General features: G+C 45.3%; 45 protein-coding genes, 3 pseudogenes and 1 other annotated feature (1 of these 49 running past the window's edge). Of the genes and pseudogenes, 29 read left to right on the forward strand and 19 right to left on the reverse strand.

Features of this window, described 5'->3' with window-relative positions; genetic code table 11:
* Window positions 1-86: pseudogene (locus B7360_RS24620) on the forward strand (IS5/IS1182 family transposase); the annotation flags it as partial.
* A 4-nt stretch (window positions 87-90) separates the two neighbouring features.
* Here the strand turns inward: B7360_RS24620 and B7360_RS15790 are convergent.
* From B7360_RS15790 to gltB (B7360_RS15835), 10 genes and pseudogenes are all read right to left on the reverse strand, one after another.
* Window positions 91-387: pseudogene (locus tag B7360_RS15790) on the reverse strand (LysR family transcriptional regulator); the annotation flags it as partial.
* Between the two features lie 128 nt (window positions 388-515).
* Window positions 516-1,136 (reverse strand): TRIC cation channel family protein, encoded by a 621-nt coding sequence (locus B7360_RS15795; protein WP_054867265.1) that lies wholly within the window; start codon window positions 1,134-1,136, stop codon window positions 516-518.
* A 69-nt stretch (window positions 1,137-1,205) separates the two neighbouring features.
* Window positions 1,206-2,030, reverse strand: coding sequence for a vitamin B12 ABC transporter substrate-binding protein BtuF (btuF, locus tag B7360_RS15800; RefSeq protein ID WP_012842144.1), 825 nt, complete (start codon window positions 2,028-2,030; stop codon window positions 1,206-1,208).
* Window positions 2,030-2,983, reverse strand: a complete 954-nt coding sequence (locus tag B7360_RS15805) for a cobalamin biosynthesis family protein (protein ID WP_085343969.1) — start codon at window positions 2,981-2,983, stop codon at window positions 2,030-2,032. Before B7360_RS15805 ends, btuF begins: the two co-directional genes overlap by 1 nt.
* An 11-nt stretch (window positions 2,984-2,994) precedes the next feature.
* A pseudogene (mtnN, locus tag B7360_RS15810) lies at window positions 2,995-3,691 on the reverse strand (5'-methylthioadenosine/S-adenosylhomocysteine nucleosidase).
* Window positions 3,692-3,754: 63 nt separating this feature from the next.
* Window positions 3,755-4,183 (reverse strand): DUF1499 domain-containing protein, encoded by a 429-nt coding sequence (locus B7360_RS15815; RefSeq protein WP_031780533.1) that lies wholly within the window; start codon window positions 4,181-4,183, stop codon window positions 3,755-3,757.
* 91 nt (window positions 4,184-4,274) lie between these two features.
* Window positions 4,275-5,687 (reverse strand): FAD-dependent oxidoreductase, encoded by a 1,413-nt coding sequence (locus tag B7360_RS15820; RefSeq protein WP_005396322.1) that lies wholly within the window; start codon window positions 5,685-5,687, stop codon window positions 4,275-4,277.
* A gap of 20 nt (window positions 5,688-5,707) precedes the next feature.
* Window positions 5,708-10,171 carry a glutamate synthase large subunit gene (gene gltB / locus B7360_RS15825; RefSeq protein WP_085343970.1) on the reverse strand — a complete coding sequence of 1,488 codons (4,464 nt, stop codon included), beginning with the start codon at window positions 10,169-10,171 and terminating at the stop codon, window positions 5,708-5,710.
* A 451-nt stretch (window positions 10,172-10,622) separates the two neighbouring features.
* Window positions 10,623-12,092, reverse strand: a complete 1,470-nt coding sequence (locus B7360_RS15830; RefSeq protein WP_085343971.1) for a glutamate synthase subunit beta — start codon at window positions 12,090-12,092, stop codon at window positions 10,623-10,625.
* Window positions 12,092-16,642 (reverse strand): glutamate synthase large subunit, encoded by a 4,551-nt coding sequence (gene gltB / locus B7360_RS15835; protein ID WP_085343972.1) that lies wholly within the window; start codon window positions 16,640-16,642, stop codon window positions 12,092-12,094. The genes B7360_RS15830 and gltB (B7360_RS15835) overlap by 1 nt, the downstream gene beginning before the upstream one ends.
* A gap of 552 nt (window positions 16,643-17,194) precedes the next feature.
* On the opposite strand from gltB (B7360_RS15835), the gene B7360_RS15840 reads away from it, so the two are divergent.
* The 4 genes from B7360_RS15840 (at window position 17,195) to B7360_RS15855 (ending at window position 22,985) form a co-directional block, all read left to right on the forward strand.
* A complete protein-coding gene (locus tag B7360_RS15840; protein ID WP_085343973.1) occupies window positions 17,195-18,154 on the forward strand; it encodes a TIGR01212 family radical SAM protein in 960 nt (319 codons plus the stop codon).
* Between the two features lie 35 nt (window positions 18,155-18,189).
* Window positions 18,190-19,938, forward strand: a complete 1,749-nt coding sequence (locus B7360_RS15845) for a sensor domain-containing diguanylate cyclase (RefSeq protein ID WP_085343974.1) — start codon at window positions 18,190-18,192, stop codon at window positions 19,936-19,938.
* Between the two features lie 241 nt (window positions 19,939-20,179).
* Window positions 20,180-22,534: an aerobic respiration two-component sensor histidine kinase ArcB gene (gene arcB / locus B7360_RS15850; RefSeq protein ID WP_005396314.1), complete on the forward strand. Its 2,355-nt coding sequence runs from the start codon at window positions 20,180-20,182 to the stop codon at window positions 22,532-22,534.
* 1 nt (window position 22,535) lies between these two features.
* Window positions 22,536-22,985, forward strand: a complete 450-nt coding sequence (locus B7360_RS15855) for a hypothetical protein (RefSeq protein WP_006742686.1) — start codon at window positions 22,536-22,538, stop codon at window positions 22,983-22,985.
* 83 nt (window positions 22,986-23,068) lie between these two features.
* Here the strand turns inward: B7360_RS15855 and arcA are convergent, their stop codons facing one another.
* Entirely contained in the window at window positions 23,069-23,785 is a 717-nt protein-coding gene (gene arcA / locus B7360_RS15860; RefSeq protein ID WP_005381824.1) for a two-component system response regulator ArcA, read from the reverse strand.
* Window positions 23,786-24,146: 361 nt separating this feature from the next.
* Here arcA and B7360_RS15865 point away from each other — a divergent pair, with 361 nt between their 5' ends.
* The gene (locus tag B7360_RS15865; protein ID WP_031780532.1) at window positions 24,147-24,554 is read left to right on the forward strand and encodes a DUF3293 domain-containing protein; all 408 of its coding nucleotides are present in this window, start codon (window positions 24,147-24,149) and stop codon (window positions 24,552-24,554) included.
* Window positions 24,555-24,609: 55 nt separating this feature from the next.
* Window positions 24,610-25,092 (forward strand): putative 4-hydroxy-4-methyl-2-oxoglutarate aldolase, encoded by a 483-nt coding sequence (locus tag B7360_RS15870; protein ID WP_005396309.1) that lies wholly within the window; start codon window positions 24,610-24,612, stop codon window positions 25,090-25,092.
* Here B7360_RS15870 and B7360_RS15875 read toward each other — a convergent pair.
* Window positions 25,089-25,559 (reverse strand): hypothetical protein, encoded by a 471-nt coding sequence (locus tag B7360_RS15875; protein WP_012842140.1) that lies wholly within the window; start codon window positions 25,557-25,559, stop codon window positions 25,089-25,091. The two genes, B7360_RS15870 and B7360_RS15875, sit on opposite strands and share 4 nt — an antisense overlap.
* Window positions 25,560-25,984: 425 nt before the next feature.
* Between B7360_RS15875 and thrL the strand changes: the two genes are divergently transcribed.
* The 5 genes from thrL (at window position 25,985) to B7360_RS15900 (ending at window position 31,659) form a co-directional block, all read left to right on the forward strand.
* Window positions 25,985-26,062, forward strand: coding sequence for a thr operon leader peptide (gene thrL / locus B7360_RS15880; RefSeq protein WP_074192076.1), 78 nt, complete (start codon window positions 25,985-25,987; stop codon window positions 26,060-26,062).
* Window positions 25,998-26,117 (forward strand) — a sequence feature (Thr leader region). Its footprint overlaps the gene before it by 65 nt.
* A 53-nt stretch (window positions 26,118-26,170) precedes the next feature.
* Window positions 26,171-28,630 carry a bifunctional aspartate kinase/homoserine dehydrogenase I gene (gene thrA / locus B7360_RS15885; RefSeq protein ID WP_085343975.1) on the forward strand — a complete coding sequence of 820 codons (2,460 nt, stop codon included), beginning with the start codon at window positions 26,171-26,173 and terminating at the stop codon, window positions 28,628-28,630.
* Window positions 28,631-28,650: 20 nt separating this feature from the next.
* Window positions 28,651-29,607 (forward strand): homoserine kinase, encoded by a 957-nt coding sequence (thrB, locus tag B7360_RS15890; protein WP_041852994.1) that lies wholly within the window; start codon window positions 28,651-28,653, stop codon window positions 29,605-29,607.
* Window positions 29,604-30,884 (forward strand): threonine synthase, encoded by a 1,281-nt coding sequence (thrC, locus tag B7360_RS15895; RefSeq protein WP_085343976.1) that lies wholly within the window; start codon window positions 29,604-29,606, stop codon window positions 30,882-30,884. Before thrB ends, thrC begins: the two co-directional genes overlap by 4 nt.
* A gap of 115 nt (window positions 30,885-30,999) precedes the next feature.
* Window positions 31,000-31,659, forward strand: coding sequence for an NADPH-dependent FMN reductase (locus tag B7360_RS15900; RefSeq protein ID WP_085343977.1), 660 nt, complete (start codon window positions 31,000-31,002; stop codon window positions 31,657-31,659).
* A gap of 92 nt (window positions 31,660-31,751) precedes the next feature.
* Here B7360_RS15900 and grcA read toward each other — a convergent pair whose 3' ends face one another.
* Window positions 31,752-32,129, reverse strand: a complete 378-nt coding sequence (grcA, locus tag B7360_RS15905) for an autonomous glycyl radical cofactor GrcA (protein ID WP_005381814.1) — start codon at window positions 32,127-32,129, stop codon at window positions 31,752-31,754.
* Between the two features lie 326 nt (window positions 32,130-32,455).
* On the opposite strand from grcA, the gene nfo reads away from it, so the two are divergent.
* The 3 genes from nfo (at window position 32,456) to B7360_RS15920 (ending at window position 34,971) form a co-directional block, all read left to right on the forward strand.
* Window positions 32,456-33,343: a deoxyribonuclease IV gene (gene nfo / locus B7360_RS15910; RefSeq protein ID WP_046873969.1), complete on the forward strand. Its 888-nt coding sequence runs from the start codon at window positions 32,456-32,458 to the stop codon at window positions 33,341-33,343.
* A 283-nt stretch (window positions 33,344-33,626) separates the two neighbouring features.
* Window positions 33,627-34,307, forward strand: a complete 681-nt coding sequence (gene ung / locus B7360_RS15915) for a uracil-DNA glycosylase (RefSeq protein ID WP_005396298.1) — start codon at window positions 33,627-33,629, stop codon at window positions 34,305-34,307.
* Window positions 34,308-34,419: 112 nt separating this feature from the next.
* Window positions 34,420-34,971 carry a hemerythrin domain-containing protein gene (locus tag B7360_RS15920; protein WP_005396296.1) on the forward strand — a complete coding sequence of 184 codons (552 nt, stop codon included), beginning with the start codon at window positions 34,420-34,422 and terminating at the stop codon, window positions 34,969-34,971.
* Window positions 34,972-35,205: 234 nt separating this feature from the next.
* Here B7360_RS15920 and B7360_RS15925 read toward each other — a convergent pair whose 3' ends face one another.
* Window positions 35,206-35,391 carry a DUF3545 family protein gene (locus B7360_RS15925; RefSeq protein WP_005396294.1) on the reverse strand — a complete coding sequence of 62 codons (186 nt, stop codon included), beginning with the start codon at window positions 35,389-35,391 and terminating at the stop codon, window positions 35,206-35,208.
* Window positions 35,392-36,112: 721 nt separating this feature from the next.
* Here B7360_RS15925 and B7360_RS15930 point away from each other — a divergent pair.
* Window positions 36,113-37,546, forward strand: coding sequence for a sodium:alanine symporter family protein (locus B7360_RS15930; protein WP_012842138.1), 1,434 nt, complete (start codon window positions 36,113-36,115; stop codon window positions 37,544-37,546).
* Between the two features lie 111 nt (window positions 37,547-37,657).
* Window positions 37,658-38,434 carry a peroxide stress protein YaaA gene (yaaA, locus tag B7360_RS15935; RefSeq protein ID WP_085343978.1) on the forward strand — a complete coding sequence of 259 codons (777 nt, stop codon included), beginning with the start codon at window positions 37,658-37,660 and terminating at the stop codon, window positions 38,432-38,434.
* A 109-nt stretch (window positions 38,435-38,543) separates the two neighbouring features.
* Here yaaA and srmB read toward each other — a convergent pair whose 3' ends face one another.
* Together srmB and B7360_RS15945 are read right to left on the reverse strand one after the other, a co-directional pair.
* Window positions 38,544-39,767, reverse strand: a complete 1,224-nt coding sequence (gene srmB, locus B7360_RS15940) for an ATP-dependent RNA helicase SrmB (RefSeq protein ID WP_005396291.1) — start codon at window positions 39,765-39,767, stop codon at window positions 38,544-38,546.
* A gap of 106 nt (window positions 39,768-39,873) precedes the next feature.
* Window positions 39,874-40,593 carry a tRNA1(Val) (adenine(37)-N6)-methyltransferase gene (locus tag B7360_RS15945; RefSeq protein WP_085343979.1) on the reverse strand — a complete coding sequence of 240 codons (720 nt, stop codon included), beginning with the start codon at window positions 40,591-40,593 and terminating at the stop codon, window positions 39,874-39,876.
* A 329-nt stretch (window positions 40,594-40,922) separates the two neighbouring features.
* Here B7360_RS15945 and brnQ point away from each other — a divergent pair, with 329 nt between their 5' ends.
* Window positions 40,923-42,233 carry a branched-chain amino acid transport system II carrier protein gene (gene brnQ / locus B7360_RS15950; protein WP_006742676.1) on the forward strand — a complete coding sequence of 437 codons (1,311 nt, stop codon included), beginning with the start codon at window positions 40,923-40,925 and terminating at the stop codon, window positions 42,231-42,233.
* An 85-nt stretch (window positions 42,234-42,318) separates the two neighbouring features.
* Here brnQ and fldB read toward each other — a convergent pair whose 3' ends face one another.
* On the reverse strand, window positions 42,319-42,837 hold the full coding sequence (gene fldB, locus B7360_RS15955; RefSeq protein WP_085343980.1) for a flavodoxin FldB: 519 nt from the start codon (window positions 42,835-42,837) through the stop codon (window positions 42,319-42,321).
* A gap of 158 nt (window positions 42,838-42,995) precedes the next feature.
* Between fldB and xerD the strand changes: the two genes are divergently transcribed.
* The 7 genes from xerD to B7360_RS15990 all read left to right on the forward strand — a co-directional run bounded on the left by xerD (window position 42,996) and on the right by B7360_RS15990 (window position 51,728).
* A complete protein-coding gene (gene xerD, locus B7360_RS15960) occupies window positions 42,996-43,913 on the forward strand; it encodes a site-specific tyrosine recombinase XerD (RefSeq protein ID WP_005397336.1) in 918 nt (305 codons plus the stop codon).
* Window positions 43,914-43,972: 59 nt separating this feature from the next.
* Window positions 43,973-44,761 (forward strand): bifunctional protein-disulfide isomerase/oxidoreductase DsbC, encoded by a 789-nt coding sequence (gene dsbC / locus B7360_RS15965; protein WP_012842135.1) that lies wholly within the window; start codon window positions 43,973-43,975, stop codon window positions 44,759-44,761.
* Window positions 44,762-44,805: 44 nt separating this feature from the next.
* Complete coding sequence (gene recJ, locus B7360_RS15970) at window positions 44,806-46,545, forward strand: single-stranded-DNA-specific exonuclease RecJ (RefSeq protein WP_006742673.1); 1,740 nt, start codon at window positions 44,806-44,808, stop codon at window positions 46,543-46,545.
* Window positions 46,546-46,718: 173 nt separating this feature from the next.
* A protein-coding gene (gene prfB / locus B7360_RS15975; protein ID WP_100068604.1) for a peptide chain release factor 2 occupies window positions 46,719-47,817 on the forward strand; the annotation gives its coding sequence in 2 pieces (ribosomal slippage) (window positions 46,719-46,793 and window positions 46,795-47,817; 1,098 coding nt in all).
* Between the two features lie 33 nt (window positions 47,818-47,850).
* Window positions 47,851-49,368 (forward strand): lysine--tRNA ligase, encoded by a 1,518-nt coding sequence (gene lysS, locus B7360_RS15980; RefSeq protein WP_005397328.1) that lies wholly within the window; start codon window positions 47,851-47,853, stop codon window positions 49,366-49,368.
* A 244-nt stretch (window positions 49,369-49,612) separates the two neighbouring features.
* Window positions 49,613-50,947, forward strand: coding sequence for a cyclic-di-GMP-binding transcriptional regulator VpsR (vpsR, locus tag B7360_RS15985; RefSeq protein WP_046873964.1), 1,335 nt, complete (start codon window positions 49,613-49,615; stop codon window positions 50,945-50,947).
* A gap of 529 nt (window positions 50,948-51,476) precedes the next feature.
* On the forward strand, window positions 51,477-51,728 hold the full coding sequence (locus tag B7360_RS15990; RefSeq protein ID WP_085343981.1) for a DUF1127 domain-containing protein: 252 nt from the start codon (window positions 51,477-51,479) through the stop codon (window positions 51,726-51,728).
* Window positions 51,729-51,862: 134 nt separating this feature from the next.
* Here the strand turns inward: B7360_RS15990 and B7360_RS15995 are convergent, their stop codons facing one another.
* Window positions 51,863-52,897, reverse strand: coding sequence for an NADP(H)-dependent aldo-keto reductase (locus B7360_RS15995; protein ID WP_047009105.1), 1,035 nt, complete (start codon window positions 52,895-52,897; stop codon window positions 51,863-51,865).
* Between the two features lie 154 nt (window positions 52,898-53,051).
* Here B7360_RS15995 and B7360_RS16000 point away from each other — a divergent pair, with 154 nt between their 5' ends.
* Complete coding sequence (locus B7360_RS16000; RefSeq protein WP_085343982.1) at window positions 53,052-53,363, forward strand: DUF6482 family protein; 312 nt, start codon at window positions 53,052-53,054, stop codon at window positions 53,361-53,363.
* 15 nt (window positions 53,364-53,378) lie between these two features.
* Here B7360_RS16000 and mutH read toward each other — a convergent pair whose 3' ends face one another.
* Entirely contained in the window at window positions 53,379-54,059 is a 681-nt protein-coding gene (mutH, locus tag B7360_RS16005; protein ID WP_047009106.1) for a DNA mismatch repair endonuclease MutH, read from the reverse strand.
* 619 nt (window positions 54,060-54,678) lie between these two features.
* Here mutH and rppH point away from each other — a divergent pair.
* The 3 genes in view from rppH to B7360_RS16020 are tightly spaced (at most 6 nt apart) and all read left to right on the forward strand, a layout consistent with a single transcriptional unit that may run on beyond the window.
* The gene (rppH, locus tag B7360_RS16010; protein WP_005381953.1) at window positions 54,679-55,200 is read left to right on the forward strand and encodes an RNA pyrophosphohydrolase; all 522 of its coding nucleotides are present in this window, start codon (window positions 54,679-54,681) and stop codon (window positions 55,198-55,200) included.
* Between the two features lie 2 nt (window positions 55,201-55,202).
* A complete protein-coding gene (ptsP, locus tag B7360_RS16015) occupies window positions 55,203-57,449 on the forward strand; it encodes a phosphoenolpyruvate--protein phosphotransferase (RefSeq protein ID WP_085343983.1) in 2,247 nt (748 codons plus the stop codon).
* Window positions 57,450-57,455: 6 nt separating this feature from the next.
* Window positions 57,456-57,671: the 5' end (the start) of a sulfite exporter TauE/SafE family protein gene (locus B7360_RS16020; RefSeq protein ID WP_006743341.1), read on the forward strand. The gene runs 576 nt beyond the window's last position; 216 of the gene's 792 nt are visible here — the first part of the coding sequence; it begins with the start codon at window positions 57,456-57,458; its stop codon lies beyond the right edge, outside the window.

Below are 57,671 nucleotides of genomic sequence, written 5' to 3' on the forward strand. Positions count from 1 at the left end.
GTTGGGAAAAGAAAATCGAAAACTACGAGGCCATGTTGCATTTTGCTTGTGGCCTCATTGTTTGGAATAAATCCCTTTTGGGATAGGTTCTAAGGTTTCAGAGCAGTCTATCTTGATCAAAGAAGTATCTTCTATTTCTTGCTGATCATAGATCTGACCTCTTAACTCATTGAACGTTGACTCGATCGTGTTGATGAGCGCGAGGCCATCGGAGGTCAGCTTTATGTGCCGACCACTTGGCTCAATCAATTTTTTTCCTAACTTCTTCTCTAGATTCGAAATGCGCTTACTCACCGCAGATTGACTAATATAGAGTTGGCTGCCCGTGCGGCTCATGGTTTTTTCTTTACTGAGGACAAGTAACGTCTCAATACCTTCAAGCAACATAATAATTAATGAAAGTTAGGAATGGTTGAGATAATTTAGCGAATTGTCCAAGAATTGGCGAATCAAATGAGCATAAATGAGAGGAGCCGACACTTGGTCGACTCGATGATGAGTGATGCTGTTTGTGTTTAACGGTTAATGGCGAAAGTTGGTAAGGATAGATGCCAACGAATAGCACCGAGACGTATAATAAGCGTTGAGATTACACCAGCGAGTAAAGCCGTTGAGTGGTCATAACCCATGTTTACCGCCATCGTATGGAAGATGCCGCCAATAATACATGCCGTAGCGTAGACTTCACTTCTTAATACCATAGGAACTTCGCGAGCCAGCACGTCTCGTATAATGCCACCTCCACAGCCAGTAATAACCCCCATTATCACAGCGACCATTCCAGATGCATTGTAGGCGAGTGCCTTCTCTACTCCAATTCCCACAAATACAGCGAGACCGATGGCATCACAAACGGGTAATACCCACCATGACAGCCGTTTTGGTCTGCGTACAACGAGCATGGTTAGTAGACACGTAACAAATATCACCCATAAGTACGTAGTATCTGTTATCCAAAATACAGGAGTGGCACCTAGCGCCATGTCTCGGATTGTTCCGCCACCAATAGCAGTCACACTGCCGAGAACGATAACGCCGAATGGATCCATTTTTAAACGGCCCGCCAGTAACACGCCAGAGATAGCGAAAACAGCGGTACCGAACAAATCGATCATATAAAGCAGCATGGAGTCCATGTTACTTAGTACCTTTATATAGTGTGAGAAAAAATGGGCGGAAATTGTACGGTATTTGCCACGAAATCGTTAGCGTTTTTGACGAACGCTTTTAAAGTGCTCACACACTTCTGTGATCGCATTTAGTGTGCGTGGGGTTGGGCGGTTAATCCAATCTGAGTTTAGAGACCAGATGTGCTTATTTCTAAGTGCGGGAAGCTCATTGCTCCACTCTGCCCACATACCATCATTACTCATTGCGTGACGAGAAGTAAAAATAACCTCTGGTTGGCGAGTGATGACCTGCTCGATGCTGACCTGAGGATAAGGCGCGCTGGATGCTGCGAAAATGTTTTCACCACCGCAAAAAGTAAAGACTTCACTTGGCCAGTTCTTCCCGGCAACAGTGATGATAGGCTTTTCACTCAACTGATAAAAGTAACGAACTTTCTCGTGCGTGTTGTACTTCTCTTTTAGTGTATTCAGTTGCGTTCTAAAATCTTCAGCGGCCTTTTGTCCTATTTGCGGGGTTTCGCTGTATTGGCTTAGCTGCTCGATATTATTGGCGATATCTTCCAGTGAGCCTGTAGTGGAATAATAGATAGGAATGCCGAACTGTTTAATTTTCTCCAGCTCTTTTGCCGGGTTTCCTGCCGGCCAAGCAATGACTAAATCCGGTTGAAGAGCAATAATGCGCTCTAATTTAATTCCTTGGTAATTAGAGACTCTTTCCAGCTGCTTTGCCTGCTCTGGATAATCACTCATTTCGCTGACAGCAACAAGCTTGTCTCCTAGCCCTGCCGCAAAGGCAATTTCAGTGGCATGCGGAGCTAAACTTACAATGCGTTGCGCTGGTGTTTGAGCGAAGGTCGCTGTCGAAACAAACAGCGTTAATGCGAAGCATAGTTTATTCATCATAATCCTTGATAAATCATTCCTAAAAGCAGACTTTGGATAGCTATCCAAACGAAGACTCGCCAAACGAGCAGCGTATGTATTTGTGAAAGGTGAGTAGCCGATGGGGCGATTCGTCCACCGATTTTTGCGCGTTCCGCACGTATACCTTGATAGATAGCAGGGCCGCATAAAGAGAGTTGTAGTTTGTGTCCGATGGTACACAACACCCAGGCGGGCCCGGGTAGTGGCCAAGACTTCGCTTGTTGCTGTACACCAGAAAGCACATTGCTTACGTTCTTTCCTACAGCTAAAAGTATGGCAAAGAGACGAAGTGGAATAATATCCAGAGCGGCAACCAGCTGAACGGCAGGTTTACCAAAGGGCAAATATTGGCGTCGGCTAGGGGACCAAACTCGAGCTAACTCTGTGGCTAGTCGATACATTAACGCACCAATACCACCTGCTAGTGCGTACCAAAATAACACACCGATTACGTTGCGGCTGTATCCCATAATCACAGCTTCTGAGCTTGCTTTACCTATGCCGATGATCGAGAGGCTGTCAGTATCGCGATTAAGGTATGGTCTTAGTAATTGTCGGCACTGAGCTTTGTCTTCTCTCGACATACTTGTGACGAGTTGTTTCGTTAAGGCTTCGCTGTTGCGCCAGTCCAAAGCAATGATCAATAGCACTAGTTCGTATAAAGGCACTTGCCAAACGAATGGCTCCACGGCAATCAGCAAGATCAAGCAAGGCAATAGCATCAAGCCCAATGCAAGACTGCCGGAGGTCAGGCTCTGTGAGTAACTATGATTATTGTTTACTTTGTTGGCGAGGTTCTCAGCTAACTTTCGCCATAAAGTGATGGGATGCGATGAACGGGGGATTGGTAAAATAAGGTGAAAGAGCAGTGCGCCCCACATAATAAGGAGCGCACCGTTGGCATAAAATGACTGAAAAACTTCTTCCATGAATGAGTCGTTTACTTAATGAGTTCCAGCATTTTGAATACCATTTCAGAAGAGCTTTTTGCTGCTAGCGGTAGGAACTCATCAAAGCTCATTGGTGACTCTTTATCAGCGACATCAGAGATTGCGCGCACAACAACAAACGGCGTGTTGAATTGGTGACAAGTTTGAGCGATAGCAGATGCTTCCATTTCTACCGCGATAACGGATGGGAAGTGCTTACGAATAAACTCTTGGCGTTCAGCGGTGCAAACAAATGCATCACCANGTACAGATCAGGCCGCGAACTGCATGAGTGTTTTCCATTTGCGCTAGTGCCTTTTCTGCTAAATCCATTAGCTTTTCATCCGCTTTGAATGCAGCAGGCTGGCCAGCCATTTGGCCAATTTCATAACCAAAAGCGGTCACGTCTGCATCGTGATGACGAACTTCTGTTGAGATAACAACATCACCTAGATTTAGGCTTGAATCGAAGCCACCAGCAGAGCCTGTGTTAATCACAACATCTGGCTGGTATTCATCAAGAAGAATGGTAGTGCCTACTGCAGCTGCAACTTTACCGATACCTGATTGTAGTACGACTACTTCTACATCATTAATTTGACCAGAGAAAAACGTACAACCTGCTTTATTTACGGTTTTGCAGTTTGTGATTGCTTCTTTCAGGATGGTCACTTCTTGTTCCATCGCACCGATGATACCAACTTTCATAACACTCTCTTTCGGTAAATATTTTAGTTGGCCGAGAGTATAGCACTCCCCGTGAGCAGTTTTCTATTTGATGAGCTTAGCTTGAGTGAGCTTTTCTCGTAATTGTTCGGCGCGCTTTCTGTTTACGCCAAAGTCAGAATAGCCCACACGTGACTCTGAGCGAACAATCAGTTTGTCTCCTGCTACTTTTAATTCGAGGTCATCCACGAAGCGCATGATTTTAGATGTGCATTCTATCCGAAGGTAATCACCCTCTTTTACCGCGGTTTTGGCGCCAGGAAGTTGAAGCGCGGCTTGCTCAATGGCATCTAACGTTGCGGACTCAGTGAGCAAAAAAGGTGCTAATTGAAACTTGTCTCTTGAGTCCTGAGTTGAAACGCAATTTGGTTTGTCACCACAAGGTGATTGAGAACGATCTGGCATACTGGTGACTCCTTGGCTGCAGGCTGTAAGGCTGAGTAAAGCGATGGAAAGGAGAGCGGCTTTTTTCATTGTATTTACTCTTATAATTTTGCTTCTAATTATATGGATACAAAAGAAAAAGGATCCAATAATAGGATCCTTTTTGTGATGTTAGCTGTGATTAGACTTCTAGGTAATCAAGAATGCCTTCTGCCGCTTTTCGCCCTTCATCAATGGCGGTTACGACGAGGTCTGAGCCACGGACCGCATCACCGCCAGCGAAGATTTTCGCATTGCTGGTTTGGTACATGAACGCTTGCTCAACAGGTGCCTTGATACGTCCCCATTGGTCTAAATCGACACCATACGGTTCCAACCAGTCCATTTTGTGTGGCTGGAAACCAAATGCCATGATCACGGCATCCGCAGGCAATACATGTTCACTGCCTTCCACTGGTTCTGGTCTGCGACGACCTGCATCATCGGGCTCACCTAAAGCAGTTTTTACCACTTTAACGCCCGATACGTTACCTGAGGCGTCGACCTCCACACCGAGTGGTTGCAGGTTAAACATGAACTTCACGCCTTCTTCCTTCGCGTTTTTTACCTCGCGACGAGAGCCAGGCATGTTGGCTTCGTCACGACGATAAGCACAAATCACATTGGAGGCTCCTTGGCGAATAGAGGTTCGTACACAGTCCATTGCGGTATCGCCACCACCAAGCACGACCACTTTCTTTCCTGCCATGTCGATAAAAGGTTGGTTGTTCTCAAGCTCCATGACTTTGTAGGTATTCGAAATTAAAAATGGCAGCGCGTCATATACACCCGGCGCATCCTCATTTTCTAGTCCTGCACGCATGTATTTATAGGTGCCAACGCCTAAGAAAATGGCATCGTACTCATCGATCAGATCTTGCATTTGTACATCTTTACCGACTTCCACGTTCATGCGAAACTCGACGCCCATTTCAGTGAACACACGGCGACGATTTTCCATTACCCCTTTTTCAAGCTTGAACGAAGGGATACCGAAAGTCAGTAGTCCGCCGATTTCTGGGTAGCGGTCAAACACGACTGGCTTAACGCCATTGCGCACTAGGATATCAGCGGCTGCCAAGCCTGCTGGGCCAGCTCCAATGATTGCGACCTTTTTATCGGTCCACTCCACCTTGGACATATCTGGCTTCCAGCCCATTTCAAAGGCTTTGTCGGTAATGTACTTTTCTATATTACCGATGGTGACGGCACCAAAGTCATCATTAAGCGTGCATGAACCTTCACATAGACGGTCTTGAGGACAAACGCGCCCACATACCTCCGGTAGGCTATTGGTTTGATGCGATAGTTCAACCGCTTCAAGAATACGTCCCTCATTTGCCAGTTTTAGCCATTGAGGGATGTAGTTGTGTACTGGGCACTTCCATTCACAGTATGGGTTACCGCAATCTAAGCAGCGATCCGCCTGCGCAGTCGCTTGTTGTTTGGTAAACGGTTCATAGATTTCAACGAACTCGATCTTACGAACTTTGATAGGCTTCTTCGCAGGATCTACGCGTTGAACATCGATAAATTGATAAACGTTCTGACTCATGATTCAAACATCCTCCATGATTACTGGGCTTGAACGCGCAGCTCAGCGGCACTGCGGCTCTGGTGACCAAGTAGCGTGCGAAGATCTGCCGCTTGTGGTTTCACCAAATAGAACTTTGGAATCCATTCATCAAAGTTCGCCAAAATATTTTCTGCGTGGCTCGACCCTGTTTCTTCAAGGTGTTCCGCAATCAGGCCGCGCAAATGCTCTTGGTGGATGTATAGATCGGACAATGAAATGGCTTCGACAGATTCAGTATTGACTCGACCTTCAAAGCTCTGGTTTTCATCCAGAACATAGGCAAAGCCTCCGGTCATACCTGCACCAAAGTTCACGCCTGTTGCACCTAGAATGGCAACAATACCGCCTGTCATGTACTCACAAGCGTTATCTCCCGCACCTTCAATGACGGCAATCGTACCTGAGTTACGTACCCCAAAACGCTCACCCGCTTTACCTGCCGCGAACAGTTTACCGCCCGTTGCGCCGTACAAACACGTGTTACCAATAATGGTGGCTTCATGACACTTGAACGCTGTACCTAAGTGAGGTTTAATGGCGATCTTGCCGCCTGCCATGCCTTTCCCTACGTAGTCATTCGCATCACCTGTGAGGTAAAGCTCTACGCCACCCGCATTCCAAACGCCAAACGACTGGCCGGCAGTGCCGTCAAGATAGATTTTGATAGGGGAAGCCGCCAATCCTAGGTTGCCATAGCGTTTTGCTATTTCGCCAGATAAGCGAGCACCCACAGAACGATCAGTGTTGATGACATTGTAGAAGAAACTTGCCGATTGACTGTTTTCGACCGCATGCATGGCATCATCAACGATCTTTTGATTGAGCTCTGCTTTATCAAACGGTTTATTTGGTTCCGTCCAAAACAGCGGATGATCTTCAGGCGAGACGGGAGCTTCTAGAATGTTGGATAGATCCAATTTGGTTTGCTTCGTGGTAAACCCTTCTACTGCTTCAAGTAAATCGGTACGACCAATCAAGTCCGTCAGTTTTTCAACGCCTAGCTCAGAAAGCAGCTCGCGCACTTCTTCTGCCAGTCCGGTGAAGTAGTTCATCACCATTTCAGGTAAGCCTTTGAAGTACTCTTTACGCAGCGTTTCGTCTTGAGTCGCAACCCCTGTTGCACAGTTGTTGAGGTGACAAATTCGTAGGAACTTACAACCCATAGCTACCATTGGCGCTGTACCAAAACCGAAGCTTTCTGCACCTAAAATTGCGGCTTTAACTACGTCTAAACCAGTCTTTAGACCACCGTCTACCTGTAGGCGGATCTTATGACGCAGACCATTAGCAACCAGTGCTTGTTGTGTCTCGGCCAACCCCAACTCCCAAGGGCTACCAGCGTATTTTACCGAAGTTAATGGGCTTGCTGCGGTACCACCGTCGTAACCCGAAATGGTAATAAGATCAGCGTAAGCCTTGGCTACGCCCGTTGCGATGGTGCCGACACCTGGCTCGGAGACGAGTTTCACCGAAACCAGCGCATTTGGGTTGACTTGTTTAAGGTCGAAGATCAACTGGGCCAAATCTTCAATCGAATAGATATCGTGGTGCGGAGGAGGGGAGATCAGAGTCACGCCTTGTACCGAATAACGCAGTTTTGCGATTTCTGCGGTGACTTTGTGTCCTGGTAGCTGTCCACCTTCACCCGGTTTCGCACCTTGTGCCACCTTGATTTGCAGTACATCCGCATTAGTCAGGTAATGAGGCGTTACACCAAATCGGCCAGAAGCAATCTGTTTGATACGTGAGTTACGCTCAGTACCGAAGCGGCGAGGATCTTCACCGCCTTCACCCGAGTTAGAGTAACCACCAAGACGGTTCATCGCCGTTGCAAGTGCTTCATGCGCTTCTGGGCTAAGTGCGCCAATGGACATGGCCGCAGAGTCAAAGCGTTTGAACAGTTCAATGCGTGGTTCTATTTGCTCGAGTGGCAGCGGTGAGTCTGATTTTTTCAGCGACATTAAGTCACGCAGCATGGCAACAGGGCGTTGGTTTACCTGCTTAGCAAAGCTCTGATAGTCGTTACTTTCGCCAGATTTAACTGCTTGTTGCAGCGTGCCGACAACATCCGGGTTGTAAGCATGATACTCACCTCCATGGACATACTTTAACAAGCCGCCATGATCAATCGATTTACGTTTCGCCCATGCTTTGCGAGATAAGTTTGTAAGATCTTGCTGGAAGTCGTCAAAATTCGCGCCTTCAATACGAGTCGTCACACCTTTAAAGCACAAGTCGACCACGTCTTGGCTTAAACCAACCGCTTCAAACAGTTGTGAGCAGCGGTAAGAGGCGATGGTTGAGATCCCCATCTTTGACATGATTTTGTACAGACCTTTGTTGATGCCGTATTGGTAGTTCTGCATCACATCGCGATAGTCTTTCTCTAGTGCCTTATCATCAATCAGTTTACCTAACGCTTCATAAGCAAGGTATGGGTAAACTGCAGTAGCACCAAAGCCAAGCAAGACAGCAAATTGGTGTGGGTCACGTGCAGTTGCGGTTTCGACTACAATGTTGGCATCGCAACGTAAGTTCGCATCAATCAAACGAGTTTGAACGGCGCCGACTGCCATTGCCGCTGGAATTGGTAACTTGCCTTTGACCAAAGCGCGATCTGAAAGTACCACTAAAACCGTGCCTTCACGTACGACTTGCTCTGCTTGCTCACAGAGATCATTAATGGCTTGTTTAAGATCTTTCTCTTGTGGGTCGTAGTTGATATCTAGAATGGTATTACGGTAGTGATCGTCACCAAGCTCGAGCAGTTGCTGCATGTCTGAATAAAGCAGTACAGGCGAATCAAATGTTACGCGATGCGCGTGGCCATCGGTTTCACAGAAGACATTCATTTCCTTACCGATACTGGTCGCCAGTGACATCACGTGTTTTTCACGCAGTGGATCGATCGGTGGATTGGTGACCTGAGCGAACTTCTGGCGGAAGTAGTCAGTTACCAAGCGCTCTTTTGAGGAGAGCACTGCCATTGGAGTATCGTCACCCATAGAACCAACGGCTTCTTGGCCCATTTCTCCGAGTACACGCAGAACTTGGTCGACTTCTTCGTTCGTCATCGCGAATTGCTTTTGATAAGTCTTAAGTAAGTCTTCATCAAAGCTGCGCTCGCCTACTTGATCCTCAGGTAGCTGAGAAAATGGTGTGAGTTTGCGAACGTTGTTTTCCATCCATTCGCGATAAGGGTGACGAGATTTCAGATCATTATCGATCTCGCTAGACTGCCAAAGCTTACCTTTACGAGTGTCGATGACGAGCAATTCCCCCGGACCTACACGCCCTTTTTCGGCAACTTCATCTGGGGCGTAATTCCAAATCCCTACCTCAGATGCCAGAGTGATCAACTTGTCTTTGGTAATTACATAACGTGCAGGACGCAGACCATTTCGGTCTAGATTACAAGCAGCATAACGACCATCGGACAGTACGATACCTGCTGGGCCATCCCATGGTTCCATGTGCTTGGAGTTGAAATCGTAAAACGCCCGCAGATCCGGATCCATATCTGGATGGTTTTGCCATGCAGGCGGCACAAGCATACGCATGGCGCGGAAGATATCCATGCCACCAGCTAAGAAGAGATCCAGCATATTATCCAAGCTAGAGGAGTCTGAACCTGTCTCGTTCACAAATGGTGCTGCAGTTTGAAGATCGGGCAGCAGTGGTGACGAGAACTTGTAAGCGCGCGCGCGCGCCCATTGGCGGTTACCTTCAATGGTGTTGATCTCACCGTTATGAGCAAGATAGCGGAACGGCTGAGCCAATGGCCAACGCGGTTGAGTATTGGTAGAAAAACGCTGGTGGAACAGACAGATAGCGGATTCCATGCGTAGATCAGCAAGATCAAGGTAGAAGCGAGGCAAGTCCGCAGGCATGCACAGGCCTTTGTACACCAAAACTTGAGTCGACAAGCTACAGATGTAGAAATCAGGATCTTCGGTGATTTGTTTCTCGATGCGACGGCGTGCGATGTAGAGACGGCGTTCAATGTCACGCTCTCGCCAACCAGCCGGTGCAGAGATAAAGACTTGCTGAATATTTGGAAGCGAGTTAGCCGCAATTGGACCGAGCACTTCTGAATTGGTTGGAACTTCACGCCAACCGGCCACTGTTAGCGTCTCTTGCGCAAGCTCTCTGTTGACGATGTCTTTAGCGAGTTGAGCTTTGACCGGATCTTGGTTGAAGAAAATCATCCCTACGGCGTATTGCTTGCCAAGGTTGAAACCATTTTCTTCGGCAATAAGACGTAAATAGGAATCGGGCTTTTGTAATAGAAGACCACAACCATCACCGGTTTTACCATCGGCGGCAATACCACCACGGTGGGTCATTCGGTCAAGTGCAGAAATTGCTGTACGAACCAGCTTGTGGCTTTGTTCGCCTTCCATATGCGCGATCAAGCCAAATCCACAGTTGTCTTTCTCAAGACTTGGATCATAAAGAGCCATTGCAATTCTCCCTTTGCTTATCCGTCATCCCGACAGATATATCAACACTGCTTACGTTGATAGTGATGACTGAATATGCGTCATCTTTTATGGTTTTATGTATATTTATTCAATAAAAGCTGTGAAATATTTAACATTTTTTGAGTGTTTTATTTTCATCAACTTCACAAGCTATAGCTTATTGTAAAAAAGGTCAAGTTATTAGTGGATAATCACGTGAATATGCGATTTACCATTTAATAAGCTAAAATAGTTTAATGATTTCAAATAGATAGAAAATTGATTGTTACAAAAAAGTAACATTTGATTCTGTGGGAAATAAAAAAGACCAGCATAAAATGCTGGTCAAAATAGAAAGATTGGAAGGAATTGTTTTCTTTCTTTGCTAATAGCCATCGATATCGCTGATGGCTATTTATGGCATTGAAAGAGGGAAGCGTGAATACTTCCGTTAAGCAGAAAGCATCAGTGAATCTGCTTTTGCTTCTAGGTTTGTGCCATCCATTAGGTAGTCATCGATAGCACGAGCACATTCGCGACCTTCGTTGATACAACGAACCACCAAAGATTGGCCTGTTCGCATATCACCAGCAGCAAATACGCCTTCTTGGTTAGTAGCAAAACCTTGAGTTGCTACGTTACCGCGATCATCTAGCGCGATATCCAGTTGAGCAAGCACGCCTGTAGGTTCTGGGTGTAAGAAGCCCATTGCTAGGAATGCCATATCACATGGGATCACTCGCTCGCTGCCTTCTACTTCTTTGAAACTTGGGCGCTCGCCTGGTTTTGCATCTTGCCAAACGATATCAGCAAGACGAAGGCCTGTGACTTCACCTTTGTCATTTCCGATGAACTCTTTGGTCAGGATGTTCCAGTGACGATCGACACCTTCTTCATGAGAGGTCGAAGTACGTAGGATCATTGGGTATTGAGGCCAAGGCATATTGGCTGGGCGCTTCTCTGGTGGAATCGGCATGATTTCCACTTGAGTTACGCTTGCTGCGCCGTGACGGTTTGACGTACCTACACAGTCTGAACCAGTATCACCACCACCAATGACAACCACATGTTTACCTTTTGCGTGAATCTCTTCCGTTTTCAGGTCCATGTTATTTGCACGTCGGTTGTTTTGACCTAGGAATTCCATTGCGAAGTGAACGCCTTTGAGCTCACGACCCGGAACTGGCAAATCACGTGGAACCGTTGAGCCACCCGTCAGTAGAACCACATCGAACTCTTGACGCAGTTGCTGAGCATTTACATCAACACCGACGTGTTGGTTTACTTTAAACTCAACGCCAGCTTCTGCCATTAGATTGATCTTACGATCAATGACTTCCATGCTCAGTTTAAAATCTGGAATACCGAAACGCAGCAGACCACCAACCTTCTCGTCTCGCTCGAATACTGTCACGGTATGGCCTGCGCTGTTTAGCTGCTCAGCAGCCGCAAGACCAGCAGGTCCAGATCCAATGATCGCCACCGTTTTACCAGTGCGAGAACGTGGCGTTTTTGGCTTGGCGTACCCTTCACGATACGCCGTTTCTACGATGGTTTTCTCGATATTACAGATAGTGATTGGGTCTTGGTTGATGCCAAGTACACAAGCACTTTCACATGGAGCAGGGCAAACACGACCAGTGAACTCTGGGAAGTTATTGGTTGAGCTTAGAATGTTCCATGCTTCTTCCCAGCTATCACGATAAACCGCATCGTTAAACTCTGGGATGATGTTACCGATAGGGCAGCCGTTATGACAAAACGGCACACCACAATCCATACAACGAGACGCTTGAGTATTGATCTTGTCACCAAACTCCTCGTTCAGAACGAACTCTTTGTTGTTCTTGATGCGTTCAGCGGGGTCGATCTTCTGTGGTAGTTCACGACCGTGCTCTAAAAATCCAGTAGGCTTACCCATTATACTGCCTCCGCTTGAGTTTCGTTTCCTTGAGACTGCGCTTCAGCTTTACGCTTTTGAAGCACCGCTTTGTAGTCACGCGGCATCACCTTAACCATAGAGGCTAGGCTTGCTTCAAAGTTGTCTAGGAAAGACTGAGCGACTTCACTTCCTGTGAATTGAACATGCTTAGTTAGCATGTCGAGTAATAGATCTCTGTCTTCTTTCTCGATTGGATCTAGGTCTACTAGCTCTGGGTTCAGTTTTGACTCAAAGTCACCTGATTTATCCCATACGTAAGCCACGCCGCCACTCATACCTGCGGCAAAGTTACGACCTGTTGAACCAAGGATAATTGCTGCACCGCCCGTCATGTATTCACAACCGTGGTCACCGACGCCTTCTACTACTACTTTCGCACCTGAGTTACGAACACAGAAACGTTCACCAGCCATACCGCGAATGAAAGACTCACCCGAAGTAGCACCGTAGAAACACACGTTACCAACCACGATGTTGTCTTCCGCGACAATGCTTGATTTTGCGTCTGGGTAAAGTACTAACGTACCGCCAGATAAGCCTTTACCCCAGTAGTCATTCGCATCGCCTTCCACTTCGAACTTCACGCCTTTAGCGAGAAATGCACCGAATGACTGACCCGCTGAACCTTTGAACTTCACGTTCATTGGTTGAGGTAGGCCGGCATCTTTGTACACTTTCGAGATTTCGTTCGACAGCATGGTGCCCGCAGAACGGTCAGTGTTGACGATAGGGAATTCGGCATTCACCGCCTCGCCTTTCTCGAGAGCAGGAATCGCCGCTTGAATCAGCTTACGGTCTAGTACCGATTCCAGATTGTGGTTCTGTTGCGTTTGGTTATGGATACCGTCTGACTCACGTGGCTGTTCAACGTGTAGAACAGGAGACAGATCTAGGTTCTTGTATTTCCAGTGAGAAACGTCTTGGCGAATCTTCAGCTTCTGACCTTGGCCGACCATCTCATCGATAGTGCGGAAGCCAAGTTCAGCCATGATTTCACGTAGACCTTGTGCCATGTATTGGAAGAAGGTTACGACGTCTTCTACGCGGCCATCAAAGCGCTCGCGAAGCGTCTTGTTCTGAGTCGCGATACCAACAGGACAGGTGTTCTTATGGCACTTACGCATCATGATACAACCTTCAACCACCAATGCTGCGGTTGCCACGCCCCATTCTTCTGCACCAAGTAGTGTTGCCACTGCAAGGTCGCGAGGTGTTTTCATCTGACCATCCGCTTGAACCACGATACGGTTACGTAGACCGTTCTTTAGTAGCGTTTGGTGTGTTTCTGCCAAACCAAGTTCCCAAGGAAGACCAGTATGACGGATTGAAGACATTGGGGATGCACCAGTACCACCGTCGAAACCTGCGATTAGTACAACGTCTGCTTTCGCTTTCGCTACACCGGAAGCGATCGTACCTACGCCAGCTTCCGATACCAGCTTCACGTTTACACGACCCGCGCGGTTCGCGTTCTTCAAATCGTAGATAAGCTGAGCCAAATCTTCGATTGAGTAGATATCGTGGTGTGGTGGTGGCGAGATAAGACCGACGCCCGGAGTTGAGTGACGTGTAGCACCGATCCAGTCATCTACTTTATCGCCTGGTAGCTGACCACCTTCACCTGGTTTCGCACCTTGAGCCATCTTGATTTGTAGCTCATCAGCGTTGGTTAGGTAGTAAGAGGTTACGCCGAAACGACCCGAAGCTACCTGTTTGATTGCAGAGCGTTCCCAATCGCCGTTGTCTTTGCGTTCGAAACGCATTGGGTCTTCACCACCTTCACCAGAGTTCGATTTCGCGCCAAGGCGGTTCATCGCAACAGCCAGTGTGGAGTGTGCTTCGTAAGAAATAGAACCGAAAGACATAGCACCGGTCGCGAAGCGTTTCACGATGCTTTCAATTGGTTCGACTTCGTCGATAGAGATAGAACCAGCTGGGTTCTTAATGAATTCTAGCTGGCTACGCAGAGTTACTGCGTTGTCACCTTGTTTATCGACAGCCGTAGCGTATTGCTTGAACTGATCGTAGTTCTTGTTGCGCGTAGACTCTTGCAGTAGAGAAATGGTTTCAGGGTTGAAGAGGTGCTTCTCGCCACGTTGTTTCCATTGGTACACACCACCCACATCCAGCATTTGAATTGGGATTTCGCGTTGTGGGTAACCGATGCGGTGACGAACGAGCACTTCTTTAGCAATATCGTCAAGGGTGAGACCTTGGATACGAGAAACTGTACCTGTGAAGTACTTGTCTACCACTGACTTATGAATACCTAAGGCTTCGAAGATTTGCGCACCGTGGTACGACTGCAGGGTTGAGATACCCATCTTCGAGAAGATCTTCAGAAGACCGCCATTGATCGCTTTACGGTAGTTGTTGAACAGATCACGAGGGTTCGCTTCTGGATCCAGCTTCTTCGTGCGTTGTAGTTCAATGATGGTTTCGATAACTAGGTAAGGGTTAACCGCATTTGCACCATAGCCAATAAGGGTTGCAAAGTGGTGCGTTTCACGCGCGTCACCGGTTTCAACCACAATGTCACACTTCGCACGTAGACCTTTGCGGATCAAGTGGTGATGCACTGCACCAACTGCCAGCATTGCTGGGATCGCCGCGTGGTTTGAGTTCACTGCGCGGTCAGTTAGCAGGATGATTGAGTAACCATCAATAACCGCGTCTTCTGCGTATTGGCAGATACGTTTTAGTGCGCGCTCAAGCTTGCCTTGGTCTTCACTGGCTTGGAATACGATATCCAGTGTCTTCGCTTGAAGATGCACGTTGTCAATAGCACGCAGTTTCTCAAGCTCAGAGTTCGCCAGAACAGGCGATTCCAATTCTACTTTCTGACAGTGAAGTGGTGTTTCAGTCAGAAGGTTTTGGTCTTTACCCAAGTAAGTGTTCAGCGACATCACCATACGCTCACGGATCGGATCGATCGGTGGGTTAGTTACCTGTGCAAACAGCTGCTTGAAGTAGTTTGAAAGATGTTGCGACTGATGAGATAGCACTGCAAGAGGCCAGTCGGCACCCATTGCTGATAATGGCTCTTTACCTTCATTTGCCATTGGAACGATGATTTCGTTCACTTCTTCAGTACTTACGCCAAACGCTTGTTGGCGGTGTAGAAGATGTTCTGGCTTAGGTTGGCTGAATTGGTTGCTCGCATCTGGCAGCTTCTTCAAGCTTAGTAGGTTTTCTTCTACCCACTTTTCGTAAGGCTGTGCCGTTGCGATGGTGTCTTTCACTTCTTCATCAGAGATGATGCGACCTTGCTCTAAGTCTGCAACGAAGATGCGACCTGGTTGTAGACGACCGCGGAACTCAACGTTCTCTGGCTCAATATCCACAACACCAGATTCTGATGCCATTACTAGGAAGTTATCTTTGGTCACTGTGTAGCGAGAAGGGCGCAGACCGTTACGGTCGAGTGTCGCACCAACTTGAACACCATCAGTAAAACATACTGAAGCCGGACCATCCCATGGTTCCATGATGTTCGCGTGGTACTGATAGAACGCGCGACGCTTAGGATCCATGTTTTTGTTTTCTTGCCATGCTTCCGGGATCATCATCATCAATGCGTGCGGCAGGCTACGACCAGAAAGAACTAGGAGCTCAAGTGCCATATCAAAGTTAGATGAATCCGAACTGCCTTCCTGACAAATAGGAAGCAGCATGTCGATTTCAGCTTGGGTAAATAGATCGGATTCAATGATCGCCTCACGGGCTTTCATCCAGTTCAAGTTACCTCGAACTGTATTGATTTCACCGTTGTGGGCAATGTAACGGAAAGGTTGTGCAAGACGCCATTTCGGGAAGGTGTTGGTAGAGAAGCGAGAGTGTACCAGTGCCAGTGCGGTCACCATGGTCGGGTTTTGCAGATCAAGGAAGTACTGAGGGACTTGCTCGGTCGTTAACTGACCTTTGTACACCAATGTCTTGTAAGACATTGAGTTAATGTAGAAGTCATCACCAATGTTCGAAACGCTTTCTAGGCAAACACGTACAGTGTAGTTACGAAGTACGTACAGTTTGCGCTCTAGCTCTTCAGGTGTGATACCTGGACCACCAGAGATAAACACATGCTCAAACTGAGGTTCTGTGCTTAGCGGGTCGGCACCGATCATCGAGTTATCGGTTGGCAAAACGCGGTAGCCAATAACTTCAAGGTCTAGACGCTGAGCGTTGCGTTCTAGAATGTCACGGCATTGCTCGCGTTTGTATTCGTCTTTCGGGAAAAGTACGACACCCACACCATACTTTTCAAATGAAGGCAGTTTAATGCCGAGCTTAACGGCCTCTTCTAATAGGAATTCATGAGGTTTTTGTAGCAAGATACCCGCACCATCACCGCTGCATGGATCACAACCTTGACCACCACGGTGCTCCATGCGAGCTAGCATATCCAATGCTTGAGTCACTACTTCATGAGATTTACGGTTTTTAAGGTGAGCAACAAAACCGATACCACACGCGTCATGCTCCAATTCAGGAGTATATAGACCCTGTGGATTTTGCTCTCTATCTACCATAGATACATCCTTCCAGTTCAATGTCGACGCAAAAGCACCAGGCAGGCAAATGCCACCTAGACCATTGATTACGTCTTGTCCTTTATATTTATTATCGCCACCGATCTAGGTTGACCGATCTTGATTCCTTTCCGTATCTCGCAGGAAAAGTTTTGCGAGAAAAACAATCCTTGGTGGTATCCCTTTATTTATTGCCACTATTTAGTGATTTATATAGGTAGGAGTGGGATAACACCGACAAATCCCGCAGTGTACTTTGTAATAAAAGTCACAAAAATAACGGGGTTGTGTAAGTATCCTACAATTTTGTCACTTCAGAATGCAATGAAAAAGTCGACGTTGTGACCCAATTTTTTCGTTTAATTATGCATTTTTAGTTTAACATTTACGCAACATGAACGTTTTTTATCTGTATTTATGCAGGTTTATTGATTTTGAGCCGTATGATGTTTGTTTGAATTGACTAGTATTGTGTGTTTTTTCTTGCAGGGATGTAATTTATTTACACAGATCGTAGTGAGATTGATTACGGTTCATTGTTGGTGAGAATTTATGCAGTTACATGAGTTGGTCAATACAATCGGCCAAGATCTTCAGCGTCGATACGGTGAAAAAGTCCATAAACTAACGTTGCACGGTGGATTTAGTTGCCCTAATCGAGATGGCACTATTGGTCGGGGAGGATGTACTTTTTGTAATGTGGCTTCGTTTGCGGATGAAGAAGTACAGATAAAGAGTATTCACGATCAGTTGAAAGATCGTGCGGGCGAAATTCATCGAGCGAAGAAGTATCTCGCTTATTTTCAGGCTTACACCAGTACTTATGCGGAAGTGCAAGTGCTGAAAAATATGTATGAAGAAGCACTAAAAGCGGCTGATATTGTGGGATTGTGTGTCGGGACTCGTCCAGATTGCGTGCCTGATGCCGTATTAGATTTGCTGTCTGACTATGTACAGCAAGGTTATGAAATTTGGCTAGAGTTAGGGCTTCAAACCGCTAATAACGACACCCTTAAGCGCATCAATCGCGGTCATGATTTCGAATGTTATACCGAGATCACCAAGCGTGCGCGTGCGCTAGGTATTAAAGTCTGTACTCATTTAATTGTTGGATTACCGAAAGAAAGCCGCGACGATAATATTGAGACGCTGCAAAAAGTGTTAGCCGTGGGCACGGATGGCATTAAGTTACATGGCTTGCATATTGTAGAAGGCAGCACCATGGCGAAAGCGTGGCGTGCAGGACGATTAGAGGCGCCAGAGCTAGAAGAATATGTCGCAATTGCCAGTGAGATGATTCGTATGACGCCACCGGACGTGATTTACCATCGCGTTTCATCAGCAGCTCGTAGACCTACCTTATTATCGCCACTGTGGTGTGAAAATCGCTGGCTGGCGATGACTGAAATTGGTCGAGCCCTCAGTGAACATGGTGCTCAAGGAAGCCTAACGGGAAACGCTTTTATCTATACTAAACCGGAATTAATAGCAGATCGCTCAATAAATAACTGATATATTTTAACCAGTTTTCTTTAAAGGTTTAAACGATGGATCAGTTACTCAATTGGCTTTGGGATGGTCAAGGCGGTTATGGCTATGTCGTCTTGTTATTAATTGCTAGCGTGTGCGCGTTAGCACTGATCTATTTGCACTTTCAAACATCACTTAAGCAACTCGTAACGGATTCACCCTATCCAGTCATAGTGCTGGATACTGGCCATGCTCAGATCTTGTTATCTAACCAAGCTGCGATGCAGTTATTAGGTATTCGCTCTCTAGGCACGGGATATTTGTATCCCGCTTTATTCGATATTCGTGAGCTTGAGTCGTTTCTCGACAGTGTCTCTAGTCGTCATTTTAGCCAGCAGGTATTTGATTGGCGCTTATCTGAAAGCGAATCTATCAAGGTGGAGTTGTCAGGAAGAAAGAGTTTGCTGCGCAATCACCGTGTTTGGATCATCTACGCGCAGCCATATCAATCCACTCATCAAGAGCAGCAACAAGAGCTTGCGCAATTAACGATCGCCCGTTCGGCACTAGACTCACTCTCTGAGTTAATCTGTACCCAAGATCGCCAAGGGAATTTATTAACGACGAACCGAGCATTTGATCAATTTTGGGAAGGGCGAAGGGAAGAAGCCTGCGCATCAAAGGCTTCCATGGGTGAGGCTACCAGAAAGAGTGAGCGCAAGTGGACGACGGATCCACAAGGTCGCAGTTGCTTATTGGAAGTGAATCAAAACTCCCTTGTGTCACCGAGTGGTGAGCTGATCGGTACATTATCCATTAGTCATGATGTGACCGAGTGGCACAAAATGCAGCAAAACCTGAGAGATGAAATGGAGCGGCGTAAAGATACAGAAGTTGCGTTGGCGCAAAGGGATACTATCTTACAAACTATTCTTGACGCTAGCCCTGACTCTATCGGTATCTTCAATGAGAATATGGTCTATCAAGCGTGTAATAAACCGTTCGTTAATGCATTAGGTATTTCAGACGTGTCTGATTTGATCGGTAAGCGCCTTCAAGATGTCATTCCTGAAGAGATGTACGCTCGCTTAGCCGCTAGTGATTTGGATGCATTGCGTCAGTCAGAGCCTGTCCGATACATAGATAAAGTCGTTAGCAGTGATGGCAAAAGTACGTGGTTTGATGTGGTGAAATCGCCTTTTAAAGATAAAGCTTCAGGAACGAATGGTGTGCTGATCATGGCGCGTGATATTTCTGAACGTTACCTTGCCGAACAAAAGTTGGAGAGAGCCAATTTAGAGTTAGAAAAGTTGAGCTTTATGGATAGCTTAACTCAGGTATCGAACCGACGCCGCTTCGATGAACAACTGCAGGTACTATGGTACCACCATGCCCGCGAAAAGCTGCCGCTCACTATCATGTTGTGTGACATCGACTTTTTCAAAGATTACAACGATTGTTACGGCCATCAGCAAGGTGATGAAGCATTGGTCAGTGTTGCTACCGTATTCACAAAAGTCATCAATCGCTCTTCGGATTGTGTTGCGCGTTATGGTGGTGAGGAGTTTGGTTTTATCCTGCCGAATACCACAACGGAAGGCGCGAGCAATGTAGCGCAGCGTATTCATGAACAAATTCGACAACTCGATATGGAGCACGACAGCTCAGAAGCTTCGGAACGTCTCACGGTCAGTATCGGTCTTGTCTCTTATATTCCTCAACATGGTGATGAACCGGAAATGGGTATTGCCATGGCTGACAGTGCGCTATACCAAGCCAAAGCTGATGGACGTAATCGCACCTGTATTCACCCCAGTTCTTGCTAACGCTTTGTGACCGCTTGCTCTTAGTTGATAGCTGATTGTTTAAATCGCCGTATTAAACACGTTAAACTTACCGAAGCCTGTGCGTTCGTTGGTTAACTTATCTTTTTATCTTGTTTAGCAAGCGCAGTTCGCACTACGTATTTTTCACTAATCACACAGACCTAAATTGCGTTAGGCCGAATATGTCTGCTCGTTTTTTATCATTGAAGGGCAACATCTAGCCAGCACCATGGAGTAGTTAATGAAACCCATGAAAAATCTCGCCCAGTATTATGTCGACTTGCTAGTCAAACTGGGGATTGTTCGTTTCTCGATTTTGCTGGCCCTTGCGCTGGTGGCATTAGCCGTTGTGGTGCAGGTGGGGATTACTTTAGCTCTCAAGGGGCGAGTCGACGATATCGACATTGTCCGTTCGGTGTTTTTTGGTCTCTTGATTACACCTTGGGCGGTTTATTTTCTTTCTGTTGTTGTTGATCAGCTAGAAGAGTCTCGCCAGCGTTTAACCAAGTTGGTGTCCAAACTAAAAGACATGCGCTCGCGAGACCAAGAACTGAATTATCAACTGCAACAAAACATCGAAAAGCTCAACCAAGAAATTGAAGAGCGCATTAAAGCAGAAGAAGCTCGTGAAGAGGCGATGCAAGATCTCGAAAACGAGGTGTTCCAACGAGAGCGTACTCAGTTAGAGCTTGCGGAACGCACTGCACTACTGCGTTCATTTATTGATGCCTCGCCAGACTTAATTTACTACCGCAATGCCGATGGTGTGTTCTCCGGTTGTAACCGGGCAATGGAAGAGCTAACGGGTAAGAAAGAGCACCAGTTAGTCGGATTAAGCCCTTGGGATGTGTATAGCAAAGAAATCGCTGAGCACATCGTTGATACTGACCAAAAGGTCTTCGCCGATAATCAAGCCATCACTTACGAGCAGTGGCTAGAGTATCCTGATGGACGCAAACATTACTTTGAACTGCGTAAAGTGCCGTTTTACAGCAAAGATGGTCGTCACCTTGGCTTGGTAGGTTTTGGCCGTGATATCACTGAACGTAAACGTCATGAAGAGTCGTTAGAGAAAGCAAGCCGTGATAAAACTACTTTCATCTCAACCATCAGTCATGAACTGCGAACGCCACTAAATGGCATTGTGGGCTTAAGTCGCATGCTTCTCGATAGTCCGTTGACAGAAGAGCAGCGCAAACACATGCAGACCATCAATGTGAGTGCGATTACGCTAGGTAACATCTTCAACGATATTATCGATATGGATAAGTTTGATCGCCGCAAGCTAGAACTATTACCTGCGCCACTTAACTTCGAAGACTTCGTCGCTGAGATTGAAAGCATCTCAGCTTTGATGGCGGAGCAAAAAGGGCTGCGCTTTGACTTAGAACGTTTGAGTGATTTACCAAAAGCAATTGAAGTGGATGCGACCCGTTTACGTCAGGTAATTTGGAACTTGGTTAGTAACGCAATGAAGTTTACCAAAGAAGGTGGCGTTGTGATGACGGTGAGTGCTGATGTCGAAGACGATTTTGCGACCATTATTATGGAGGTGGAAGACACGGGTATTGGCATACCAGAAGACGAGCTCGATAAAATCTTTGCCATGTATTACCAAGTGAAATCAGGTAAAGACAACCTACATGCTGTCGGGACTGGTATAGGCCTGGCGGTGTCAAAACAGCTGATCAATATGATGGATGGTGACATTACTGTCGCTAGTGAAGAGGGTTTTGGTAGTACTTTTACCGTATCGATTCACGTTCCTATTGTGGAACTCGAAGAACCTGTCATTGATGCAAAACGCGATAATGTGCATCTCAACATCTTTATGGTCGAAGACATTGAGCTTAACGTCACCGTGGCCAAATCGTTGCTTGAGAGCTTAGGGCACTCCGTTACCGTGGCAATGACGGGACAAGAAGCGCTCGTGAACTTTGTGCCGGAAAAATATGACTTGGCGTTGTTGGATATTCAGTTGCCTGATATGACGGGGTTTGATGTCGCAAATTATTATCGCGAGCATTATAACAATCTGCCTCCATTGGTCGCCCTAACAGCTAATGTGATGAAAGATCGTCGTGAATATTTAGATAACGGCATGGATGATGCCATCAGCAAACCGCTTGCTGTGAATGCCATTCAGTCTGTAATTGATAAGTTCTTCGCGCATCAGGTAGAGCCGCAAGAGCAACCTGAGAGCATTCCAGAAACAGTGGAAGAGCCGACTCCTTCTCCTGTGATTGAGACACACTTGCTCGATATGGATATGTTAGAGTCTTACGTCGACATTGTTGGTGCCAAGCCGGTCTACGACAGCATAAAAATGTTTGAAGACATGATGCCAGACTATATTGATGTCTTAGACTCAAACATGACGGCAAAAGATCAAGATGGGATTGTTTCTGAAGCGCATAAAATTAAAGGAGCTGCAGGTTCGATTGGCCTCAAACGTATCCAAAGTGTGGCGCAGAAAGCGCAATCTCCCGATATGCCAGCATGGTGGGAAAACATTTCAGACTGGGTTGAAGAGATCAAAAATGAATACCAAAACGATATTCAAGTCCTCAAAAGTTGGTTGGAACAAAGGAAATAACATGAAAAAAATCGCACCGTTGGCGTTGGTTATAGCATTGATGGCAGGCTGCAGTTCCGTTCCAAGTGTGAACTGGCAACAAAACAGTCAGATTACGATTAACCAGGTGAATGTCGAGCTAAAAAGTAACTTATGGGTGAACCTGATGCCGACCGTTGGTGAAGTACAAGAGCAAAGTATTCAAGGATCACTTTACCTTGAAGGAGACCAGTTACTCCCAGCCAACCTGACTGCCGAAGCGCTTATCATCAAGCAAGGAGAAAAAGAGTGGTGGGTGGATGAAGACTCTTTAGAAACTCGAACTCATAGTGAGAGCCAATGGGAAGTAGCCTTCACGTCTCAGGTAGACGCGGACACAGAAAAATCGGTTGATATCGCGGTACTTTTAGACGACGCAGGTAAACAGCGCTGGTTAGTGGAAAAGTACGTGAAGATTAACAAGGTTTATTAGATTCAGTGATTATCCGCTAATTGCTAAACCCAAAATAAAAGGGCTTGCTCAATGAGCAAGCCCTTTGCGTATTAGCGATTCAATTAGTCTTCTAGATCGCCACAGAAGCGGTAACCTTCGCCGTGGATAGTCGCGATGATTTCAGGAGTACCTGAAACAGACTCAAAGTGTTTACGAATACGACGAATCGTTACGTCTACAGTACGGTCATGCGGCTTAAGTTCACGGCCAGTCATCTTCTTAAGAAGATCGGCACGAGTTTGAATCTTACCTGGGTTCTCACAGAAGTGCAGTAGAGCTCGGAACTCAGAGCGAGGGAGCTTGTAGCTATCACCAGCAGGGCTTACTAGAGAGCGACTGTTGATGTCCAGTACCCAACCATTGAATTCATACTTTTCTACTGAGCGTTTCTCTTCTTGCACCGCGTTAGAGCTCATTGAGCGGCTAAGTAGGTTGCGAGCACGAATAGTCAGTTCACGTGGGTTGAATGGTTTAGTGATGTAGTCATCTGCACCAATCTCAAGACCTAGGATCTTGTCCACTTCATTGTCACGGCCTGTCAGGAACATTAAAGCAATGTTCGCTTGTTCGCGTAGTTCACGCGCTAACAGAAGGCCATTCTTGCCTGGAAGATTAATGTCCATAATAACCAAGTTGACTGAGTTGTCAGACAACACTTGGTGCATCTCTTCACCGTCACTGGCTTCAAAAACAGCGTATCCCTCTGCTTCAAAAATACTCTTAAGAGTGTTACGAGTTACTTGCTCATCTTCAACGATAAGAATCTGCGGGGTTTGCATTGGCGGTACCTAAATTTGTGACAAAATTGTGCTAATAGAATAAATTCTAGGCAAAAATATAACATACAGGTAATGTGATTTTGATAATAAATCAAGTTGATCAAAAAAACACTTCTTTCAGTTATCCGCCCTCCATGGAATTTTGCCAACTCACCAGTATCCAATGGCGACGTTTATTCTAAAGGGCTTGTTTACCTTTCATTTCCTGCTTTCTGTGGGGCCTGAAACGTAAACACCCTAAGATATGGAGCGGATTTTATATTGTTAACAGCATGCTAACAATGCTCAAATGTTAATTCCATTCAGTTTGTTGATTTATATCAATTGATGAAATGTAACTGTTATTAATCGTTTAAGACTTATGATAGAAAAAAGTAATACGAACATAGACGCATCGTTATGGAATGCTTATTCAGAATCTTTTTTCAGATTCGAGGCCGAGTGGTGCGTTTCAAACTACGCTGTGATAACCGCTTGGAACCCATACAGTAATTTGCGGTCCAAAGAAGAGAACTGCATAAGCAATCAAGCATTAGAAACACTGCTACAGCACGTTAACTACGCGCCTATCACAGTAGGTGACAGCTCTTTTACATGGTATGAGGAAAGCTTTGCCGTCGAGTTATCACCAGAGGCGGCGGTCGCATTGGCGAATGACTTTCAACAAAACGCGATTTACTACGTCATTGATGATCAACTTTACCTTATTGCGTGCTCACAGCCGAAAGTGTTGCATAAGTTAGGCTCCCTTAAGCCTCGACTCGTATAGGAAAGGATACTACTCACCGAAGCACTGCTTGGGTGAGAAAATTCACGGAGGAAATATGAGAGACATTACACCCGATATTTGTGACCAATTTGAAGACCAAGTTACCCTGCTTACTTTGCCACTGCAGAACTTTGGTCAACGCACCGCTTTTTACGGAGAAATTGTCACAGTGCGTTGCTATCACGACAACTCAAAAGTACGTGAAGTACTGGGCGAAGATGGAACGGGGAAAGTATTGATTGTTGACGGACATGGTTCGTGTCAGAAAGCATTGCTTGGCGATCAATTAGCAATACTCGGAATAGAAAATGGGTGGGAAGGCATTATTGTCTATGGTGCAATACGCGACGTAGCACAAATATCTCAGATGGACATTGGCGTGCAAGCACTTGGTACCAATCCGTTTAAGACAGAGAAGCGAGGTATGGGAGAGGTCAATGTGACCTTAACGATGCAAAACCAAATCGTGCAGCCGAAGCATTATGTGTACGCTGATTGGAATGGTGTGTTGATTTCAAAGCAAAAATTAGATTTCTAAAAACGAAAGCCTAAACCTACCTCAATACCTTGTTGCCAATCTTGGTAATCAAGAGTCGCGTGAAGATCAAGTTTATCGGTGATTTTTACGCGACTTGAGACTTCAGCTGCGAGGCTGCTGTCTTCTTGGCGAATACCTTCCGCAGTCTCATTCTTGTAAGAGCGAACCGTACTTTTTAGTGTGACACGATCATTGAAGTGATAGCTGATCCCACTCAAAAAACCGCTTTGGTTTTGGGTTGGAGAGTTGTTGACTCGTGCTCCGACGTAAACGTCTACTGAGTCAAAGAGTTCGTACGCATAACCCGTGTCGATATTCCAAACATCGAAACTGTCAGATTGATAGCTGTCGCTGGAAATAAATAGTTTATGAGGAGAAGGGGATGTTTTGCCTGGAAGAGGCGGAAGCTCGTTTGCTAGACAAACGCCAGACACAAAAAACAGCAACAGAAAAAGCCCTCTTTTCATGCTCACCACTCCTTGTGTCAACTTTTTTATTAGTATGTGCCCAAAGCTTCTCACTATTAAAGCATAGAATATGAAAGCTAGCTCACCTATTTTCTAAATAATTCGATCCTGTGAACATAGGTCACAGTTAAGTTGTTGTTAAGTGTCAACAACTCCCTTTCATAATTTGATCTTACGCTTTATGACGAAGATCAGACTAGTTATGGAGTAAAAAGTGAGACTGATGACGATGGGATGAGCCCCCTACAAAAATAAGCGACAGATTTCCTAACGAGCAATAACATCCAATTAGCTTTAAATATCAATAAGATTGCTTAGCAGAAATCGCTGTAAGACTGAAAAACAAACAATTTTTTGTTGACTATGAATCGGAAACTCGGTAAACGTAGAGTTAAGCAAACACAATTAACGTTGAATATTTATTTATGCCATCTAACAGCCTAGTAGTAATGACCACGACCATTATTATTACCGACACGACACATGTTGGGGCAGGCTGCTGAGCGAAAGAAATTCACAAAAAAGGCCTGTATCCAACAAGATACAGGCCTTTTTTTATGCTTTTTTATCCAGAATTTAGACAAGTTTGAGAAGATATACCGGAGGAAGGGATGCGAGTATTGAAGTTTGGCGGTTCATCACTAGCTGATGCAGATCGCTTTTTAAGAGCGGCAGACATCATTGCCAATAACGCTCAACAAGAAGAAGTGGCGGTTGTTCTTTCAGCCCCAGGTAAAACAACAAATAAGTTGGTTGCAGTCATTGAAGGCGCGTTGCGCAATGGTGAAGCAGAGCTGCAAATCAAAGAGTTGGATGAATCGTTTAAAACGCTCTTCACTCAAATCCAAGCAGTACTCCCCAATATTGATGGTTCAGCTTTCGATAACCAAGTGAAAACCTCGCTATCTCAATTACGTCAATTTGTTCACGGCATCAATCTATTAGGTATGTGCCCAAACAACGTAAATGCGCGCATTATTAGTAAAGGTGAGCGTGTTTCCATTCAGTTGATGAAAGCCGTCTTGGAGGCGAAGGGACAACAAGCGAGCTTGATCGATCCTGTCGAGTATCTGTATGCCCAAGGTGATCATCTTGAAGCTATGGTTGATGTGGATATTTCAACGCAAAACTTCCGTCAAAACCCCCTTCCTCAGGGCCACGTGAACATTATGCCGGGCTTTACAGCTGGCAACGAAAAAGGAGAGCTTGTCACGCTGGGTCGTAATGGCTCTGACTACTCGGCAGCGGTTCTTGCAGCTTGTTTACGCGCAGACTGCTGTGAAATCTGGACCGACGTTGATGGTGTATACAACTGTGACCCACGTTTAGTCGAAGATGCTCGCCTACTTAAATCACTAAGCTACCAAGAAGCGATGGAGCTTTCTTATTTTGGTGCTTCCGTTCTGCACCCGAAAACCATCGCCCCTATTGCTCAATTCCACATTCCATGTCTGATCAAAAACAGCTTTAACCCTCAAGGTGCAGGTACTCTTATCGGCCAAGATACTGGTGAAGATAATCTTGCGATCAAAGGTATTACAACACTTAACGACCTAACCATGGTTAACGTATCAGGCCCTGGTATGAAAGGCATGGTAGGCATGGCGAGCCGTGTATTCGGTGCGATGTCGTCTGCTGGTGTATCTATTGTTCTGATCACTCAGTCTTCTTCTGAATACAGCATCAGCTTCTGTATTGAGGCTGAAGATAAAGCGAAAGCGCAGCAAGTGCTGGCAGATGCGTTCGAGCTCGAACTGAAAGATGGCTTACTAGAACCGGTTGAGTTTATTGATAATGTTTCAATCATTACGCTTGTTGGTGATGGTATGCGCACATCGCGCGGTGTGGCTTCTCGCTTCTTCTCTTCTCTTGCTGAAGTGAACGTGAACATCGTGGCGATAGCACAAGGCTCATCAGAACGTGCGATTTCTGCCGTTATTCCAGAAGACAAAATTTCTGAGGCGATCAAAGCGTGTCACGAAAACCTATTCAACTCGAAACACTTCCTCGATGTGTTCGTTGTTGGTGTCGGTGGTGTGGGTGGCGAACTGGTGGATCAGATCGAACGCCAACAAGTCAAACTTGCTGAGAAAGGCATTGTGATTCGAGTTTGTGGCTTAGCAAACAGCAAAGGTCTTTTGCTTGATAGCGAAGGCTTACCGCTCGAGCACTGGCGTGATCGTATGTCAGCAGCCACAGAAGAATTCAGCCTAGCGCGTCTGATTTCTTTGGTACAACGCAATCATATTATCAACCCAGTATTGGTTGATTGTACCTCCAGTGAAGACATTGCTAAACAATACGCCGACTTCCTAGCGGCAGGTTTTCATGTTGTAACACCAAACAAAAAAGCAAACACAGCAAGCATGGCGTACTACCATCAGCTTCGCGATGTGGCTCGTAGCTCCCGTCGTAAATTGATGTATGAAACAACCGTAGGTGCAGGCCTACCGGTTATTGAAAACTTGCAAAACCTGATTTCTGCAGGTGATGAACTGGAGCGCTTCAGCGGTATTCTTTCCGGTTCTCTTTCTTATATTTTCGGTAAGTTAGATGAAGGAATGAGCTTAAGTGAAGCGACGAATATCGCAAAAGAAAATGGCTTTACTGAACCAGATCCTCGTGATGATCTGTCTGGTATGGATGTCGCGCGTAAGTTGTTGATCCTAGCTCGTGAAGCGGGCATGTCACTAGAGCTTGAAGATGTTGTTGTTGACCAAGCGCTACCGCCAGGTTTTGATGATTCAGGCAGTGTTGATGAGTTTATGGCGCGTCTCCCAAAAGCGGACGCCTACTTCAAAGAGTTATCAGCTAAAGCAGCAAAAGAAGGCAAAGTACTGCGTTACGTTGGTGAAATTAACGAGGGCAAGTGCACAGTAAGCATTGCTGCGGTGGATGAAAACGATCCGATGTATAAAATCAAAGACGGTGAAAACGCACTGGCATTTTACAGCCGTTACTACCAGCCAATCCCACTTGTGTTGCGTGGCTATGGCGCAGGTACTGAGGTAACGGCTGCGGGTGTATTCTCTGACGTGATGCGTACTTTAGGTTGGAAACTAGGGGTATAACAAGAATGAGTTCAAGTGATATGGATGTAGTGGTTTATGCCCCAGCATCAATTGGTAATGTAAGTGTTGGTTTTGATGTGTTGGGGGCGGCGGTGTCCCCAGTGGATGGGACCTTGCTAGGTGACAGAGTGCAAGTTAAGGCAGGGACTGAGCCGTTCAGTCTGAAAACTGCGGGTAATTTTGTCTCTAAGTTGCCTACAGAGCCAAAAGAAAACATCGTTTACGATTGTTGGCTGGTGTTTTCTCGCGAGCTAGATAAAAAAGGTGTTGAGCTAAAACCACTTGAAATGACGCTAGAAAAGAACATGCCAATAGGCTCAGGTTTAGGCTCAAGTGCATGTTCTATCGTTGCGGCGCTGGATGCCTTAAACCGATTCCATGGTCAACCGCTGAATGAGACTGAGCTGCTAGCACTGATGGGGGAAATGGAAGGCAAAATCTCTGGTGGTATTCACTACGATAACGTCGCGCCGTGTTACCTTGGTGGTGTCCAGTTGATGCTTGAAGAGCTTGGTATCATCAGTCAAGAAGTGCCTTGTTTTGATGATTGGTACTGGGTCATGGCGTATCCGGGAATCAAAGTATCAACAGCAGAAGCGCGTGAGATCCTACCATCTCAATACCGCCGACAAGATATCATCGCTCATGGTCGTCACCTTGCGGGCTTTATTCATGCGTGTCATTCTGGTCAGCCAGAGCTAGCTGCAAAAATGATCAAAGACGTGATCGCAGAACCGTATCGTGAGAAACTGCTTCCGGGCTTTGCGAATGCACGTCAATACGCTGCATCAGCAGGTGCGTTAGCAACCGGTATTTCTGGCAGTGGTCCAACACTGTTCAGTATTTGCAAAGAGAAAGATGTCGCTGAGCGAGTTGCTCGCTGGTTAGAACAGAACTACGTACAAAACGAAGAAGGATTCGTCCACGTTTGTCGTCTAGATAAGCAGGGTTCGAAAGTAACAGGAAGTGAGCTATGAAGCTTTACAATATAAAAGAAAATGATGAACAAGTTTCCTTTGGCCAAGCCGTTCGCCAAGGGTTAGGCCGTAACCAAGGTCTATTTTTCCCATCGGAATTACCAAAGTTTGAAGACGTTGATGCGCTACTGGCAGAAGACTTTGTTTCTCGTAGCACTAAGATTTTATCAGCGTTTATCGGTGATGAGCTGGCGGAAGAGCAAGTCAACGCGCTTGTGGACGCAGCGTTCCAATTCCCGGCGCCAATCAATCAAATCAAAGACGGTGTTTACGCGTTAGAGCTTTTCCATGGTCCAACGCTGGCATTTAAAGATTTTGGCGGTCGCTTTATGGCGCAATCTCTTGCGGCGGTATCGGACGGTGGCAAGATCACCATTCTGACTGCGACTTCTGGCGATACTGGCGCAGCCGTTGCGCACGCTTTCTATGGTATGGAAGACATCAACGTTGTGATTCTTTACCCGAAAGGCAAGATCAGCCCACTGCAAGAGAAGCTATTCTGTACGCTAGGCAAGAACATTCACACTGTCGCGATCGATGGCGACTTCGATGCGTGCCAGGCTCTGGTTAAGCAAGCTTTCGATGATTCCGCACTGCGTGAAGAGATCGGTCTGAATTCTGCAAACTCAATCAACATCAGCCGTTTGATGGCGCAAATCTGTTACTACTTTGAAGCAGCAGCGCAAATGAGCAAACAAGAGCGTGAAAACCTAGTTGTGTCTGTACCAAGTGGTAACTTTGGTAACCTAACTGCTGGTCTACTGGCAAAAGCGCTGGGTCTGCCGATCAAACGCTTTATCGCTGCAACTAACGCTAATGACACGGTTCCGCGCTACCTAGAAACAGGTAAGTGGGAGCCAAAACCAACGGTTGCAACGACATCGAACGCGATGGACGTGAGTCAACCGAACAACTGGCCGCGTATCGAAGAGCTTTGCCGAGTGAAAGAGTGGGGCCTAGAGACACTAGGTAAAGGCGCGGTTTCAGATGAGCAAAGCGCACAATCTGTGAAAGACCTGTACTCATTGGGCTACCTATGTGAACCGCACGGTGCGATTGCTTACCGCGTTCTTGAAGAGCAACTGCAAGAAGGTGAAACCGGTCTGTTCCTATGTACTGCGCACCCAGCGAAGTTCAAAGAAGTGGTGGATGACATTCTGCAATCCGACATCGACCTTCCTGCTCCATTAGCGAAGCACGCGGCGATGGAACTGCTATCGGAAGAGCTAGACGCAGACTTTGATGCATTGAAACAAGTACTGCGCCGTGTACAGTAATTATTAAAATGATGAACGACGAAAGGTGAATGAGCAATCATTCGCCTTTTTTATTGTCGGTAAGTCTCGACTCTCTTTATGATTGAGAAACGAACTTAAAGATGGAAATAGAAGCATGCATTTTTTGATTTTTCTTGGCTCAGTCAGAGACAGCACGCCACCACGACCAGCCCGTTTAGGAATGCGAGTCACTAGAGCGTGTGAAAAACTCATCGTGAGTCAGCATTCGCAACATACCGTCGAAATCATTGACCCATTGAACTACGACTTTGACGACGTGTTTAAGCCTGAGTTTGCTTACCATCGCGCTAAAGTGCCATCCCACTTGAGAGAACTGGCAGACAAAATTAAAAGCGCCGATGGGTACGTGATGGTCAGTCCGGAATACAACCATTCGATGAGTCCTGCTTTGGCTAATATGCTTAATCATTTTGGTAGTTCGCTGTTTTCTTATAAGCCAAGTGCTATCGTGACCTACTCTGCTGGACAATGGGGTGGTGTTAGAGCTGCCGTTTCTATGCGTACCTTCTTATCTGAACTTGGATGTTTACCTGTCTCGGCGATGATTCACATTCCGAAAGCGCAAGAAGTGTTTGACGAACAGGGTGTCGTTGCGGATGAATTGCAGCAGACGCAGTGGGACAGCTATATGAATCGCACAATACATCAACTCATTTGGTGGGCAGAAGGCGCTTCACAACAAAGAGAAAGGCTTGACCCCACCTCACTGGCTGAAGTGTTTAAGAAGGATCCGTCACAGAGAAATGCTCCGTAAAGGAACAGAACGGTTAGATGCATGGAAAAACAAAAAAAGCTTGGCCATTGAGACCAAGCTTTTTAAATGTGAGTAAGTCGATTTTATTGAGATTATAGCGTCTCAGTAAAAGTACGAGCGATGACATCACGTTGTTGCTCTGGAGTTAGCGAGTTGAAACGTACTGCGTAACCAGAAACACGGATTGTTAGCTGTGGGTATTTCTCTGGGTGTGCAACTGCATCTTCTAGTGTTTCGCGTTTAAGCACGTTCACGTTTAGGTGTTGACCGCCTTCGATGCGAGGAGCTGTTTCGATTGCTACTTCACGGCTTTCGTATTCACCTAGATCGCTGATTGCGATAACTTGGTCTGCTTCGTAGCCAGCAGTTGCAGCAACACAACGAGCTTCATTTTTTTCGCTATCTAATAGCCAGATAGAGTTTAGTAGGTCGTCGTTTGCCGCTTTTGTAATTTGGATACCTTGGATCATCACTATCTCCTAGACCACTTACGTGGTGATTATTGGTGTTAATTTTCGAATTTTCGTTGAGCTGAGTATTATATAGCTAATATCCACTATTTTAATATTGATTTAAGTCAAAAAACAACCAAAAACATTATTTTTATTAAGGTGATTTTGTTGAGTTAAATCAATAAAACCTTTGAAAACAAACTAATTACAATTTATTTGATAATATAAAAAATATTTAATAACTCATTTTGTTGTAAATTTACTACAAATTGAGCTTAAAGTTTAAACTGATTAACGCAACTATCTGTATTTAGGTAGCAATACTGAAAGTCTAAAGTGATTAAATGACAAACATGAAAAACAAGCTTGGGAATAAACTCATTGGTGCACATGTCTCTGCTGCTGGTGGGGTCGACCAAGCGCCGTTGAGAGCTCGCGAAATTGGCGCGAATGCGTTCGCACTATTTACAAAAAACCAACGCCAGTGGGTGGCGAAGCCTTTAGAAGCAAAAACCATCAGTGCGTTTAAAGCGAACTGTAAAATGCTGGGTTTCGGCGCAGAACATATTCTTCCCCATGACTCTTATCTAATTAACTTAGGTGCACCAGAAGCGGATAAGTTGGATAAGTCACGCGCTGCATTCATCGATGAGATGGAGCGTTGTAATCAATTGGGTTTAACGTTGCTGAACTTCCACCCTGGGAGCCACTTAAAGAAAGTCTCGGAACAGGAGTGCTTAGCGACGATCGCAGAGTCGATCAATCTTGCGCACAAAGCGGTGCCGAATGTGATCGCGGTAATCGAGAATACGGCTGGTCAGGGTACAAACCTAGGTTGGAAGTTTGAGCATCTTGCTGAAATCATCGATCAAGTGGAAGACAAAGAACGTGTTGGTGTATGTCTCGATACTTGTCACACGTTTACCGCCGGTTACGATCTGCGTACTAAAGAGGATTGTGAGCATACCTTTGCTGAATTCGACCGTATTGTTGGGATGCACTATTTAAGAGCAATGCATCTAAATGATTCAAAAGTTGAGTTTGCCAGCAAAGTGGATCGCCACCACTCATTAGGCAAAGGAGAGATCGGGTGGGATTGTTTTGAGTACATCGCGAAAGACCCTCGATTTGATGGTATCCCTCTGATTTTAGAAACAATTGATCCGGACATCTGGCAGCAAGAAATCAACGCACTGCGTCAGTTTCATCTAGCGGCGATAGATAACCAATGATGTGATCACAGAGTTGGCACTTTTCTTTCTTAGTCACTTAAGTCAATTTGAATTAAGAAAGAAGGATGCCACTATGTCTCGACCACTCTCTTTTGCTTCTTACGCATATAGCCGCCGCGTGCTTCGTTTGCCGATGCCTAATCGTCATATTACCGGACAGGGGCATTTTCGAACGCCACAGAAGCATTAGTCTTTTATTACTGTTCTCAAGTTCGTGGTAAGTTTTTGTTTGTTTGGGTTTCGCTCGTTAGAATAGAAGCAAAATTTAGGACAGGAACTTTCCATGAATCAGTCACCCACTTGGCACGATGTGATCGGCGAAGAGAAAAAACAGAGCTACTTTGTAGACACTTTGAATTTTGTAGAAGCAGAACGCGCCGCAGGCAAAGCGATTTTTCCGCCAGCGAAAGATGTCTTTAATGCGTTTCGATTTACCGAGTTTAACGATGTTAAAGTAGTGATTCTGGGACAAGACCCATACCATGGTCCAAATCAGGCGCATGGTTTGTGCTTTTCCGTTCTTCCTGGAATCAAAACGCCACCATCACTCGTTAATATGTATAAAGAGCTGGCTCAAGATATTGAAGGGTTCCAAATCCCTCAGCATGGATTCTTACAAAGCTGGGCAGAGCAAGGTGTATTGCTGCTCAATACGGTATTGACGGTTGAGCAAGGTAAAGCGCATTCACATTCAAAAACGGGGTGGGAAACGTTCACTGACCGAGTGATTGAAGCGATAAACCAGCATCAGGAAGGCGTGGTGTTTTTATTGTGGGGCTCTCACGCTCAGAAGAAAGGGCGCTTTATTGATCGTAATAAACATCATGTGTTAGCCGCACCACATCCATCACCACTCTCAGCACACCGAGGCTTTTTTGGTTGTAAGCATTTCTCTCAAGCAAACCAGTTACTTGCCTCGCAAGGAAAAGCACCAATCAACTGGCATTTGCCATTAACTGTATAAAAGAAGAGACAGCGATAATGCTGCCATTATCGCTGTTTTTTTGAGCACGCTCGAGGCTGATGGCAAATTTCTCATGTACACTTATTAAAAGTAGGTGTTAAGGAGAGACGCTATGATGATCGAAAGAATTCGACGCGAACACGGCTATATGGTTCGTCTGTTGGCGATACTGCGCCATAAACTTAATGAGATAAAAGAAGAACGTGCGATCAACTACGCATTAGTAAGCGAGATAGTTGATTACCTCTCTAATCATTCAGAAAAAGTTCACCATCCGAAAGAAGATATTCTCTATCACCACTTTCTTGAGCACTATGGTAAGCAACAGACCATGGAAAACTTAGAGAAAGAACATCAAGAGTTAGCAAGTAAAACCAAAGAGTTTGCTTCCTTGATAGAGATGATCCTGCAGGATGCAGTTGTGCCTCAAGACATGTTTGTGGCCCACCTAGAGGACTTCATTGAATCACAAAGACGCCACCTGGAGTTAGAGGAGCGAAAAATCCTGCCTCTCATTGAGGAGCTGTTCACTACCGAAGATTGGCAGCATGTTGAAAGCTTATGGAGCGTCAGTGAAGATGACCCAGTTTTTGGTGACACCATTGCCGACCGTTATAAACAGTTAGCTGAACGTGTGCGTCAAAGTGATGCTGAGTATGTTTAAGTGTGTGCGATAAAACCTGAGCGAGCGAAAGTATCACTCGGGTTTGTTAGCTGCATTTCTTATTTATTGAGAATTGGACGTAAATTTATCGTTTGCGCTTCTCGACCAAAAGATAGGAAAATTCTTATTGAGTAATAACGGTACTCATACTTAAATCCTGGCGCCTAAACTCAAGTCGTTTACGGTTACTGTAAACAAAAACAAAAGGCACCCTTAAGGTGCCTTTTGTTTGAATTAGAGTTTAATGTCTTCCAAGTTGTAGTCGGTACAGGCATCAAGTTCGCGTAGCTCTTTAAGCAAATTGCGCCTGTCGTTCATCTCTTCTATTTCACGCCACTTTCGCTTTACTGGTTTGGCACGAGATTTGGTTGTTGAGGTAGTATCCAGATTAAAAATGTCATCTAGTTGAAAGCCTTCCATAAGCCACCTTTACCTTTCTTAAGCTAAACTGTTGTAACCAGTCCTTGTGGAGTTTTTTAAGTACCACAATAGCCGTGAGAATAACCATGATATATTTCGCATTTGTGTCGGTAGCATGACATTTTCGTGCAAAAATATTCTCAAAATCACACTTTTCATGGCAATGTGGTGGCTAAAAAATGCACAAACGATCTCAAGAAAACGATTAAATAGAGAGATTTTCAATGTTAATTCGATTTGGCGAGTGGGGAGACAGTGCAAAGGTCAAAGTTGCATAAAACCAGTTTGATGAAATAGTGTTCAATTAGATGGTAAGGCACTAGAGCAAATTTATGTAACACCTTGTGAATACTAGCTTGGTCTTAATTATATGGGTCTCCGTTCTGTTTGGTGGGTGATAATTATTTATGTTGGCATTTGGTAATTGAAATGTTGCGGTTTATGGGTGTTAAGTCTTCCATTTATGTTATTTTTTGGTGACTTTATAGTGAAAAATAACAATGTTATTATCATGATTGCATATTGATTTTTGCGCTCCTAGGTTGCATTATCCGCCCGTCAAAAAATACGCTGGTACGTAAAATGGATGCATGAAGCGACGTTTACGATTCTAGATTGCCCATAAACATTACTTAAAAAGCTAAGCACACTTTGACACTTAGCAGGCAATTTGGTGGATGGCTTGGACGCATAGACCGGCGCAACTCACTTTGAGGTACACATGACAGACTTAATCAATTTGATGAACGATCTCCTTTGGGGTTCGATTCTGGTTTATCTTCTTGTTGGTGTTGGTATTTACTTCACCGTTCGATTAGGGTTCATTCAGTTCCGCCATTTCGGCCACATGTTCTCTGTTCTTAAGAACAGTCGTAAAGCAGACAAAGCTGGTATTTCTTCTTTCCAAGCGCTTTGTACTAGTCTTGCTGCACGTGTTGGTACAGGTAACATGGCGGGCGTTGCAGTTGCATTGACTGCAGGTGGTCCTGGCGCGATCTTCTGGATGTGGCTGATCGCAATGCTTGGTATGGCAACGTCGTTTGCAGAGAGTACTCTGGCGCAGCTATACAAAACCAAAGATGATGATGGCAACTACCGTGGTGGTCCTGCCTACTACATGGAAAAAGGCCTGGGCATGCGTTGGATGGGCGTATTGTTCTCAGTTTTCCTAATCATCGCTTTTGGTTTGGTATTCAACGCCGTACAAGCTAACTCAATTGCAAATGCAATGAGCACCGCATTTGGTTGGAGTGACCTGTACGTTGGTATCGCGGTTGTAGCACTGTCTGCGATTGTAATTTTCGGTGGTATCAAGCGTATCGCAAAAGTCGCAGAGATGATCGTTCCGATCATGGCGCTGCTTTACTTGGCTCTAGCACTGTTCATCATGTTCTCTAATCTAGAGAAGCTACCTGATGTATTAATGCTTATCTTTAAGAGTGCATTTGGTCTGCAAGAAGCGGCGGCTGGTGGTCTTGGCTACGCGATTGCACAGGCAATGATTAACGGTATTAAACGCGGTCTATTCTCGAACGAAGCGGGTATGGGTTCTGCGCCAAACGCGGCGGCTTCAGCAACGCCTTACCCACCACACCCTGCATCTCAAGGTTATGTTCAGATGCTAGGTGTATTTATGGATACGATCGTTATCTGTTCAGCGACAGTGGCTATCATCCTGATGTCAGGTGAGTATGTCGGTCAAGCAACAGAAGTGACGGGTATCGAGCTAACTCAGCGTGCATTGAGCTCGCAAGTTGGTGATTGGGGTGGCATCTTTGTTGCCGTGGCAATCTTCTTCTTTGCATTTACATCAATCATCGCGAATTACTCGTACGCTGAAACGAACCTAATCTTCCTAGAGCACAACCATAAGGCGGGCCTAAGCATTTTCCGCGTTGTTGTTCTTGGTATGGTGATGTTTGGTGCACTTGCTTCGCTCCCAGTCGTATGGTCACTTGCTGATGTTTCGATGGGGCTGATGGCGATAGTCAACTTGGTGGCAATCATCTTGCTATCTGGCATCGTGATTAAGCTAGCAAAAGATTACAACCGCCAACTTGGTGAAGGTAAAGTACCAACGTTTGATGCGAATGACTTCCCTGAGCTGAAATCTCAGCTTGAAGAAGGCATTTGGTACAACGATAAAAAAGACTAAGTGAGCTATCACTCATAGTTGAAAGCTATTAGTACGATGTAAAAAGCCATGCAGACAATGCATGGCTTTTTTTGTACCCTATTAAAAAACAAAATTAGAGAAGGGAAAGTCATGCTTATCGTAGTTTCTCCAGCGAAGACTCTTGATTACGAGTCTCCGTTAGCGACAGAAAAATTTACTCAACCTGAGTTGGTCAAATACTCAAAAGAGCTTATCGATGTTTGCCGCAAACTGACTCCTGCTGATGTTGCCTCTTTAATGAAAGTGAGCGACAAGATTGCCGATTTGAATGTCGGGCGATTTCAAGAGTGGAGTGAAACGTTTACCACAGAAAACTCACGACAAGCGATCCTAGCGTTTAAAGGTGATGTTTACACAGGACTAGACGCCGAAACCTTATCTGAGGCGGACTTCGAGTATGCCCAAGATCATTTGCGCATGTTGTCTGGCCTCTATGGTTTACTAAAACCACTCGATTTGATGCAGCCATACCGTCTTGAAATGGGTACCAAGCTTGCAAACGACAAGGGCACAAACTTGTACCAGTTTTGGGGCAATGTGATTACGGATAAGCTTAACGAAGCGATTTCTGCTCAAGGTGATAATGTGCTTATCAACCTAGCATCAAATGAATACTTTAAAGCGGTGAAGCCAAAGAACTTAGATGCGCAAGTGATCACGCCAGTATTCAAAGATTGTAAGAATGGCCAATACAAGGTCATCAGCTTCTACGCGAAGAAAGCGCGCGGCATGATGGCGCGTTACATCATCGAAAACCGTATTGAGAGCGTGGCAGACCTGACTAAGTTTGATACGGCGGGTTACTACTTTGTTGAAGATGAATCGACACCAACAGAGTTAGTATTTAAACGCGAAGAGCAAAACTAAAACTGATTGAGACGTAGTCTACGTTAATCTCAATAAACACAAACGAAAAAGGGTTGGCAGTGCCAACCCTTTGTTATGTTTTAGCTTAGGCTATTTCGCCCCAACAAGATTACTTCTTCTTAGCGGTTTTCTTTTTCGCTGGCTTCTTCTTGTCTTCTTTTTTCTTTTTCTTCTTAAACACAGGTTTTTTGTGTTTCGGACGCATCTCTTTCACGAAACGCTCTTTGATGTCTTCTTTCACGTAACGTGCAACGCGATCCATCATTGGTTGGTCGTGTGCTTCTACGATTGAGATAGCATTACCTTTCTTACCCGCACGAGCCGTACGGCCAATACGGTGAAGGTAGACATCAGCCGTACGTGGCATGTCGTAGTTAATAACGTGTGACACATCCGGAAGGTCGATACCACGCGCAGCAACGTCCGTCGCGAGCAGCACGTTTACAGTACCATCGCGGAAGCGAGAAATCGCATTGTTACGACGATCTTGAGGCATTTCACCTTGAATCCAAGAACATGGAATCTGTGCGCTCTCAAGCTGCGCTCGTAGCTCTGCCAAACGCTCACGTGTCTTCAAGAAGACAATGGTGCGTTCTGCTTGCTGAGTAATAATGTGTTTTAGTAATTCAAGCTTGTGTTCAGCATCATCAGCACGGTGGTACCACTGAGCAATCTTCTTACGCTCACGCAGTGGCGATTTTGCATCGATCTCTGCTGGGTCATTCAACAGATCAGCGGTAAAGCCCTCTACGCCTTTACCTTCTAAAGTTGCTGAGAACAGAAGGGTTTGTTTACGCCAGCGGCACTCGTTAGATAGACGATCGACAGTAGGAGCAAAACCCATGTCTAGCATACGGTCTGCTTCATCCAGAATTAACCATTCAATCGCACGGCAATCAAAACGCTCTGCATCAATGTATTCTTTTAAACGGCCAGGCGTTGCAACCACAATGTCTTGTGTTGTCGCAAGGATATCGGCGTGCTCTTGGTATTGAACACCACCTGTGATGGTGAAAATGTTCAGTTTAGTGTTTTTTGCCAAAGCTCGTGCTTGATCAGCGATTTGCATCGCCAATTCGCGCGTTGGCGTTAGGATCAAAATACGCGCAGGTCCAGGCTTGCGACGAGGGAAGTCTTGCAAGTATTGCAATGCAGGCAGGACGAAGGCTGCCGTTTTACCAGTACCTGTTGGCGCTGACGCTAGAATGTCACGACCATCCAACGCTTGTGGAATCGCTTCTGCCTGAATTTTTGTTGGGCGTTCGTAACCCATCTCTTCAATGGCTTCAAGTAGGTTTTGGTCTAGATCAAGTTCAGCAAAGGTTCTGATCACAATGAGTTCTCCACAAGCAAAGCTTGGTTAATGGTTCGCCACAACAGCATAGAATACAAAAGGTCGCACATTATAAAGCGATTGGTGATAAGGATCACATGTTATTTCACATCTTAAGATAAAACTCGCGGGTTAATTGGACGAAATCGTCACTGTAACCGTCATGTGAATGAATTATTAAATGTGATTCTTGAGTATCGCAAGGCTGCTTCACCAGTTCAAATAACAGTCGATGTACCGGTTTCTTTTCTGATGGCTGTACACGACAGACTCGCGATAGATGCCAACCTTGGTGTAATGCTAGTTCAATAAACCGTTCGCCTTCGGTGATTGGTAACACAAAATTAGCTTTCCCTTGCTCATCAAGCAACTGATAGCAACGTTGTAGCAATGCGTTGTGGCGTAGCGTATCAGTGTGCCTCGCGGTTGCACGTTGACTGTGTTTCGATTGCTCGCCGCTGTTGAAGTAGGGCGGATTACAAATGATGCGTTGGAATGGATGCGTCGGCGTAAAGTCTAGTATGTCGGAATGATGCACACTCACACGATCTGACCAAGGCGACTGAACTACGTTTTTTTGCGCAGCTTCAACGGCTGTTAATTCAATATCGACCGCGGTTATTTGAGCTTCTGTAAAGCGTTGGGCACACATCAGGGCAAGCAACCCGGTGCCAGTGCCAATATCGAGAATTTGAGCGTTGTTCGGGCTTTGAATCCAAGCACCAAGCATTACCCCATCAGTGCTGACGGGCATACCACTCTCGCCGCCCTCAATACAAAATTGCTTAAAATTGAAGTCTTTAGTTTTCAGTTTTTTGCTCTTCATGATTGTTTTATGTTTGCTCAATAATTAAGTGAATTTCTCTATTGTTTCTTAATTGTATAGATTGTTGTTTTGTTGGTTATTAAATTGTATTGTTAATTGATCGAGATAAAGAACTGGTCTGTTATTTAGATCTGGTTATATCCACTGCTTTTAAGTTTGAAAACTAAATTAATATGGTGTTTTTTTCTTAAAGGTTGCCAAATGATGAGTCTTTCGTCATTATGCGGCGAAAATTTTATAGATTGAACCACGTGTACTTATTGACTTTAGGTATACAAAAGTGGTCTAAGCATACACAACATTCATTAATTAAAAGACAAGGGTTATCTGTGAAGCAGACGTTAAAACTAACAGATATTATCGCAGTAGGCTTTATGCTATTTGCGTTCTTTTTGGGTGCGGGCAATATCATCTTTCCACCTCTAGCGGGTCAGCTAGCCGGTGAAAACTTAATGCCAGCGATGTTTGGTTTCTTGCTAACAGCGGTAGGTCTACCTCTTATTACTATCGTTGCTATTGCTGTTGCTGGTGGTTCTTGGGATCACTTAACGCAAGACCTTCCGAAAAAAGCAGCGGTTATTATGGCTGCGTTGATCTTCATCATCATCGGTCCTGCGTTTGCTGCGCCTCGTACTGGCCTAGTGGCTTACGAGATGGCGGTGAAACCTTTCTTCCTTGAAGCGTCACAAACGCATCTCACTGCATTTTCAGTGATCTTCTTTATTGCGGCGATGATGTTCTCATGGTTCCAAGGCCGTTTGATTGATCTTATCGGTAAAGTACTGACGCCGGCATTGTTCGTGGGTTTGATCATTCTTGCAGTGGCGGTATTTATTGATCCTCAAGGTGACATGCTGGGCGCGCACGGTGAGTACTTAACGCAACCACTGACCAAAGGCTTCCTAGAAGGCTACAACACAATGGATACGTTCGCGTCATTGATGTTTGGCATGCTGATGGTTGATGCACTGCGCGGTAAAGGCATTACTGAGCGTTCTGCAACGACTAAATATCTGATCTATGCAGGTTGTATTGCCGCTGCCGGTCTTGCGTTTGTTTACATCTCACTATTCTACTTGGGCGCGACGAGTGCAACTGTTGCTGCTGGTGCAGATAACGGTGGTCTGGTACTTAGCCAATACGTTCAAGCGCTGTTTGGTCCATACGGTCAAATCGTTCTGTCTGTCATTGTATTACTAGCGTGTTTGACAACGGCTATTGGCTTGATTTCTGCGTGTTCAGACTTCTTCAGCTCGAAAACGCCACTGTCATACAAGCAATGGGTACTGATTAACGGTTCTGTTTGTGCGTTGGTTGCGAATGTCGGCCTTGCACAACTGATTTCTCTGTCAGTGCCAGTATTGTTTGCGCTGTACCCTGTGGCGATTGCGTTGGTTGCACTAACATTTGTACGCAGCAAACTGCCAAATCCACGTTTTGCTTACCGCGCGGTACTGCTTGTATCTCTGTTGTTTGCGTTGGTTGACGCGGCAAAAGTATCGGGTGTTGATGTTTCTGCGTTTAACATGTTGCCACTATTCGAAGTGGGCATGGGTTGGGTGCTTCCAACATTTGCGGCTATCGTGTGCATGTTCTTCATCGCGAAACCTCGTCCAGAGCTAGCACAAGAAACAGCGTAATAACTTCGCACTATCAAGATATTAAAAAGCCCGATGAATTACTTCATCGGGCTTTTTATTTTTTATCTTTGAAGCGTTCACACTATTAAAGTGTGTCGTGGAACTCCACAAGAACTTGTTCACACCATTTTTCGATGCGCTCATCACTCAGTTCGTACTGCGAGTCTTCATCTAACGCTAGTCCAACAAACTTACTGCCATCTTCAATCAGTGCTTTCGATGCTTCAAATTCGTAGCCTTCATTTGGCCAGTAACCGATAAAGGTTGCGCCAGTCGCTTGTAATTCATCGTGAAGTAAGCCCATCGCGTCCAAATACCAGTCACCGTAGCCTTCTTGGTCACCTAGACCAAACAGCGCGACAACTTTACCTTTTAATGGTGTTGTTGCGATGTCTTGCCAAATCGCGTTCCAATCTTCTTGAATTTCACCAAAGTCCCAAGTTGAGATGCCAAGGAGTAATAAGTCGTAGTCCGCCATTAGTGATAACGGTGTCTCTTTCACATTGTGAATGTCGACAAGGTCTTCACCAATAATGGTACGAATTTTCTCTGCTGCCATTTCGGTGTAGCAGGTCGTTGAGCCGTAAAAGAGTCCGATTTTCATTATATTCATCGTTATTTGTGTTGCTGTTGTGGAAGATTCTAACCATAAATTGAGGAAGATTGCAGCGAATATCCTAAGCGGGATGATTTTTTTATGGTATTGGATCGGTAGGTGCCTTAATCTAAGTACTGTAAATATAAACAGATAAGGAAGCGTTCATGACGGCACAACAGCCTGTCAATCAACAAGATTTTTCGCTTGTTGAGCAATTCTTAGATGCGATGTGGATGGAGCGTGGGCTATCAGAGAACACGCTGGCTTCCTATCGAAATGATTTGATGAAGCTGCTCACGTGGATGGAGAAACATCGCTACCGTCTTGATTTCATTAGTTTGTCTGGCTTGCAAGAATACCAAAGCTACCTTGTAGACTTGGATTACAAGCAGACGTCCCGTGCGCGTATGTTGTCGGCAATTCGCCGTTTATTCCAATATCTGCATCGTGAGAAAGTACGTGCTGATGATCCGAGTGCGCTCTTGGTCAGTCCTAAACTGCCACAACGCTTGCCCAAAGATATTAGTGAAGAGCAAGTGGACGCCTTGCTCGAAGCGCCAGACCCGAATGATCCTGTGGAATTGCGGGATAAAGCGATGCTGGAACTGCTGTATGCGACTGGTTTGCGTGTGACGGAATTGGTCAGTTTAACTATGGAAAACATTAGTTTGCGTCAAGGAGTTGTACGTGTCACAGGTAAAGGCGGTAAAGAGCGCTTAGTGCCAATGGGGGAGAACGCGGTAGATTGGATCGAGACGTTTATTCAACAAGGGCGTCCTGCGTTACTTGGTGATACATCATCTGATATTGTTTTTCCTAGCAAACGCGCAAGGCAAATGACTCGTCAGACGTTTTGGCACCGTATTAAGTACTATGCTTTGATAGCAGGGATTGACACTGAACAGCTGTCGCCGCACGTACTGCGTCATGCCTTTGCCACGCATTTATTGAACTATGGCGCAGATCTCAGGGTCGTACAGATGCTATTAGGACATAGTGACTTATCGACCACGCAAATTTATACTCACGTGGCGACTGAACGATTGAAGCAGATCCACAGTCAACACCACCCAAGAGCATAACAATGGTTAGATTCATCCATGTCTTCTTGGAAAAACGATTTTATATTAAGGTGAATTTCATGAGCGTATTACGCCGACTAACTCTGCTGACTTTACCATTTTTTGTTACCGCGTGTGGTGCAGAAGAAAGTCAGGCTAAAACGGACACTCCTGCACAGCAAGTGGCACCAGCTGCGCAAAGCAGTTTTGATGAAGCAGCATTAAAAACTAAGTTCTCAAAGCTTGGTTTATCTATCGTTGATATTCAGCCATCAGAAGTTGCTGGTTTATTAGAAATCCAAACTAATGGCGGGATCTTGTTTGCTTCAAATGATGGTAGCCATTTTATCGCCGGTACGCTTTATGCCATCAATGACGATGGTAGTTACAAAGATGTCATTGCAGAGCGCCAAGCGCCGCTTAATGCGGAGAAAATCGCGCAGTTCTCCGATAGCATGATTGAATACAAAGCCGACGATGAAAAATATGCTGTGACGGTATTTACTGATATCACTTGTGGTTACTGTGTGCGTCTGCACAGCCAAATGCAAGGCTATAACGATCTAGGCATTACAGTGCGTTACATGGCTTACCCTCGCCAAGGTGCTACTGGCCCAGTGGCAGAGCAAATGGCGACGATTTGGTGTGCTGAAGATCCAAAGTCGGCAATGCACAACGCGAAAGTGAATCGTACGTTTGATAACCCTGCGAAAGACTTAAAACAGTGTAAAGAAACCATCCAATCACATTACAATCTAGGTCGCCAATTGGGAATTTCTGGTACGCCAGCGATCTTCTTACCGAATGGCGAAATGGTTGGCGGTTACCTACCACCTGCAGAGCTATTGAAACGTTTAAAGCAACAATAATCCTTTAGGAGCAGAGCCGGCAAAGTCGCCGGCTCTTTTCAAGCATGATAGAAATTCAACGACGTCCTGAACCTGATCTTTCCCTTCTTCCTGATTCCATTCCTCCGATTCTCAAACGTATCTACATCAACCGTGGGATTACGGATCCTGCGCAACTAGAAACGTCAGCTCGTGGTTTGCATTCTTACCAAAAACTCGGGGGGATTGAGCAAGCTGTCGAGCTTTTGTTTCAGGCAATAAAAGAACAAAAACGCATCATCGTTGTCGGTGATTTTGACGCTGATGGTGCGACGAGCTCTGCATTGTCGGTGCTCGCGCTGCGTATGCTTGGTAGTCACAATGTGGACTACCTAGTACCGAATCGTTTTGAAGACGGTTATGGGTTAAGCCCAGAAGTCGTTGACCAAGCATTAGAGCTTGGCGCTGAGATGATCATGACGGTAGATAACGGTGTGTCATCAATCGAAGGCGTGCGTTACGCAAAAGAAAACGGCATTACCGTGCTCGTTACCGATCACCACTTACCGGGACAAGTGTTGCCTGATGTGGATGCAATGGTGAACCCAAACCTTGAGAGCTGTCACTTTCCGTCTAAAGCGCTCGCTGGTGTCGGGGTCGCGTTTTATCTCATGATGGCACTATGCGTTCATATGCGAAAACACAATTGGTTTGCTGAGCAGGGCATGCAAGAGCCTAAGTTGATGGAACTGATTGACCTTGTTGCACTTGGCACTGTAGCTGACGTTGTCCCACTGGATGAAAACAACCGTATTCTTGTGCACCAAGGCCTGCAGCGTATTCGTGCGGGCAAAGCGCGCCCTGGCATTCAAGCATTGATTGAAGTAGCGAAGCGCGATGCGCGTCGTTTGGTGGCGTCCGATTTTGGTTTTGCTTTAGGTCCTCGTATCAATGCTGCAGGTCGCCTTGATGATATGTCATTTGGTGTTGAACTGTTGATGTGTAACAACATTCACGCCGCTCGTCGTATGGCAAGTGAACTGGATGGTTTGAACCAAACTCGTAAAGAGATTGAAGAAGGCATGAAGCAAGAAGCGATGGCTTTCTGCGAACGTCTTCAGTTTGGTGAAGGCAGTGAGCTTCCTTACGGATTAGCCTTGTTCCAACGTGATTGGCACCAAGGTGTGATTGGTATTTTGGCCTCGCGCATCAAAGAGAAGTTTCACCGTCCAGTCATCGCATTTGCTGATGGCGGAGAAGGGACAATTAAGGGCTCGTGTCGTTCTATTCCGGGGTTACACATGCGTGATGCGTTGGATTTCATCGACACGCAAAACCCAGGTTTGATCATCAAATTTGGTGGTCACGCGATGGCGGCAGGCTTAACAATTAAAGAGCAGGATTTCGAACGTTTCAGCCGTTTATTTGATGAAGTGGTAAAAAAGGAACTCGATGAAGCGGCGCTAAAAGGCGTGATCATGTCAGATGGTGAACTTAAGCCTGAAGAATTCTCTATGCATGTCGCTGAACAGCTGCGGTCTGGTGGCCCTTTTGGACAAGCCTTCCCTGAACCAATCTTTGATGGTGAGTTTAAAGTGTTGCATCAAAAGCTGGTGGGTGAGAAGCATCTTAAATTGATGTTAGAGCCGCTTTACAAAGGTCACCCTACCAATGTGATGATCGATGGAATTGCATTTAATGTCGATTTGCGTCGCTGGCCGGATGCATCAGTTAAAACGGTACGTTTAGCTTACAAATTGGATGTGAATGAATTTCGTGGTAATCAATCACTGCAATTGATGATCGATCATATCGAAGCTAAGTAATATCTAGATTAACCTTTCTTATAGAGTACGGTTGCCCCTAAGAGGGTGTAAAATTTTATGACCGTGCTCTCTCTAACCGCAATCTGATTTCTCATCCGAAATTTTCCTGTATCTCGGTCACATTTTTCAGTAGAATTTCTCGGTTAAATTCTATTCTAAAATGTTGAGTAAACATGTTTGAAATCAATCCAATTAAAAACCGTCTGCAGGACGTGTCTCAGCGCACAAATGTCCTGAGGGGGTATCTTTGACTATGACGCGAAGAAAGAGCGTCTAGAAGAAGTCAACGCAGAGCTTGAACAACCTGATGTATGGAACGAACCTGAACGTGCACAAGCACTGGGTAAAGAGCGTGCATCGCTAGAAGCGGTTGTTGAAACTATTGATCAACTAGAGCAAGGTGTAGAAGACGTAGAAGGTCTTCTTGAGCTGGCTGTAGAAGAAGAAGATCAAGAAACATTTGACGAAATCGAACCAGAACTTGCTGAGTTGGAAGAGAAGCTAGAAAAGCTTGAATTCCGTCGTATGTTCTCGGGCGACCATGATAGTTCAGATTGCTACATCGATTTGCAAGCTGGCTCTGGTGGTACGGAAGCACAAGACTGGACCAACATGCTGCTGCGTATGTACCTACGCTGGGCAGAGGCGAAGGGCTTCAAAGCTGAAGTGATTGAAGTCTCTGAAGGTGAAGTCGCGGGTCTTAAGTCGGCAACAGTTCGTATCTCTGGTGAGTATGCGTACGGTTGGTTGCGCACTGAAACGGGCGTTCATCGTCTTGTTCGTAAATCTCCGTTCGATTCAGGCGGCCGCCGCCATACGTCATTTGCGTCTGCGTTCATCTATCCAGAGATTGATGAAAACATCGACATCGACATTAATCCTTCTGACCTACGCATCGACGTTTACCGTGCGTCAGGCGCAGGTGGTCAGCACGTCAACACCACAGAATCTGCGGTACGTATTACGCACGTACCAACGAACACCGTGGTTCAGTGTCAGAATGACCGTTCTCAACATAAGAACAAAGATCAGGCAATGAAACAGCTTCGAGCGAAGCTATTTGAGCTTGAATTGCAAAAGCAAAACGCGGAAAAACAAGCTAATGAAGACGCTAAGTCTGACATTGGCTGGGGTAGCCAGATCCGTTCTTACGTATTGGATGACTCACGTATTAAGGACCTCCGTACGGGCATTGAAAACCGTAATACTCAAGCGGTTCTTGATGGCGATCTGGACAAATTTATTGAAGCTAGCCTGAAATCAGGCCTATAAAGCTTTTCACCGACAAAACAGGATACATCGAAAATGACTGATGCTGTTCAAAACGAAACTGTACTAGAAGAAAATAAGCTGATTGCTGAACGCCGCGCTAAACTGGATGAAATCCGAAAGAGCTGCAAAGCAAACGGCCACCCAAACGACTTCCGTCGTGACGCACTAGCGGGCGACCTTCAAAAAGAGTTCGGTGAAAAGACGAAGGAAGAGCTAGAAGAGCTTAACCACGTGGTTGCAATTGCTGGCCGTATTATGGCTAAGCGTGGTCCATTCCTAGTAATTCAAGAAACATCTGGCCGTATCCAAGCTTACGCTGCTAAAGACGTACAAAAAGAGCTAAAAGAGAAATACCAAGGTCTTGATATCGGTGACATCATCGGTGTTAAAGGTGCGCTGCACAAATCTGGTAAGGGTGACCTATACGTGAACATGGAAGAATACGAGTTGCTAACTAAAGCACTTCGTCCACTTCCTGAGAAGTTCCACGGTCTTACTGACCAAGAAATGCGTTACCGTCAGCGTTACGTTGATCTGATTGTGAACGAAGATTCACGTAAAGCATTTATTGTACGTTCTAAAGTGATGTCTGCAATTCGTAACTTCATGATCTCAAAACAGTTCATGGAAGTAGAAACGCCGATGATGCACGTGATCCCTGGTGGTGCAAGTGCACGCCCATTCATCACGCATCACAACGCGCTAGACATGCCAATGTACCTACGTATTGCACCTGAGCTATACCTGAAGCGTCTAGTAGTTGGTGGCTTCGATCGCGTATTCGAAATTAACCGTAACTTCCGTAACGAAGGTCTTTCTCCACGTCATAACCCAGAATTCACTATGATGGAATTCTACATGGCGTACGCGGATTATAAAGATCTGATGGACTTTACTGAAGAACTACTAAGCTCGGTAGCGCAAGAAGTTCTAGGTTCAACATCAATGCCTTACGGTGATGAAACGGTTGAATTTGGTGGCACTTACACTCGTATGAGCATGTTTGAAGCAATCAAGCAGTACAACCCAGATCACGCGCAAATCCAAGCGCTAACCGAAGAAGATCTACAAAACCGTGAACTGATGGTTTCTATCGCGAAATCAGTACATGTTGAAGTAGAAGACTTCTGGACATGTGGTCAGCTTCTAGAAGAAATCTTCGGTGAAACAGCAGAACCTAAGCTAATGCAGCCAACGTTCATCACTGGCTACCCAGCGGACATCTCTCCACTGGCTCGCCGTAGCGATGACAACCCGTTCTTTACAGACCGCTTTGAATTCTTCATCGGCGGTCGTGAAGTGGCGAATGGCTTCTCAGAGCTTAACGATGCAGAAGATCAAGACGCGCGCTTTAAAGCACAGGTTGAAGCTAAAGAGTCTGGTGACGACGAAGCCATGTTCTACGATGCAGATTACATCACTGCACTAGAGCACGGCCTACCACCAACGGCAGGCCAAGGTATCGGTATCGACCGTCTGGTTATGCTACTGACTAACACGCACACTATCCGTGACGTGATCCTATTCCCAGCAATGCGCCCACAAGCATAATTTGGCAGGATGATCAAAAAAACCACCTTCGGGTGGTTTTTTTATGCCTTTTAGTTAAATGAGTTCAAGTTGTTGCATTTGCTTTTTAATAGGATATGCAAATAAACATTCGCCAAATCTCAATCTATTGCATAGTCTTAATACTGAGACAGACGTGGGGGCGCGGAGTCTCGATAATGTTACCCGCTCGCAAAGATAGGTTTGTGGCGCAAAATTTCTATTAACAATGAAAAAGGGTTAGAGAATGGCTGGGCAGTTTAAGATGGATTCCATCCCGGGATCGCTTGTGGTAGTTGGCGGTACTTATGAGCCTTGGTTATCAGTACTTGAGCAAGTGGGCTGGAAGTGTCACCAAGTGGGTGACTTACGCAAAGCTAATACGTTGTTAGAGGATATTGGTCCATGTATAGGTATTGTCGATCTCAGCCATGACGAATTCAGCTTGAACGGTTTGGCGAACTTAGTCAGTTCTCACAAACACGTGCGTTGGTTAGCGTTTATTCGTGAATCTCAGCTTGGCACTGACACCATATGCCAGTTCATTGTTAACTTTTGTATCGACTTTTTCACTGCGCCAATCCCGGATGCCCAGCTTTTAAGCACGATTGGTCACCAGCTTGGTATGCTCAAGTTGGAGAAAAAAGTTTGGCCTAGTTTTGGTAGCAGCTTAGACATGGGGCTGATCGGTGAATCTATCCCGATGAAGCGTTTACGCGATCAAGTAAAGCGAATCGGTCCGACGGACGTCAGTATTCTGATTTCAGGGGAAAGTGGTACAGGTAAAGAAGCAGTTGCTCGCGCTATCCACAAAGTCTCTTCACGTTCTCATAAACCGTTTATGGCAATTAACTGTCGCGCGCTCAATGAGCAACGTTTCCAGGCGGAAGTATTTGGTATTAACGCTGATGAAGATATGGAAGCATGCATGCTCGAACAAGCGGATGGCGGTACGGTGTTGTTTAATGACATTCTTACTATCTCAAAAGAGCAGCAAATGAATCTGCTGAGATTCTTGCAAGAAGGCACCATTGATACCAAAGATGGTGTAAAAGCGGTCAATGTGCGCATCCTTGCTGCTAACTCGTCAGATGTAGAAAAAGCCTTGATTGACGGAGATTTTAATGAAGAGCTTTATCACTACATTAACGTATTACGCATTAATGTCCCGAGCTTAAAAGAGCGCGCGAGTGATATTTCTTTGTTAGCGCGCTACTACTTACAAGAGTTTTCTAAAGAGTATAACTCGCAAGCAAAAAGCTTTTCTGAGGATGCACTCAAGGCTCTGACACGTTATTTCTGGCCAGGTAACGTACGTGAGTTGATGAACCAAGTGAAACGAGCGGTTCTGATGTCTGACAGCGTAATGATTGAAGAGCATCACCTAGATTTGCCTCAGCGTAATGACTCAAAGCGTAGTTTGAAATCGATTCGTGAGAAGAGTGAGCGTGACGCGTTACTGGTTGTTTTGGAATCTCATTCTGGTCAAGTTTCGAATGCGGCGAAGGAGCTTGGTGTTTCACGCGCGACGATGTATCGACTACTGAACAAACATAATTTGATTTCTGATCAAGCCATGTAATTTGTTCTTTCTGAAGTTAAATTGGTGAATGAATATCAGTGAAGGAGCGGCCACAAAGCCGCTCTTTTTGTTTTTGTATTCTGTTTGATTTATAAAATCCGTAATTTCATATATTCCCTAGGTGAATATGTTATATAGAAAAGTATATGAAACTGAATTGCGGTGTATTGATTTGTTTTTAATCAAAAAGACAAAAAATGTTTGATATATATTCATCAAAGCTTACAATTTAACCGTAACTCAATGAGTTATACTTTTCATAAACGGATTAATTTTTAGCTAGGAGGCGCAAGATGAAACATTACGTTGTTAACACCACTGCTTGCGCTGATCGTATGCCTATCGCTCCGATGACTCTTAAGTCGGATGATACCAATACCACTGGCTCACAAGATAAAAATTAATCCGTAATCTATTTTATTTATTACTAGGCTGCGGAAAAGTAGCGGCTTAGTATCAACAGAACACCTCTGTTCATTTTACGCACTATTTTTCCCAGTCGAATACATCGATAATCGGAGAAAATATTATGCGTCACTCTATTTACCTACAACTGGCAACTTTGCTATTGAAAGCAGACCTTAAACGCGAAGAAAAGGAATGGCAGCGAACCATACGCCGCACTGCTCATGATGTTCCATGGACGAATGTTCATTTATTGAGAGATATTGGTTTAGATAGCGATGGTCGTTCCACACGCGCCAATGTTCCGGATGCAGTAAAAGTTGAACGTCGAGTTCGTCACCTTCGTCGAGTTTTAACATCGCGAATAATGACGTAATCGTTAGCGTGTTGGACTGACTGAGTTGCTATCGAGTCATTCAACACGCTTAACGTGCGATATGAAGTCATACTTCATTTGATAAACAGCTGATCTTGAAGGTCAGCTGTTTTCGTTTGAGGGGAGTTTTACTGTTAAGGGCAAGGATTCGAGTAGGTTGTACCAATTGCTTGAATCTCAGTAAGGAGCTCATCGCTTAGTTTTAGATCGATACTGTCGATGTTGGCTTTTAATTGGTCGAGGTTGGTCGCGCCGATAATATTAGATGCTACAAATGGGCGCTGATTGACAAATGCGAGTGCCATTTGTGCAGGATCCAAACCATGCTCTTGGGCTAAATTGACGTAAGCTTCGGTCGCTTTTATCCCCTGAGGAGTAAAGTAGCGCGCAAAACGCTCCCACTTCGTGCATCGAGCACCCTCTGGTCTCTCACCATTCAAGTATTTACCGCTTAGGCAGCCAAATGCCAGTGGAGAGTAGGCCAGTAACTGGACACCTTCATAGTGGCTGATTTCAGACAAGCCCACTTCGAAGCTGCGGTTCAATAAGTTATATGGGTTTTGAATCGAGACAATGCGTGGCAAATCATGCTTTTCGGCTAAACGCAGTAATGACATCACACCCCATGGCGTTTCGTTTGATACACCGATATAGCGTACTTTGCCTGCATTCACTAGCTCAGTCAGCGCTTCCAAGGTTTCAATTAATGTGACTTCTTCTTGCTTGTCTGGGTAAGGGTAGTTGAGTTGACCAAAGCAGTTAGTTTGACGTTGAGGCCAATGTAATTGGTATAAATCGACATAATCCGTTTGCAGGCGGTTAAGGCTGTCATCAATTGCTGTATGGATGTGGCGACGATTAAGGCTCATGTTGTCTCGGATGTGAGGGACACCGCGAGGGCCAGCCACTTTTGTTGCCAGCACAACTTTTTCACGTTTGCCGCTCTTTGCTAACCAATTCCCGATGTATTGCTCGGTGAGTCCTTGCGTTTCCGCTTTGGGAGGTACAGGGTACATCTCTGCGGTATCAATGAAATTCACCCCATGATCAAGGGCAAAGTCGAGCTGTTCAAAGGCGTCCTTTTCTGTATTTTGCTCGCCAAACGTCATGGTTCCGAGGCAGATTTTACTGATCTCAAGTGATGAGTGCGGTAGTTTTGTGTATTGCATATCACGTCCTTGAAGAGTTACCGACTAAATAAGTGATTCCAATATAGGGGATTTTTAACCGCTATCGCAAATGATTTACGTATAAAGGAAGACCAAACTCGAAAGCTATACATTGCCTAACTACACTTAAATGATCGTGTGAAGGAGGTACGTTATGCAGAAGTATCAATTGGACATGTGGTTACATGGTCCCCATAAAGATACTTATAAAACTCCCAAAGTATTTGTGATTGGGTGTTCTGATGTCTCTGACTATTTGCTAGCAGTGGAGTACAAGCATCAACTTGAGCCGATTAAAGACGGTGAAGATCCGATACATTTCGGTTCGCTAGATTTGGTGAAAGAAGAGCTGCTGAGGTTAGGGGTAGATAAAGCGTACTTAAGGCTGCACAATGCGTATGACGAATGTGGCACTGAAGAGGCAGCCTCGTACTGTGATATCGAGTTATCGCTCGTGACGCACTAAATGGTGGAAACAACATTACTCAGATGGCGTGCTGATGTAGTGCTTGAGTAAGATCTGTTCAGTAAACTGTGTTCTGAGGTAAAAACCTCGGGGCAGAGTTTTTATCGGCTTGCCATTTGAGCTGTATGCTTCGGTGAGTGCTTTTGCATTCGCGGCTTTAGGGCGAAGATGCAGCGCTTCTCCGTGTCTGGCGGAAATTTGATCAAATTTCCCCAAGACGATCATCTCCATTAGCTCTTCCCAGTCGTTTCGTAAAATACGCTCTTCTTCGTCGTCTGGTGACCAAATCAGTGGGCTACCAACACGTCTTTCTGCAAGTGGAATTTCTCGTTCCCCTTCCACTGGTACCCAAAGCACACGAGATAGCTTGTTTCGAACATGACTTGTTTCCCATGTAAGACCATGAACACCAGTGAGGGGAGCCACAGAAACAAAGGTTGTTTCTAAAGGTTTGCCAGAGTAACTGATCGGAATACTTTTCAGCTCGATCCCTAGCTTAGCGAAATCTTGTTGAGGTTTACTGCCAGCCGGAGCGCCCAAATGCCATTCGAGTAATTGACCCACCCAACCTTTATCACGTTTTAAGTTTTCAGGAACAATCATATTCGCCTCGGCGGCCAACTCAGCAAAACTGAGTCCTGCCATATCATGCGCTCGTTCCAATAGCTCTGCTTCTGTTTGTGGTTCTGGTTTCATAGTCACAAGGTGGTATTACAAAAAATATAGTTTATCAAACTCCGGCCAAATCTACTGTTTAAGATTTCACCGAGGCGGTGTAAGAACGATCAATTCATAACTTATCCACAGATGGAGGAGGTATTGATAAGATCCTGACGGGGTCTGTATGAATAAACAGGGGTTAAAATGCATTTTTGGGGTTGATTTTGTTGTAATCATCTAAACGAATAGCAGGTGAGTGTGGATAAATAGCCTATTGGTGGATCTTTGACCGATCTGAGTTTGGTGAAAAGATCATCAAGAAACTGAAGATCGATTTATCGTTATTTTTAAAAATAAATACTTTTTTATCAATGTTTTATGTTTATTTTCTTGTTTCTTTATTTGTTTTGCTTTTGATGGGATTGAACTGAATTACTCATTTGAATTGAATTCTTCACAAAGTTATTCACAGAAAAGGTGAATAAATGTGGGCAATGTCTCACTCTTGTGTTGATAAGGTATGATGTGATTAAAAGATATCCAAATATGGTGAAAAGGTAATAAATCTTGCTCATATCACATCAGTAAGTTTGCTAGTAATGGGGATATGTGGAAAAATCACGGTAATAAAAAATTTATTCATAGAGGTTAGCCAGTGATAGATGGCGATGGTTACCGACTTAATGTTGGTATTGTGATATGTAATAACCATGGTCAGGTCTTCTGGGCTAAACGATACGGGCAACACTCATGGCAATTCCCACAAGGTGGAATTGACGAAGGTGAAACTCCTGAACAAGCCATGTTCAGGGAGTTATATGAAGAAGTCGGTTTAACGAAAAAAGACGTTAAGATCATTGCAACAAGTCGTCATTGGTTAAGATATAAGCTACCAAAACGATTGGTGCGTTGGGACTCCAAGCCTGTTTGTATCGGCCAAAAACAGAAATGGTTTCTGCTGAGATTAGAATGCGATGAATCTCGTATTAATATGCAACGCGGAAAATCCCCTGAATTTGATGGTTGGCGCTGGGTGAGTTACTGGTATCCAGTTAGGCAAGTTGTTTCTTTCAAGCGAGATGTTTATCGACGAGCGATGAAAGAGTTTGCATCCTTAGCCATGCCTTTTCGAGAGAGAAAAGCGAAAGGGAAAAGAAAAAAGCAACGTAGAGGATAATCATGCTCAGTCAGCTAAGGGAAATAGTTGAGAAAGTCTCCAGGGTCGATGATGTGCATCTGGCACTCGATATATTGGTGAAAGAGACTTGTGCTGCCCTTCGCACTGAGTGCTGTACTATCTATCTTGCTAATGAAGAAATGCAGCGCCTTGAGTTAATGGCAACTCAAGGCCTTATTTTTGAAGGTGATAGTATTCATATCAACTTCAATGAAGGCTTGGTTGGGTTGGTTAAACGAAGCGCAGAGCCACTCAACCTTGCCGAAGCCTCAAAACATCTCGAGTTTAAATTCTTCCCTCAACTCGGCGAACAGATTTACCACTCCTTTTTAGCCACTCCAATCATTCATCGAAAACAAGTTTTAGGTGTGTTGGTGATCCAGCAAAAAACACCGCGCTTGTTCAGTGAAATGGAAGAGTCGTTTCTTGTCACGTTGTCCGCTCAGCTAGCAGTGCTTATTGCGCATGCGCAGAATCTTGGGCATTGGCAGTTGGCATCTAAACCCACGGTATTAAAAGGTTTGCCTGCATCTACTGGTGTCGCGATTGGAGAGTTTTGGTTCGACAATACCCAACCGAGTTTATCGGATGTTTTCCCATCGTCCACGTTAGATAAGGAACGTGAGCACGAGACATTGCTGGTGGCCATAGAGCGAGCGTTAAATGACTTTCGCCGTATGCGGAAAAAACTGGACAGTGAAATCAACAAAGATGCGCTGGCGATCTTCGATCTGTTTACTCACTTACTGAATGATCCGATGCTTCGCGGTGATTTGAAGAAGCAGATTGAAAAAGGAGATAGGGCAGACTGGGCGTTACGCCAAGTTGTAGAATCATACTCGAATCGATTTGCCAGAATGTCGGATGTATACATGCGTGAAAGAGCGCAAGATATCCGAGAGTTAGGGCAAAGGCTGCTCTATTTTCTGCACAACAGTGAGCAAGAAAATTCTGCAATTGATCGTCCCATTATTTTGGTGGCGAACGAACTCACTGCCACCTTGCTCGCTTCTGTACCTAAAGAGTTTTTGTTAGCCGTCGTATCATTAGAGGGAGGCGCAAACTCTCACGCTGCCATTTTATCTCGAGCTCTTGGGGTCCCTGCAGTCATGGGCGCCAACATTAATCCGGATGTGGTGAATGGCAAACTCGGGATAGTCGACGGCTATACGGGTGAGATCTTCTTAGAGCCAAACCGCCAGTTGTTGCGAGAGTATCGCAGTTTAGTAAGTGAAGAGTCTGAATTGTTTGCCATGGTAAACAAGGACCTCGCACTCCCTGCGGTTACGCAAGATAATCACCATATCGAAATTATGCTGAATGCAGGACTCAGTGCAGACAGTAATATTGCCATCAATACAGGTGTTGATGGTGTTGGGTTGTACCGAACTGAGATTGCATTTTTACTTCAGCATCACTTTCCGTCGGAAGATGAGCAGTATCATCAATACCAAGCGATACTCAACAGTTATCCGAATCAACGAGTGGTGATGCGCACTTTGGATATTGGTGGTGACAAACCTTTGCCATATTTGCCCATCGAAGAAGATAATCCGTTTTTAGGCTGGCGTGGCATTCGTTTTACATTGGATCACCCAGATATTTTCTTGATCCAGCTGCGTGCAATGTTAAGGGCGAGTGCAGAAAGCGGAAACTTAAGTATCTTATTGCCAATGGTGTCAGGGGTAAAAGAGCTAGACGATGCCATTAGCTTGATTAATCAAGCTCACAGCGAAGCCGTGTTGCTTGATGATAGAATTCAGTTCCCACAAGTTGGGGTCATGATCGAAGTGCCATCAATGGTGTATTTATTGCCAACGATTGCTCACCGTGTTGATTTTGTTTCTGTCGGGACAAACGATTTAACTCAGTATTTATTAGCGGTAGATAGGAACAATTCGCGCGTAGCGGATGTCTATGAATCTATGCATCCTGCGGTACTGTTAGCGCTTAAGCAAATCCATGAGGTGTGTGATAAATATCAGGTGCCCGTGTGTATTTGTGGTGAGCTAGCGGGTGATCCATTTGGCGCTCTTCTCTTACTTGGGTTAGGGTATACCAGTTTGAGTATGAACACCTCCAACGTGGCTAAGGTGAAATATTTGATTCGTCATAGTCAACAAGAAGAATTAGAAAAATTAGCGGAGCAAGCAATGACAAAATCCTACGGGGAGGACATCCATCAAATGATGCATGACTTCTTCATTCAACAGGGCTTTGCGGGCTTTATCCGTGCAGGTAAAAAGTAGGAAATCGTGACCGTCTCTTTATTTTTGTTATTGTTGGCGCTAGGCGCTTTTGTGGGTGTGATGGCGGGGTTACTCGGTATCGGTGGTGGTTTGATTGTTGTTCCTGCCTTGTTGTATTTGCTTCCTCTTGCTGGAATCTCTCCAGAAATGAGTATGCACATGGCCCTAGCCACTTCGTTAGCGAGTATTATTGTCACGTCTGGCTCATCGGCGATGAATCAC

This window comes from Vibrio sp. ArtGut-C1 (assembly GCF_002105475.1).
Taxonomy (GTDB): domain Bacteria; phylum Pseudomonadota; class Gammaproteobacteria; order Enterobacterales; family Vibrionaceae; genus Vibrio; species Vibrio diabolicus.

Excerpts from the sequence above, each read along its gene's own strand:
- thrB (WP_041852994.1), top strand. The coding sequence starts at position 28,651 with ATGGATGTAGTGGTTTATGCCCCAGCATCAATTGGTAATGTAAGTGTT.
- vpsR (WP_046873964.1), top strand. The coding sequence starts at position 49,613 with ATGGCTGGGCAGTTTAAGATGGATTCCATCCCGGGATCGCTTGTGGTA.
- B7360_RS15920 (WP_005396296.1), top strand. The coding sequence starts at position 34,420 with ATGATGATCGAAAGAATTCGACGCGAACACGGCTATATGGTTCGTCTG.
- mutH (WP_047009106.1), bottom strand. The coding sequence starts at position 54,059 with ATGAAACCAGAACCACAAACAGAAGCAGAGCTATTGGAACGAGCGCAT.
- B7360_RS15805 (WP_085343969.1), bottom strand. The coding sequence starts at position 2,983 with ATGGAAGAAGTTTTTCAGTCATTTTATGCCAACGGTGCGCTCCTTATT.
- B7360_RS15830 (WP_085343971.1), bottom strand. The coding sequence starts at position 12,092 with ATGGGTAAGCCTACTGGATTTTTAGAGCACGGTCGTGAACTACCACAG.
- B7360_RS15930 (WP_012842138.1), top strand. The coding sequence starts at position 36,113 with ATGACAGACTTAATCAATTTGATGAACGATCTCCTTTGGGGTTCGATT.
- B7360_RS15815 (WP_031780533.1), bottom strand. The coding sequence starts at position 4,183 with ATGAAAAAAGCCGCTCTCCTTTCCATCGCTTTACTCAGCCTTACAGCC.
- B7360_RS15925 (WP_005396294.1), bottom strand. The coding sequence starts at position 35,391 with ATGGAAGGCTTTCAACTAGATGACATTTTTAATCTGGATACTACCTCA.
- B7360_RS15870 (WP_005396309.1), top strand. The coding sequence starts at position 24,610 with ATGAGAGACATTACACCCGATATTTGTGACCAATTTGAAGACCAAGTT.
- gltB (WP_085343972.1), bottom strand. The coding sequence starts at position 16,642 with ATGGTAGATAGAGAGCAAAATCCACAGGGTCTATATACTCCTGAATTG.
- B7360_RS15900 (WP_085343977.1), top strand. The coding sequence starts at position 31,000 with ATGCATTTTTTGATTTTTCTTGGCTCAGTCAGAGACAGCACGCCACCA.
- ptsP (WP_085343983.1), top strand. The coding sequence starts at position 55,203 with ATGCTCAGTCAGCTAAGGGAAATAGTTGAGAAAGTCTCCAGGGTCGAT.
- nfo (WP_046873969.1), top strand. The coding sequence starts at position 32,456 with ATGACAAACATGAAAAACAAGCTTGGGAATAAACTCATTGGTGCACAT.
- fldB (WP_085343980.1), bottom strand. The coding sequence starts at position 42,837 with ATGAAAATCGGACTCTTTTACGGCTCAACGACCTGCTACACCGAAATG.
- btuF (WP_012842144.1), bottom strand. The coding sequence starts at position 2,030 with ATGAATAAACTATGCTTCGCATTAACGCTGTTTGTTTCGACAGCGACC.
- thrC (WP_085343976.1), top strand. The coding sequence starts at position 29,604 with ATGAAGCTTTACAATATAAAAGAAAATGATGAACAAGTTTCCTTTGGC.
- B7360_RS15845 (WP_085343974.1), top strand. The coding sequence starts at position 18,190 with ATGGATCAGTTACTCAATTGGCTTTGGGATGGTCAAGGCGGTTATGGC.
- recJ (WP_006742673.1), top strand. The coding sequence starts at position 44,806 with ATGATAGAAATTCAACGACGTCCTGAACCTGATCTTTCCCTTCTTCCT.
- thrL (WP_074192076.1), top strand. The coding sequence starts at position 25,985 with ATGCCATCTAACAGCCTAGTAGTAATGACCACGACCATTATTATTACC.
- B7360_RS15945 (WP_085343979.1), bottom strand. The coding sequence starts at position 40,593 with ATGAAGAGCAAAAAACTGAAAACTAAAGACTTCAATTTTAAGCAATTT.
- xerD (WP_005397336.1), top strand. The coding sequence starts at position 42,996 with ATGACGGCACAACAGCCTGTCAATCAACAAGATTTTTCGCTTGTTGAG.
- B7360_RS15865 (WP_031780532.1), top strand. The coding sequence starts at position 24,147 with ATGATAGAAAAAAGTAATACGAACATAGACGCATCGTTATGGAATGCT.
- B7360_RS15840 (WP_085343973.1), top strand. The coding sequence starts at position 17,195 with ATGCAGTTACATGAGTTGGTCAATACAATCGGCCAAGATCTTCAGCGT.
- arcA (WP_005381824.1), bottom strand. The coding sequence starts at position 23,785 with ATGCAAACCCCGCAGATTCTTATCGTTGAAGATGAGCAAGTAACTCGT.
- B7360_RS15875 (WP_012842140.1), bottom strand. The coding sequence starts at position 25,559 with ATGAAAAGAGGGCTTTTTCTGTTGCTGTTTTTTGTGTCTGGCGTTTGT.
- arcB (WP_005396314.1), top strand. The coding sequence starts at position 20,180 with ATGAAACCCATGAAAAATCTCGCCCAGTATTATGTCGACTTGCTAGTC.
- dsbC (WP_012842135.1), top strand. The coding sequence starts at position 43,973 with ATGAGCGTATTACGCCGACTAACTCTGCTGACTTTACCATTTTTTGTT.
- B7360_RS16000 (WP_085343982.1), top strand. The coding sequence starts at position 53,052 with ATGCAGAAGTATCAATTGGACATGTGGTTACATGGTCCCCATAAAGAT.
- yaaA (WP_085343978.1), top strand. The coding sequence starts at position 37,658 with ATGCTTATCGTAGTTTCTCCAGCGAAGACTCTTGATTACGAGTCTCCG.
- B7360_RS15820 (WP_005396322.1), bottom strand. The coding sequence starts at position 5,687 with ATGAGTCAGAACGTTTATCAATTTATCGATGTTCAACGCGTAGATCCT.
- ung (WP_005396298.1), top strand. The coding sequence starts at position 33,627 with ATGAATCAGTCACCCACTTGGCACGATGTGATCGGCGAAGAGAAAAAA.
- B7360_RS15795 (WP_054867265.1), bottom strand. The coding sequence starts at position 1,136 with ATGGACTCCATGCTGCTTTATATGATCGATTTGTTCGGTACCGCTGTT.
- B7360_RS15990 (WP_085343981.1), top strand. The coding sequence starts at position 51,477 with ATGCGTCACTCTATTTACCTACAACTGGCAACTTTGCTATTGAAAGCA.
- gltB (WP_085343970.1), bottom strand. The coding sequence starts at position 10,171 with ATGGCTCTTTATGATCCAAGTCTTGAGAAAGACAACTGTGGATTTGGC.
- grcA (WP_005381814.1), bottom strand. The coding sequence starts at position 32,129 with ATGATCCAAGGTATCCAAATTACAAAAGCGGCAAACGACGACCTACTA.
- B7360_RS15995 (WP_047009105.1), bottom strand. The coding sequence starts at position 52,897 with ATGCAATACACAAAACTACCGCACTCATCACTTGAGATCAGTAAAATC.
- lysS (WP_005397328.1), top strand. The coding sequence starts at position 47,851 with ATGACTGATGCTGTTCAAAACGAAACTGTACTAGAAGAAAATAAGCTG.
- thrA (WP_085343975.1), top strand. The coding sequence starts at position 26,171 with ATGCGAGTATTGAAGTTTGGCGGTTCATCACTAGCTGATGCAGATCGC.
- B7360_RS15855 (WP_006742686.1), top strand. The coding sequence starts at position 22,536 with ATGAAAAAAATCGCACCGTTGGCGTTGGTTATAGCATTGATGGCAGGC.